We start from the raw sequence: 55258 nt of genomic DNA, 5'->3' as shown, positions 1-55258 counted from the left end.
CCCGCCAGGAGCAGGACGAGGGCGGCGAGGCTGCCGGCGGCGCGCAGCAGGCGCCGGGCGAGAGCCGGGTGGCCGGGGGAGGGGTGGGGCATGCTCAGGCTCCGGGGTCGGTTCGTTCGAGCGTGACGTCGGCGTGCGCGGTCACGGGCATGCTGGAGTAGCCGAATCCGCCCAGCAGCAGGGTCTGGTAGGTGTCGCGGACGGTGATGTCGATGCTCTGCCCGTCCTCGGCGATGGCCACGGTGCCCTGCACCCCGGCATCGGCCAGGAAGGCCTGTGCGGTGGCGACGGCCTTCTGCGGGTCGGCGCGGGTGCCCTCACCGGTGATCGCATCGGGGCCGTTGATCTCCTGCCCGGCGCTGCGGGCCGCCTCGGCGGCGATGTCCTCCGCGTCGGCGGACGCCATCAGGAGCCGGCCGCCGTCCACGAGCAGTGCCAGCAGGCCGATCATGACAATGGCGAAGCCGAGGAAGTACAGGGTCACCGACCCCCGTTCACTCTGCCGCCGGGCGCCGTACCGGGCGGACAGGCGCGCCTTGATCTTCATTGGCCGTCCCCCTCGCCGGCCCGGGCCACGTACCGGTCGACCGCGCTGTGCCGGGTGGCGGTAAGGGTCTTGGAACCGGGCAGCCCCGGAACGGCCAGCTTGGCCAGCGGGATGGTGCAGTCCACGCGCACCGTGACGGTTCCCGCCTCGCCGGGCTGCGATGGAAAGCCGCTGGTGTCGATGCTGATGTCCGAGCTCGTGCAGGTGCGCTGCGCCTGCCCCAACGATTTCAACGCAGCCTGCCGACCGCGGGCTTGGGCGGTGTCGGGGTCGTCGGATGCGCTGGCCGCGCGGGCGGCGGCCGCCGCGGCGTTGGCCGCGGTGCTGTCGCCCAGCCCGGCCAGCCCGAACGCGGCGAGGATGCCCAGAATCGGTACCAGCACCGTCAGGCACAGCACCGCCTCCAGCGTGTAGGAACCCCGCTCCCCGCCCCCGCGCGCGCACGCTGCTCGCGTCAGGGCGGCGCGCAGTGCGCCTGCCCGTCCGACAACGGCAACGCGGTCCCGACCGGGCGGCTTTGGGGTCTGGTGCACGCTCCTCATCCGTTCGTCTCCACGGTGTCCTCGGCGCTGCGCTCGATCCGCAGGTCCCACGGCAGGAAGTTCATGACCCGTCCCGTCACGGTCACCCGCACCCGCTCGCCCGTCGATCCCGCCGTGCTGACCTGTGACTGCTGGACCACCCCGACCTGACGCAGCCAGGACTGCGCCCGCTCCGCCCCCTGCCCGGGCGAGGACTGGAAGGCGGCGCCGGTCTGCGCGCCCTTGCGGGCCGCGGTGTGCGCGGCGGTACTGGCCAGGAAGAACACCCCCAACTGCAGGACGAGGCAGGAGATGAACAGCAGGATGGGCGCGATGATCAAAAACTCCAGGGTGGCGATGCCGCTCTGGCCGCGAGGGCCGCGCCCGGCCTGCAGGCGGCTGCGCCACCACCGCCGGATCCCGGATCTCATGCGCCGACTGCGGCCTTGAACCGGTCGATCAGCGTTGTGGACGTGCTCTTGAACACGGTGCCGAAGGCGACGGCCACCCCCAGCACGACCGCGCCCAGGATCAGCTTCTCCAGGGTCTCCATTCCGGCGTCCCGGCGGGCGCCGGACATCTTCTCCACCCGGGTCAGCCACACGGTGTGCAGCCGCACGGCGGCCCGGTCGAGTGCGTTGAACCTCATGATCTTCTTTCCCCTCGTTTCCCCCGCAGGCCTGCGGGGGGTGGTGATCGTCAGATACTGGTCAGGGCGCTGAAAGCGGGATACGCGAACATGATCAGCACGACGGTGAACAGAATCGTGCCGGGCACCACCAGGCGCTCCGAGGCGCTGTTCGCCTCGGCCTCGCGGTCGGTCAGCAGCCGCTGGCGCAGCAGCAGCGCCTGCGTTGCCAGGGTCTTCTGGATGGACGCGCCGGCCCCGGCAAGGCTGAAGCTCTCGGCGGGGGCGGCCAGTTCGGGGATGTCGAGCTGCTCGCCCAGCTGCTTGAGCGCTTCCCACTGCGGAATGCCCGCGAGCTCGGCGCGTTTGAGGGCGGCGCTGATCCGGGTCAGGATCCAGTGGTCGCCGACCTCGGCGGTGCGCTGCACCGCCGCCTCCGGCCCCACGTTCGCGCCCCGCTCCAGCTGGGCGCGCTCCAGGAAAGAAGCGATGGCGTAGCGGACCTCCAGGCGGGCCGACTTCGCCTTACGTCGCACCGTGGCATCCGCGTCGAACCAGATGTAGCCCGCGAAGACGATCGACGCCAGAAACGGCGGCGCCCAGGACAGGCCGAAGCCCACCAGAGCCAGGAACAGCCCGGCCACTTGCACCATCACCAGGGCCAGCAACGAACCGAGGACCTTGGTCCCCACATGGTGGGCCACCGACTTGCCCAGCAGTTCCAGGTCGGCGCGCGGCACGGACAGCCGGTGGCCGTGGGAGGCCAGGATCTGTTCCCCGGCCCGCTCCCACACCGACCCCTCCGTGCGAGGGCGTCGCGTGCCCGCCGGCGCGGAGACGGGTGCGGTGGCGCGGCCCGGATGAGGGGTGGTGTTCTCCAGCCGGTCCAGGACCGCGTCCATGTCGGGGCGGGACGGCAGCAGTTCGCGTACCAGCAGGAACAGACCTCCGCCGACGACGGCGCCGCACGCCAGGGCTCCGGGCGAGATCACAGCAGGGCCCCCTTCGTCTTACGTGTTCCGGGTGTCGCAGCCCCGCCCACGGCACCGGGTGTGCCATCACTGAGTCCGGGCGCGGCGGCCAGCGGGGCCAGCAGGCGCGGCGCGGGCTTGGACTGGGCGAGCTTGCGCATGCCCATCAGCGCACCGGCGAACATCGCCCCGAGCAGCAGCATCACCAGCTGGCCCGCAGCGGTGCGGTAGATCTCGCCCCAGGAGGGGTTGGTGAGGATGTACGCGGCGATCGCCAGGGAGATGACCGACACCCAGCGGGTGCCGGTACGCACCTGCGCGCGCTTGGCATCCAGGCTGCGCAGCGAGATCGCCTCCTGCTCGGTGAGCGTGGCCATCGACTGCAGGGCCCGGCTCAGTCCCGGCCCGTGGTCCTGGGCATGGGTGAGGAAGAGCATGACCGCGTTGTCGACGGCGCCGTCCGCGAACGCGTCGGCGAACTGCCTGTACGCCAGGGCTGGGTTGGCGCCCACCCGCAGCCGGGCAGCCAGCAGCCGCACCTGCGGCCGGATCACCCGGGGCGCGCGGGTCGCCGACGCGGTGATCGCGCTGTCCAGGGTGCCGCCGGACTCATGCACCCCGGCCAGCTGCTGCATCCACTCCGCCAGCGCCTCCAGGCGCACGATCTGCCGGCTGCTGGTCCCGGCCGGATTCCAGATCCACGGAAGGCCCAAAACCCCCACCCCCGCCAGCAGACCGTGGACAGGACGGGCCCAGATCAGCCACGCCCCCACCGTGGCCAGACCGGCGGCGATGACGATGTAGCGGTAGCGGCGCGCCCACGCGTCGGGCAGCGCGGCCTGCGCGGCCTGCCAGCGCACCACCCACCGCGACGGCGGCCGGCCCGCGGCCACCGGCACCCGGGCGGCACCGCGCCCGCCGATCAGCAGCCCGCCGGTGATGAGCGCGCCGCACAGCGCGGCGAGCAGACTCCACTGGTCACTGCTCATGCCGCACTCTCCTTACCGCCCACCAGGTCCAGCGGCGCAGACCAGGCCCCGTACTGCGGCACGGTCAGCCAGCGCCGGTCCAACCCGGCCAGGCCCTCCAGCTCCGTGATGCAGGACGGCGCCAACTGCGGCACCCCGCGCGGGTCGGACCCACTGGGCGCGAAGATCTCCTGGATGGAAGGGTGGCCGCCCTCGCCGGGCTGGACCTCCAGCACGTGCGAGACGAACCGGTGGCGCCGCCCGCCGACTCTCGTCTGGTTGATCTGCTTGAGGTAGACCACGAAGTTGATGCTCGTGCCGACCAGTTCGTGGACGTCGTCGCGGTGCATGCCCCGGCACAAGGTGACCAGCCGGGGCAGCACCAGGTTGGGGTAGGCGGCGTGCAGGGTGCACATGGAGCCGGCGCCGCCCGCGCTCATCGCCTGCAGCATCGCGATCGCCTCCCGGTCGCGGACCTCTCCGACGATCACGCGGGTGGAGAGCATGCGCAGTGCGTGCGGGAACATCTCCTCCACGGTGATCTGTCCGACCGGGCGCCCGTCGACCATCTCGCCGTTGGACTCGCGGGACTCCATCGCCAGGAACTGGGCGCCGCCGGAATGCTGGTCCAGGAAGAGTTCGCGGTCGGACTCCAGGGTGACCACGCGTTCTTCTGCGGGGATCTTCTGGGCCAGGGCGCGCAGCAGGGAGGTCTTGCCGGTGCCCATGTCCCCGGCGAACAGGACGTTCTTCTTCGCCAGGACCAGCGCGTGCAGGAACGCCGACAGGGCGGGGGAGAGGGTGCCCCACTCCTGCAGCTGCTCCAGGCTGGAGGCCAGCACCCGGTGGCGGCGCACGCCCAGAAACGGGACCGGGGTCAGGGTGGTGGCCTCGGCACGTGAACCATCCGGCAGCCGGAAGCTGACCATCGGCGAGGACGCGGACAGCCGCCGTTCGCGGTGACCGGAGTTGGAGGCCAGCCGGTTGATCAGCGCGATCAGTTCGTCGTCGCTCTGGGCGACCGGCGGCACCTTGAGCGTGGGCCGGTTGAAGTAGTCGACCTGCACGTCGTCGCCCAGCACGACAACGTTCTCCACGTCCGGGTCGTCCAGGTACTTCTGCAGCGGCCCGGCGTGGAACAACGCGTCGTAGACGGCCTGCGCGAGCGTCTCGACCTGCGCCGGGGTCAGCGCCGCCTGGCGGCGGGCCTGCTCCACGGCCCACCGCGAGACGCGCTCGGCCACCAGCGAACGCGCCCGCTCCCGGCGCGCGGACTCGTTGGGCAGCGGGTCCTGGTCGTCGGCCGCCACGATGTCGTCACTGACCGCATCGCGCAGCGCGGCGATGTCCTGCGGCGAGGCGGGCAGCGCTCCCTGTCCGGTGACGCTCACCGCCGACGGCGACGACACGGCCACCGCCGGGCGCAGCGTGTGCGCCGCGGCTCCGGGGGCGGTCGGCGCCGCGGGCCGCAGGGCCTGGCTCAGCACATCCTGCAACCGGGCCGGTGCCGGTGCCCCGTTCGTCATGGGCGGCTCGACATGGCGGTCAGCCATGAGTGCTCACCCCCAGGCGCGGGTCCCGGACCGGTGCGGGCGGCGCCTGCCGGCTCGAGGACAGCCGCTGCAGGACTCCGGCCACCACCGGCGAACTCACCGGCGCCGCAGGCATGTCCAGCGCACGGCGCCGGGTATGGACCTCCACCCCGATGGCCTGCACCGTCTTACGCGCCTGCTTGACCAGCCCGAGCTTCATCAGTTTCACCGGGCGCTGCGACCCGTGGGTGAACAGGGCGCCTGCCGCCGTGTCCCATGGCAGCAGGTCGACCACCGGCACCGCGAAGCGCCGCGCGATCGCATCGGTCCGCAACCCGCCCGCTGACATGGGCAGTTCCTGGATGACCAGCAGCCGCAGCGCATCCGCGCCGCTGCCCCGCTGCTCCAGCTCCCGCTGGAGCAGCCGCGCCACCGGCAGGGTCTGCGCCACCGAGGTGAGGGAGTTGCGCACCACCAGCAGCACTACGTCGGCCCGGTGCGCGAGCACCGCGGGAAACAGGGCCGGGTGCAGTCCGCCGCCGTCGACGACCACCTGCCCGGCATCGACCACCACGTCATAGCCGGCGTGCTGGTCCATCGCCTGCAACAGCAGTGACAACGGCTCCCACGTCCCGGCCAGCGCGGAGGCCTGGGTCGGGTCGGTCAGCCCCGGCAGCAGCAGCCGGTTGCCCTGCGCGTCCAGCGGCCGCAGATGCGCCTCGAACGCCTCGGCCAGCTGGTTTTGCAGGTGGGCCTGGGCCAGATGCCACAGCCCCACCTCCCCGCCCCAGGCGCCCTGCCGGTAGCCGGAGCGGATTGAGGCCTGCTTCGCGGATGCCTCGATCAGCAGGGACGGGCGGGCGCTGGAAAGGGCCAGGGCCAGGGAGGACACGGTGACACCGCACCCGTGGCCGCCGGCCAGCACCATCACGGACATCGCGCCTCAGCCCCCGGCCTTCAGCACGATCGCCACCCGGCCCGCGCTCGCATCGGAGGCCACCACACCGCTGTCCGTATCCGGCACGGCGGTCTGCACCACCACATCCCCGCTGCTGGAGGGCGCACCGACCTTGACGACCCGCCCCGTCACCTCGGTGAGTTCGGCCGGCTCCTTGCCGACGACTTCACCCTCCTTGGGCCGGGTCACCAGGCTGACGGTGGCGCCGGGCCGCAGGGCGTCGACCGGCGCCATGCCCCGCTTCACCTCGACGGCCACCAGCGCCTCACCGGGCCGCAGCCCGCCCTTGCCGGTGAGCTGGCGGGGTGTGAGCAGCGAGCCCTCCGACAGCGCGGATGCAGCCCGCCGCCCCACGATCGTGTCCTTCTTGGTGGCCGCCACCGGCTTGAGCCCGGGGTCGTCCGGCAGTGCGACCGCCCGCAGGTCTCCTGCCGAGATCTTCTGCCCGGCGGGCACATCGCGGGCCAGGGCCAGCACGTCAGTGCGCTCACCCGAGGCGTTCAGCAGGCCTGCGAACCCGATCGCGCCAGCCAGCACCATCACCGCACCGATCACCATGAAGGAGCGGCGTCGCCGGCGCGGCGGCTCCGGATCGATGATGTCCAGGTCCGGGCGCATCACATCCCCGGCCGGCGGGGCGGGCACCGTCGCCCTGTTCTTCGTACTGCTCTTCAACACGTCCTTGCCATCCCGCCTAGTCGAGGACTCTCATCTCGCCCACGGACACCTCGAAGTCGCTCTCGCGGATCTCGGTGAACGCGCCCTGCTCCCCGCCGCCCCCGGTGACCTGCCAGTCCACCGCCCACGTCGCGGTCGCGGTGCCCTTGAACCGGCCGTCAGCCCGGTCCTTGGACGCAGTGCGGTACTGGTGGCCGCAGTCGGGGGACTTGGCCATGCCGTAGGAGGCCTTGTACTTGGTCCCCGCGCCCCGGCAGGTGACGGACTTGCCGTCGCCCATCGACCAGCGGATCGAGGACACCTTCGCCGTCGCCGACACCGTGACCCCCGCCAGCGTCGCGGAGGCTGTATTGGGGCCGAAGGTGGTGGGGGAGGGCTCCACCCACATCCACATCGGCACCCCGACCGTGTACTTGCCCGCCGCACGCGGACTGGCGATCTTCGGCCCGGTCAGCAGCATCTTGTCCACGGCCTCCCGCGCCAACTGCTCCGGGTCCACGTCCACGGCCGGGGCCTCGGCGGCCCAGAACGTCATGGGGATTGCGCCCAGCGCGCCCGCGCCCATGGCCATGCCGGCTTGCTGCCCGAGACAGACCTTGGTGTAGATGGCGCCCTCCCCCTTGTGGCCCTTCCACACGGGGTCGCTCTTGGGCGGCTGCGGTTCCAGCCGCTCCACGGCGCACACTTGCGGGCGCGGCTTGCCCTTCGGGCCCTTCTTCCCCGCTTGGCTCCCGCCTGCAGGCTGCTGGCTCTGTCCCCCACCGCCACCGCCGCCGGGTTCCTTGCGGCACACGTAGATCCACGATGCGGGCCCGCACGCCTGTCCGACGCCGCTCTTACCGTCGCCGTCACCGGCAGAGGCCACTCCGGGAAGCCCGGCTCCTGCTAACGCCACCGCCAGGAACGTCAGGACGAGGGCTTGCAGGGGTCGGCGCTTGGCTTGAACTCGGTGATCATCCACTTCTTCCCCCACTTTTGTGCCTCGATGGTGGTCTCGAAGCGCGTCGGCTGTTCCGAGGGAAGCGGCTGCACCTCGCCCGAATCGCGCTTGATCGTCTTCCACTCGCTGATGTCCATGCAGTCGGACAGGCGCGCTTCAGGGGTCTCTTTGCCCAGGTCCATAGACCTGACCTCGGTGGCATGCGAGGGAGCGCCCTTAGTCACGGTGCCGGCCTGCTTCATCCCCAACATGTCGCCCATGACGCGGCCGAGGGCATTCTTGGTCGAGTACTTCTTCAGGTCCGTGCCCTTGATGGAGCCCTTGGCATACGCCTTGGCCTGCTCCTCCCACATCCGCTCGTAGACCTCAAGCACGGCCTTCTTCTCCCCGGCCTGCGGATCCGCGCTCTTGGTGGGCTTGTCCGCGGTCGGCTTGCTCGGCGGGGCGGAGGACTTCTCGGCGTCCGCGCCGGAATCGCTGCTGCAGGCGGTGAGCGCGCCAGTGGCGCACAGCGCGAGGATCAGGGCCACTGCCCGCTGCCTTTTCCTGGTGCGAACACCGGAATATGCCTGCTGGTTACCTGCTCGTGTCACGGTGTCTCCCCGTACGGCGTGATACTGCGCCGGTCCACTCCCTGGTCATGGAGCAAAGCGATATGGGGAGCGCGCGGCTGGTTCGAGCTGCGGTGATGCATCTGCGTGACGGCCAGACTACGACCCATAACACCCTGTGCCCACTCGCTTTCCTCCTTTCACACACAGCAATTGGTACGTACCCGGTCACAACACGTCATGTATGTCGACAAGTTGTCACGTCCGAGGCGCAACACGACCGCTCCAGGGCGGGGATGGCGCTGCAAAGGCGAACACTCGTGTGCTGCACGGGGCACGCCGATTGCGTAGATGGAGAGGATCACTGGTAATCACCTGTCTTGGCGAGGGCGACGGCGCCGGTGGCGGGCCGGGCGTGCTCGCGCAGGAAGTCGCGGACCCGTTGCAGCTGGCTGGCGGCGGACACAGTCAGCTGATCGAGCGGCCGGGCCTGGGCGTTGACGTCGGCGGCTCGCTCCAGAGCGGCGATGTGGCTCTTGCCCGGGCGGTGCTGCTCGGCGAAGACCTCCTCCAGATGCGGGCCGTGGATCAGCACGGGGCCGACGGGGCGGCCGTCGATGGTGAATGAGCTGTAGTGGTCGTACTGGTCCAGGTCGGCGACCTGCGCGGCGCTGGGCTTTTCTCCCCATTCCTCGGTGATGGAGGTGACCGCCGCTTTGGAGCCGCGGGTGGTGGAGAGGGTGGAGGCGTTCTGGATGAGGGATTGGCGTACCGCGACGGGCAGCCGTGACAGGAGCTGGGTCAGCGCGTGCAGCTGGATCTTGTATTTGCGGAAGTCCTCGAACATCGACGCGATGGAGTCGCCTCCCGCGCTGGCCAGCGTGATCAGCTCGTCGAGGTAGCCGCGGAAGGGCACCCGCTGCTGTTCGGGGACCTCGACGCGAGAGCGTCCGGCGCGCAGCAGGTCGCGGTTGAGCAGGGAGACCAGCAGCCGGTCGGTGGGCCCGTTGCCCGCCGTGGACACCCACACGATCCACCGGTGGTCCATGGCCCAGCGGATGTCGTAGACGCCTTGGGGCTGGCCGAGGAACGCGTGGGTGATGGGGTTGGCGGCGAGCCGGGCGAGAGGGTTGAGCAGCACGTTGAAGGAGTCGGGCGGGAAAGTGGGGAAGGTGCTGCGCCACCAGGCCCGCGTCTCGTCGCCCAGGACGGGCTCAACGAGGGCCAGGGCACTGGCGCGGAACTCGGCGTCGGTCAGCAGGGCCCGCACGTGGAAGAGGGTGGCCTGGTCTTCGCTGCGGCCGGCGCGGCAGGCCAGCTGGTTGAGCGTGGTGAGCACGGTGAGTGCTTCGGTGAAGATCGCGATGGCCCTGGGTGCGTTGGCGTCGTCCCAGCCGAAAGCGGTGGCGAACGCGTCGGCCACATCCTCGACGACTTCGTAGGCCTGGCGGCGGCCCTGGTGCATGCCGATCGGGTTCCACGTGCTGATCAGCGGGTTGGGCCCGCGGCTCTTGGCACGCAGATCGATCCGCGCGATGCGCTGCATGATGTGATCGTGGGCGAGGAAGGGCGCCACCCGTTGCCAGGAGTCGTGGTGGGGGTCGATGAACAGCAGGCCGCCGCCGGCGTGCGCGTAGCCGACGGCCTGGGCTGCGGCGCGTTCGGTCTTGCCGCCGCCGGCTTTGCCCACACCAATCTCGAAGAGGGTCTGCTCGGCGTGGGTGGCCACCAGGCGGCGGCGCCCGTCCGGGGTGCGGTACCAGCCCTGCAGCAGCAGACCGGGATTGCCGTGCTCGAAGGTGGGCAGGTCGGCGGGGAGCAGCGGCATCCGGCACCACGTGGTGGGCGGCTTGAGCAGCCCCAGCAGCTCCTCCAGCCCCAGCCAGTTGGCGGTCGGCGGCAGGCACTGCCCGGTGCGCCAGCGCAGATCGAAACGTTCCCGGTGCGGCCACCGGTCGGCGCCCAGGCGCCAGGGCCCGATCCGCAGCCCCTTCATCGCCCACCGGGCGGAGCCGCCGAACACATCGAGCCCCGCCTGAATACGGGCCAGGCGCGCGTGCGCGCGGCCCTCGATGTCGGAGGCGCAGCGCACCAGGATCTGCACCCGCACCAGATGACTGTCCTCGGCCAGCTTGCCCAGCGCTTCGGTGCGGTCGACGCGGACCGGAGGCGCGGACATCACCATGCGCCCGCCTCCCGGCCTGCCCTCCCGGCCGGGGGTGACCAGTTGCCGCAGCTGGCCGATGAACGAGTCGTCCAGGTGCGCACTGTCGCGGCTCATCCACCTCGCGGTGCGGGCTGCCTGGCGCTGCTCGGTACGGCGCGCCTGGTGCATGAGATGCCAGCGGCGGTGGCGCAGCGCCCATTTGGGAGCACGCTGCAGGTCCACGCAGATTTCGGCGACGTCGCCCAGGTCGGCGCGCAGGTCGGCGACGGCATCGACCAGCGGCTGCAGCGGGTCCGGCTGCAGCGGCACCTCCCGCAACGATGCGACGGGATTGCCGCGCAGGATGAATTCGGCGCGCACTTCGTGGGCGCGGGGCTTGTCGTTGAGCGGGGCGGCCTTGGCCACGCGCACGCCGGGCCCGAAGGGGGTGGTGGTCAGCAGGCGTTCGGCGCCGGCGGGTCCTTCGAGCCGGTAGGCGAAGGGGGAGCGGGCATCGGAGCGCATCCGGATCCGCACGGTTTTGGTGCGGCGCGGCGCCCACCAGGGCAGCGCGGTGCACGCCCGGGTGAGTTCCACGCCGCGGCGGAAGATTTCCTCGTGGCCGGGGTCGAAGTGCCGGGCCGGGGTGCATTCCAGCGCCATGCGCTCTTTCGACGCCTCGGCGGCCAGGCGGCGCACGACGTACGCGCCTGCCGCACAGGCCGCGGTCAGGACGAGGGCGGGCAGGTACCAGTGGCCGGCTAGCCACCGCAGCACGTCCACCGCGCCCTGGATGGCCGGGGGACTGAGGGGAAACGCCTGGGTGATTAGGTCCGGGGCAGCGGGGTCCACGGGCCGTCTCCTTTCGGTCGGCGGAAGGTGAAGTCGGAAATCCGGCCGTCGGTGTAGGTGCCGCCGCGGTCGGCGGCGGCCCACACCAGGTGCACCACCGCCCGGCCGGCCCGGGTGTCCTTGCGGGCGATGGCGGCCTGGATGCGCAGGCGGCTGAACGCGGGCGCCACCGCCTGATCCGGCTGCTGGCCGAACACGGCGGGGAAGCGGTCGCGGCCGATCCCGGTGGCATCGGCGCGCAGCAACGCCGCCCCGTCGCGCCGCAGGTGTTCCTCCAGGGGGGCGGGCAGATCCGCGGGCCAGGCTTCTTCGATCAGACGTTGGATCTGGTGGTTGGCGGCCGGTCCCTCGCCGCGCGGCGGCAGCATCGCAGCCGCCGACCGCGACCGCGACGCCGACGGCGTGGGTGCGGGTGCGGGGGATGTGCTGGTGTCGGGGTTCGGGCCGCGGGTGCGCGCCGTGGCGTCTGCGGGAGGCCGGGGTACCGGGGTGCCGTGCGGCCCGGGGCGGGTGGCGGGCTGGTCGCCGGTCGGTGCGGGCGGCGGTTGGTTGGTCAGGAGCAGATAGCCGCATACGGCCAGGACCAGGGTGCAGGCCAGCAGCAGCCAGGGGGCCCGCGGACCCGTGCGCGGTGCGGCAGATGTTCGCTTCACAGGACTCTCGCTCCTCCCGCGAAGCCGGACATGGCGTCCACCGGGTCGAGGCGGATCTTGGTGCCCGGCCGGGCCGCGTTGATCATCTGTCCGTTCCCGGCGTAGATCCCGACGTGGTAGATCGTGGAGTCCGCGCCCGGCACGTAGCCGTAGAACACCAGGTCCCCGGGCCTGAGGGCGCCTTTGGACTTGATGCGCTGGCCCTTGGCGGCCTGGGCGGCGGCGGTGCGGGGCAGCCGGACACCTACTCGGGCGAACGCGTACTGGGTCAGCCCCGAACAGTCGAAGCCCTTGATGCCGGCGCCGCTCTTGCCGCTGGGCGAGCAGCAGATACCCGTCGTGGGGCCGCTTGGGCCGCCGCCGCCCCAGGAGTAGGGAGTACCGCGCTGGGAGAGCGCCGCCTGCAGAACCTTCTTCGCCTTGCCCGAAACGCCGCCCAGATCGACGCCCTTGGCCGTGCCGGTCGCGGCGGAGCGGTACTGCCGGATCCAGTTGGAGACGTTGTTTACGTACGCGCGGGAGTGGTTGTACTGGAAGATCGCCGCCTCCAGCTGGGGGCGCTTGCCAAGGTCCCGTCCCTTGCCGCACAGATAGACCGCCGCGCCCAGCGCCGCGTCGAACGCGTTGTGCGGGTCGCGCTCCTCATCGCCGTTGGCGTCGCGGCCGGTCGCATCCCAGGTGGAGGGCAGGAACTGGAAGGGCCCCACGGCCCGCTCGCCGGCCGCGGTGCCGTCCCACTTGCCGCCGTCGGTGTCAGGGAAGCTGGTGGTGTTGCCGCCCTGGCCGGAGCCGTTGAGCAGTACCCCCAGGATCCGCGGCGTGATGTCGCCGTTGGTGGCGATGGTGCGCCCCGCCGCGTGATTGGACTCGACTTTGGCGATGCCCGCCAGGATCGGCCAGGACATGCCCCTGCACTTCGGGACCTGGCCACCGATCAGCCGGGCCGCCTTCTTGTAGGCGGCCAGCATGGTGGGCGGGATGTCCGCGGCGCTGCCGCCCAGCTCGATCCCGCCGCCGCCCTCGTCCTGCTGCTGGTGGGCGAGTTGGGCGCCGGCCGAGAGCATCCCGGAGAACGGCGCGGCGCAGCTGGCAGCGGTCACCAGCACGATAAGCAGGCATCCCCACTTCGCCCGCCGCCGCGGCCCGCGGCGCGGTCGTGGTGCGCGCATCAGTCCTCACCGCCGGCGTCCGGGTCGTCGCCGTAGCGGCGCTGCAGTTCCTCGCGGACGCGGCGCCGCTCGGCCTCGCCTTCGGGCGAGGCGCCGCCCAGCCGGGCCACGAAACGGCGGCGCAGCTCGGCCGGATCGGCCTGTCCGCTGTGCGAGGGCCTGGAGGGCGAGTGCCCGGCGCGGCCCGCGGAAGGCGCGGGCGTGGCCGACCCCAGGCTGCGGTCGCTGCCACGGGGCGCGGCCGCCCCGCCCGGGGCGGCCGTCCGCGGGGTCCAGCTGCCCCACGGCATCGACGGTTCACCGGCCGGGCCGCCCGCGGCCGAGGGGCGCGGGGAGGCAGCCGCAGCGGTCGAGCCGCCGGATGCGGGGCGCAGGACGCGGCCGAGGGTCGGGTCCGGGCCATCTGATGTTCCCGGGCCCCCGCTGCCCCTCGCGCCGCCGGGAGCGGTTCGCTCGTCGTGTGTCCAGGAGCGTGCGTCCTCGCGGAGGGTGTTGCCCCATACCGCGAGTTGCTGTCGGGCGTCCTTGGTGTGTTCGGTGGCGCTCTGGCGGGCGCGGCGGGTGGTGGTGGGCAGGCCGAGGGTAGTGCCGTAGGCGGCGCGCCCGCCGCGGTGCAGGATGCGGTAACCGCGCAGCCGTACGAGGCGGTTGTGGGCGCGGGTGGAGAGCAGGGTGCGGTCGCTGTTCTGGTTGTGCAGCAGCTGCCCGGTCTGCGGGTCGGTGATCAGGCCGTCCGGGTCGCGGTAGCGGTCGGGCGGGCCGTCACGGCGCGGACCGCGCGAACCGTCGGGCCCCGCCGGGCCGCCGCCGTCGAGGCCGTCCGCGTGCGGGCCGCTGCCCGGCTTGTCGCCTTCGGCGGTGGGCTTGCGCATCCGCTCCAGGGCCTTGTCGCCGGGGTGCTTGCCGACCAGCAGGCCCCATGCGCCGCGGGCGCCGAGGCCGGCGCCGGTGGCGGCCAGCGCGAAGGGGGCAAGGCCGCGCGCGGCCTCGGCACCCGCATCCGACAGAAGCCGCCCGGGGTCGACCGGCATGCCGGTGCCGTCACTCATCGCGGCCAGGGAGCGCATGATGCGCCCGCGGGTGCCCAGGCGCCCGTACCCCCCGCCGCCGAGCGAGCGCAGACCGAACCCGCCGCCCGCCCCCATGCCGTTGCCGCCGTGCACGGCCATCGCGGCGCCGATCTCGGAGGTGTCGCCGGGCAGATGGGTGCCGCCGACCTTCGCGTAGCGCATCCTGACGGCGAGGCGCTGCCCGGCCGAGGAGATCCCGGCGAGGAGTCTGCGGTGGAAGGCGAGGGCGGCCAGCGCCAGCGCGTCCAGCGCGAGGAGCCGTTCGGCCGGCACGTCGGGACCTCGGGTCAGGACGGTGTCGATACCGATGGCGTAGGAGGGCAGGAAGGTGCAGATGGCGAACATGCCCGCGATGGAAATGCCGTACAGGGCCAGCCATTTCCAGACGGCCTGCCGGTTGGGGCCTGGCAGCATCGCCCACACCAGCACCACCGACCCGACCGCGGCCGCGGCCACGTCGGCTGCCTGCAGGCCCAGCAGCACGAACGCGGCCGAGAGCGGGATCGCGGAGATGAGCAGGGCGGCGGCGAACAGCATCAGCACGCCCGCGGTGCGCCAGCCGGTGGGCTCCTTGGCGTAGGCGGCGGCCTCTTTGCCCACCGGGCCGGACTTCTCCAGCTCCTTGAGGAAGGCCGCGAACTGCTGGTCCTGGGAGTTGAGGACCGGGTCGGTGGCTTCCAGCAGTGCGTCGCCGGGGGTGAGCGGGACGGGCTTGATCGCCGGTTCTTCGTTGACCGGGTGCCCGCGCTCGCGCATGGGGCCCTTCACGCAGTACTTGTGGGCCGGGCCTTTGATCCGCTTGCACACGTCCTCGGCTTCCTTGCGGGCGTGCTTGCTGGCCGCGGAGTAGGGCTTGTAGCCGCCGGAGACGTATTTCAGGTGCAGGGCGTAGGCCTTGCGGTCCGACGCCTTGGCCGGGTCGAGGATCCGCCCGTACTGCACGAGCATGTAGCCCTTGACGACGGTGACGTTGGTCAGCGAGTCCTGGATGGGCCGGGCCGTCTGGGAGGCGGACTCCTTGTTCTTGTTCTCCAGCGCGTAGCACTTTTCCAGCGCGCGCCCGGACAGGCCGGCGCCGCAGGGGCCCGCATCCCCGGACCCGATCTTGCCGCCCCAGTCGTAGGAGTCGACGGTCTCCCGGGTGACTTCGGCGGCGGCCCGCTCGCTCTGGGCCAGCGGACCGTTCTGTCCCAGCAGGTAGTCGGGGCGCACGAATGCGGAGGCCGCGAATGCGGCGATCACCAGGGTGAGGACGATCTCTCCCAGGCCCTTGCCGGCCTTGCCGCGCACCAGGAGGATCCCGCCGAAGATGAACGCCCAGGCAAGGAACAGGCCTTTGATGCCCAGGGTGTCGACGACGATGCCGTTGTAGGTGTCGGAGAGGTCCTGCGCGGGATCGGAGAGCATTTTGATCAGCGGGAAGCGCAGCGCGAACTCGATCGCCCAGCAGCTGAGGCCGACCACCAGGCGCAGGAGGGTGAACAGGCCGTTCATGATGAACGCGTAGGCGTTGGTGCGCAGCGAGAAGATGGAGCCGCCCTGGGCGGAAAGCTCGTAGCCGTTGATCGGCACACCTTCGGAGCTCTCCACATTGAGCGGGGCCATCATGTCCCCGCCGCCGTCGGCGGCATAAGCGACCTGAGCGTTGACGATCAGGAACACCACGGCCAGGGCCAGGGCGTGGGTGAGGGTGCGCAGCCGGCCGTGCGCAAGGCGCCAGAGGATCACGGGAGCTCAGCGCCTTCCCGTACGGCGCCGCAGCCAGGCCAGGGCGAGCAGGCCGGCGGCGGGCGGCACCAGCAGCCAGGCGTTTGCCTCCCGCGCCGGAACCGTCGGAACAACAGCCGGGGGCGCGGCCGTGGTGCGCAGGCAGTACGCCTTGGCCGGGCCGACGATCAGCGCGCAGGCCTCCTCACGGCCGCTGTCACCGCTCGCGCGGGCGTGCACGGTGCGGGCCGCATCCAAGGGGCCAAATCCCCCGGTCGGGTCGATGGTGTTCAGCACGGTCAGCAGCAGGCAGGCCAGGACCAGGACACCTGCGGCGAGCCGCACCGTGCTGCGCCCTCGGGTGCGCGGCCGGCTCGGGCGGGTCATCAGCATCAGCGGGCCTCCTGATGTGCGGCGGCCGGCTGCGAGCTGTCGGCCGGGGCGTTCTTGGTCAGGTCCGCCACACCCGGTGCGGGTGTGCGTCGGCCGGGGGTGGTGGTGATGCGGGAGCTGATCCGCGTCACGGCGGGGATGACGACTTTGATGCGGCCGGTGTTCTGCCGGGGCCCGGTCAGCAGGATTTCCCCGGCGCGGTCCTTGTGGCCGACGGGAGACAGGCCGGAGGTGACCATCCGCACCAGCTCGGGGTCGGTGGGGTCGAGGCCGATGAAGTCCAGGCCGCGGCGGGCCCGGTCGCGTTCGGTGGTCCGCGCCAGGGCCCGGTAGGCCATCAGGCCGCGATCGGGGCCCAGTTCCGTGGCGTCGTGGGCGCCGGCGATGAGTCCGGCGCCGTGCTTGCGGCCGTCGTGGAGGATCTCGTGGACCAGGGCGGTGCCCTCGGCCGAGGAGGTCAGCCAGTACAGCTCGTCCAGGGCGACCGCGCAGAACCGTTCGGGCCGGGTGAAGGCGGCCTGGCGGGCTATGGCTGCGATCAGGTAGAGCACCGCCCGTCCGATCAGCGCTTCCAGGGGCTGTTGGTGGAGGATCTCGGCGTGCTCGAAGGCCTGCTTGGGCGGCAGTTTGAGCCCGGTGGTGGTGATGACGATGAAGTCGGAGGCGCCGGAGCCGTCCAGGCGCACCGGCGGCAGGGAGGGGTCGAACACCATCGAGGCCAGGGGGTTCTGCTCGACCAAGCGCAGCAGTCCGGCCAGGGTGGCGGCGGCGTCCTGGCGTTTGCCTCCTTCGGTGGCGGCCATCTGCCGCAGGACCTCGACCACACGGCTCATCGACGGCTCGTCCAGCGCGCCGGCCTGTTCGATGGCGTGGTGCAGGACTTCGCCGGAGGTGGTCATCGGTCCGATGCCCAGCTGCAGGGTGAGGTAGCTGAGCGCGTAGTGGCGTCCCTCCGGGCCGGGGAACAGCCGCAGCGGGTCGATGGACAGGGCGGCCTGTGCGGCGTCGATGATCTGGCAGCGGCCCGGCGCGGCCGTTTCGGCGAAGGCGGCCCACTCGCGCACGGGGGTGCGGTCGATGCAGATGGCGCGCCCGCCGCGGTCGACGACGGACTGGCTGACCAGCTTCAGCAGCACGCTCTTTCCGGCGCCCAGGTCGCCGACCACGCCCAGGGATGCGGAGGCGTCCTGCTTGGGGGCGTCGGCGGGATTGATCAGAACGGGGCGGGTGGTGCCGCAGTCCAGATCCAGACCGAGCAGCATCCCGGTCGGATCGCCCACTTCACAGTGCGTGAAGGCGCCGGAGAGGGCCCAGTCCTCGCTGACCTGGTGCTGGGTGAACTCCTTGAGCCGGTGCGCCCGAACGGCGCCGGGCAGCCCCAGCATGAACAGATCACTTTGCAGTCCGGCGGGGCGCACCGCCCGGTAGTCCGCACCGGCAAGGAGCTTTTCCAGCGCGCGGGCCCGGGCGTCGCACAGCTGCGCAGTGGGCCCCCACACCGTGAGGGCAGTGACGGCCTGGACCTCGACCTCCACGCTGGTGCGTGAGAGGCGGGCGTCCAGCTCGCCCAGATCGCGGGCGGCATCCGGCAGCGAGGCGGGCATGCCGGTGGGCCGGGCGTCGTACTGGTCGGCCTGGTCGACCAGCTCGGTCTTCTTGCGCTGCACCTGCGCGCGGGCCTTCTCCGCGGGGACCAGGTTCAGGTCGATGGCGAAGTCGACGGGGAAGTCGAGGACTTCCAGCTGCGCGAACAGGTCGGCGGCCTCCAGCGAGACCGCGGGCGGGCATTCGGCCAGAGCCAGGTGCGCCTGGTAGCCGGTGCCCTGATCGCTCTCGACCTGCAGCCAGCGCCGCCGCAACGGCGAGGCCGAACGCGCCTTCCACCAACGCGTCCGGCGCCCCGCGCCGCCCCGGCCGCGGGAGGGTGCCGCTTCCTGCGGATCTTCGTCGTCGGCGGGTTCGGCGGGTGGGGTGCCGCCTTCCTCGAGGCGGACTTGTCCGAGGTCGGCGTAGCTGGGGGAGTGCAGCAGCTTGCCGCGCACCTGCCCGCCGTACAGATCGCTGAGCGTGGCTTCGCCCAGGAGCGGTTCGGCCAGGCCCCGGTGCACGGCGTGCTGGATCATCCACACGATTTCGGCCGGGCGGGCCGGCCGGTAGCTGGCGGCGCCGGCCAGCTGCGCCTCGATCTGTTCGGCCTGCTGGCGCACGGAGTTGACCTCGGCGCGGGTGACGGGGGCGGCCCGCAGACCCAGGGTGTCGGCGACCTCCGCCCACAGGGCGCCCGCCGCCTTCACGCCCTGGTTCTCTGATTCCAGCGGGACGGCCAGCCACCAGGTGCGCTGGTGCATCTCCTGGCCCTGCAGCAGATCGAGAGCCGCCTCCAGGTGGTCCACCCACGGCCGCGCGGCGGGCGTGAGGGCCTCGCCGCTCTCCTCGTCTTCGAGTCCGTCGGTCATCCGCCAGGCGACCTCGACGGGATCGACCTGCGCACAGAGCCCGAACAGCCGGGGGGCGCCGGACAGGGAGCGCACCAAGTGTGTGATCTTGCCGAGGAGTTCGTCGCGGACGGACGGGGGCACATAGGTGCCCGGCACGGTCTCCTGGCTGCGGCCCTGCTCGTCGGGGCCGGGGTGCAGGCGGTAGATCGCCCAGACGTGGCCGTGGGCGGACCACAGCAGGTGTCCGGCGATATGCCGGATGGGAACACGCATCACACTTCCGCTTTCTGGGTCTGTGCACGGTGGTGGGCCCGGGCCAGCAGCGCGGCCGCGGGCGAGACCCCGGCGGCCGGTCCCGCGGGTCCCGTGGGAGTTGCCGGGGGCGGGGTGCGGCGGTTCCGCCGGGCCGGCGTGGTGCGGGTGCGGGCCGCCCTCGCCGGGGCGGGAGCAGGGGGCGCGGGCGTGGCGGGCGCCGGCCCGGGAGCGGGGGAGGGGGAGTCGGTGAGGGGTTCGAGGGTGAAGCCGCCGCCCAGACGGCGGGCGCGCGGATCACGTGCGGCGTGCGCTCCGATCCGCCCGCCGCCGGGCTGCACGAGCAGCGCCACCATCCCCATGGCCGCCGACACCGGATGACGTCCGCCGATCTTGGGACGGCGCAGCAGCCAGATCCCCACCAGCCACAGGGCGACCGGAACCGGCCCCAGCACGCTCCACACCGCGATCGTCTTGATGAGGACGAAACCGCCGACGACGGCCAGGCCGATCTGTGCGGCGTTGTAGGGGCCCAGCGGCAGCCGCCAGTCGGCGAGCTTGCCCATCACCCACGGATGCCGCCGCGCAGCGGTGTAGAAGCGCGCGGTTCGCGGCGCGGCGGCCGCGCTCACGCCCGCCCCTGCCCGGTGCGGGCCGTGACCAAGGCGCCCTCACGGTCGGGGTGCTGGAAGGCGGGGGCGGACTTGGCGGGGTTCTTGACCTCGTCCTCGAACATGTCCGCAAGATCGTTGCGGGAGGAGTAGAGGCCGAGCGCGATCACCATGAGGATCAGCGAGCCGATCCCGGCCTTCAGCGAGAACCGCTGCACCATGATCACGACGACGATTGCGATCAGCGCAGCCTTCAGTCCCTTGGAGCCCCAGTCCTCGACGGTGCCGATCCAGGAGTCCCCCAGGTCGGCCACCGCACCGGCCATCACCACTTCGTTGAGGGTGTTCATCGCTGCGCACCGCCCGTCGCGGGCGCCGTGGCCGTGGTGCCGGATTGCAGTGCGGCGATCTCCCAGCGGCCGCCGCGCGACACGAGGGCGAGCTCGTAGGCCAGCGGCCAGCGGGCGTTGTCCTCGCGGGCCTCGACCGCCACCCGCACCTGCACCCGGGTGCCATCCGCGGGCACCTTCTCGCCGGCCGCGCTCTCCTGGCGCGCGGACACCTCCTGCACCTCGACCCCGGTGGCGGCCGCGGGGGTCACGGCCGTCAGTTTCACCCCCGGCGCGAGGTAGCGGCCGACCTCGCCGCGCCCGGCCAGATACGCGGACAGGAACTCGCCGGCCGCCCTCGTCAGCGGACCGTCCTGGACGCTGACCGTGTAGGGGGATTCGGGCAGCGGGTGCACGGCGGGGGCGGCCACCAGGGCCGGTGCTGCGGTCACCGCGAACGAGCCGCCGCCGCCCGCGGTGATCGCGGGCACGGCGAAGTAGCGCACCGCATCGGCGTATTGCGCGGCCACCGTCACCGACCACTGCCCGCCCTGGCCCGGCAGGCTGCGCACCGGCGTCACCCGCCGCGGTGCCGGCGCATCCTCCTTCAGGGAGGGCAGGGTGACGTCGGGCGCCATCGCCTGCGCACGGCGCGCGGCCGCACTGCTCGCATCCTCGCTGCTGCGCAGCCACGCATCGACGAACTCGGCGACGTAGCCGGACGGGTCGGCCACCGATGCGGTCTGCGCGGTGCGCTTGGGGGCAGGGGCGGGTGCGGCCGCGGCGCCGGGGGAGGGCTGGCCGACGGCGACGGCCAGGGCGAGCGGACCGGCGGCCAGCGCCGCCCACACCCCGGCCCGGCCGGCCTGCACGCGGCGCCGCATCGTCGTCAGCGCGATACCGGCGGCCGCTGGACGCGGCCCGCCACCGGGTGAAGCTGTGGATCGGAACATGGGTGATCTCCCGAAGGGGGCGAGGGGGTTGATGACTTGAGACAACCCGCCGGCCCCGACCGGTTGGTCGACCACTGACCCCCGACCACGGTGTCGAAAGCGTCACGAAGTGCGTGGTCGGGGTGGTGGTCGCCCCGACCACCACCCCGACGGCCCCGACCACACCCTCCGGGCACGCCGGACGAAGCGCCCGCGAGGGCCGATCCGCGACCGCGCAGGGTGGGGCAACGCCCCCGTCGCGGCTTCCGCCGACCGGCAGGTAACGGGCAGGGCGTGGCGCGTGAACCCGCGGAGGGGGGACCCGTGCAGCGCTCGGTGCGGGGTCGCGGCCGTGCAGGGCGCTGACCTGCGTGGTCGGGGCTGCCAGGCCAGTGGTCGGGGCAGCACCCGGGAACGGTGGTCGGGATCTACCACCACTCTTCGCCGGACGGGTCCCCGCTGCGCGCCAGCGGGCAGAGGTCCGACGCCGTGTCCGCGGCTTGCGCTGCGCTGAACCGCCGGCGGCGGGTCACCGGTATGACTCATCGGCAATCGGCGTCGCCTGCTGCCGGTTGCTCATCGCCATCGCTCATCGCTCGTCGCTCGTCGCTCGTCGCTCATCGCCGTCGGTCGTCGCCGTCGGTCGTCGCCTGACGGTGGTCGCTTTTCGTCGTCGCGATCGCTGGCGGTGTACGGGGCGGGGAGGGGGCGATGGGCGGCTGCGCAGCGGGGGCCGTGCAGTGTCGGTCCGTTGCTCGCTGACTGCTGTGCGCCTGGTGCGGGCGCACGGACGCGGGTGCCGGGCGACCTGGAGTGCGCAGCGCGCTGACCTGCGGTGGTCGGGGCCTGTGGCCTGGTGGTCGGGGCGGTACCCGGGGACGGTGGTCGGTATCTACCACCGGTCCTTGTCCGGCGCCCGGATGACTGCGCGGGCAGCCACTGCAACCACTGCGCACCCGCTGCGCAGCGGGCTGTGATGGCTCGCCGGTGCCGGGCGATGATGACTGCTCCGCCAGCGATGACTACCGGCATCCATCGTCGTGCCGGGCACTGCTGCGCACTGCGCACGCAGCTGCGCAGAGGCGGCCCCGCTGCGCAACGGGACGGCCCCCGCCGATGGCATCGCCGCAGCGATGGTGCTGCGCAGCGGGTGTACTGCCGGACATCATCGCGCGATGCGCAGTGCGCAGCAGGCTTGCTCGCCGCCTGCCACCGTGCCCGGCCGTTGAGCAGACTCCCGCCTTCCCCGGGTGGGGGATCGTGGCGGGCGGCCCGGTGGTCGGGCCCGACCACCGGGCTCTGAGCGGGTTGTGATCGCTTCGTGACCGTGGTCGGGGGTTGGTGGTCGACAGATCGGTCGGGCCCGGCGGGTTGCCTCGGAGTATGAATCACCAACACCCCCTCTTCCCCGGCAGCCCGCCGCACGGGGTGGGACCGGCGCTGCAGGGCGCCGCCCGCCGCCCGGCATGCATCTACGTCGTGGTGCCCGGCGGGCTGCGGTGAGCGGGTACGGCGCCGGGATCCGGCGCGGCGAGATGGCGGGCGACCGCTTCACGCAGATCGCCAACGCGCTCTTCCGTGACCCGCGGATCTCGTTCAAGGCGAAGGGGATCTTCGGGCTCTGCTCCACGCACCGCGACGGGTGGCGCGTGACGCTCGTGGACCTGGCGCGGTGCGGCCCTGACGGGCGCAGCGCGGTGCGTTCGGGCCTGGCGGAGCTGGAGAAGTACGGCTACCTGACGCGGGAACGGGAACGGCACGAGGACGGCACGCTGGGCGATGTCATCTACGCCATCACCGACGCCCCGGCCCACCTCTACGACCTCCTGGGCGACAACGCCCCCCTTGCCCTCGAAGGCGTGCAAAGCCGCAGGTCACAACCAGAGTCCGATTTCCCTACGTTGGATTGTCCAACGTTGGCTGATCGCCCACCAAAGAACACCAGTCTTAAGAAGACCAGAAACCAGAACACCAACCCCGTCCGTCCGTCCGTCCGTAACGCGCGGGCGCGCGCGTTGGACGCACCGCCGCGGGAGCCTGGGGCACCAACTCGCCCTGCGACACCGCCGCCCGGCGAGCGGCTGCTGCGGGCGATCGGCGCCCGGCAGCCCGAACTGCTGCTCACCGGGCAGGCCCTTGCCGATCAGGGCCGCGTCGTCCAGGGCCTGCTGGATGCGGGCTGGACGCCGCAGCAGTTGCGGCACGTCGTCGCCGACCGGCCGCTGCCCCAGCCGCTGCACCACACGGTCGGCGCGATCATCGCCGCCCGGCTGCGCGCCGCACAGACCACCGGCCCACCCGTCCACGCCGGCACCCAGCCCGCCTCCGAGCCGGCGCCCTCCTCAACGGGCGCCGCCGGACGCACGGTCGCCGAGGCCGTCTCCCGCCGGGTGCTGGTGGAGTGCGCCGGCTGCGGCAGCCCCTCCCAAGCCCCCGGCCAGGACCTGTGCCCGGCCTGCCTCGACTGGCCTGCCTGCACTGCGTGCACCGGGCCCACACCGCGCCGCGCCGACCCGGCCGGCGACGGCCGCTGCACCCTCTGCGCCACCTGACCTTTCCGGCAGAACCCCTGCCGCGCACGCCCCGGATTGCCCGCCGCCGCCCACGGATCGAGGAACCGATGACTCTCACACCCCGCATCGCATCGACCCCGCACCACCCGCCCGGCACCGCCGAACGCACGCCCTGGGGGTGGCAACGCTGGAGCCCGGCCACCCCCGACGGTGCCGCGCCGCAGCTGCTGCAGATCGGCATCTGCGCCCCCGAGGCCTCGCTGCGGGCCCGGTGCGCGCGGCGCTGGCTCACCCGCCGCCCGCCGTTGCGTCTCTGCCTGGATCACGGCGGCTCGGTCACCGCCCTCACCCTGGCGACCGCGGTCGGCGCCCTGCTCGGCATGAGCTGGGCCACCGCCCACGGCCTCCACGTCGGGATCGGCCTGCTGCCGGCCATTCTGCTGCCCCTCCTCGTCGACCACTTGCCCGCCCGCCTCGACACGCGGGCCGGCGCGTACGCCTGCATCGTCGACAGCGCCAGCGGCCTTGCCTACCTGCAGCGGCTGACCGCACAGCACGCCACCGTCGTCCGCGCCGCCCGCGCCCACCCGGGCCCCGAGCTCGACTGCGCGCTGCAGCTGGGCCACCGGACGCTGTGGGAGATCGCCGTGATCATCACGGCGCCCGACCGCAACCCGGACACCACCTGCCGGTGGCTGGCCCTGGAAGCCCTGATGGACCACCTCGCCCGCCAGGCCGACGACATCAACCACCGGCGCGCTCTCGACGGGCCGCCCGCCGCCCGCGACGCCCCGCCGCCCTACCGGGCCCCCGGCCACCCCTGACCGCCGGCGGCCCCCAACTCGCCCGCGCCCGGACCCGACACCACCGCTGCACCACGCCCTCGAAGGAGACCGTCATGACCGACAAGATCTACTTCCTGTTCGCCCACGAGCCGTACTTCCCGCCGCACGGACTGCGGGAGGTCAACTGCACCATCGTCGCCGCCGACACCCTGCTGCATCCCCATGTCCGCCAGCCCGACGGCGCCCGCATCCACCGCCTCCTGCACACCGGACCGCGCACCGAGAAGGAGCTCGTGCCGCTGGCCACGCTCACCCACGAACTCGACGGCGGCGCCGGCTGGGAGAAGGTCGGCGACTGGGAAAAGGTCGTGGACGACCTGCTGACCCTGACGCGCTTCGGCTCCTGCGACTCGCTGGGGCTGGCCCTGCCCGCCCTGGAGCGGGCCCTGGTGTGCAGCGGCCCCAACACCCGCGTCCTCAACCTCAACCCGGCCACCGGCCAGCGCGAAACGCACGGCCCCGAACAGCGCTCCGCCGTCCTGGCCACGCTCACCGACAACCTGCGCGCCGCACAAGAGGGCCGTCAACTGTGGCCCGGCGCGGGCCTCCTGCCGGCCCTTCGCTGACCGCAGCCCCGCCCGCCGGTCCGTCGCGTCAGGCGGCCTGCGCCACCGCACACCCGCAATCCCGACCACAGGAGTCTTCCCATGCGCGTACGCGCCCTGCCCTTCACCGCCACTGCCCTCACCACGAGTGCCGCCCTGCTCCTGACCGCCTGCGGCGGCGGGGACAGCACCGACGACGAGAAGAGGCCCCAGAAGCCGGCCGCCGCCAACGCCACCGCCCGGGCCGGGGTAGTGGACCGTGCCGAGGCCAACCGGATCGTCGACCACTACGAGAAGGTCAACAACGCCGCGAACAAGGCCCGCAACGCCAAGCTCCTGTCCACCGTCGAAGGCGGCAACCTGCTGGAGCGCAGCAGCGCCGCCTACGAGCAGTTCGCAACCATGAGCGCGAAAGACCAGAAGGCCTACGTCAAGCCGTTCTTCTACAAGGAGCGCACGTTCTTCATCCCGGCCAAGGGCGAGGCCGACTGGTTCATGTTCACCGGGCGCAGCACGGATACCCCCGAGGCCCGCCGCAGCCTCCACGTCTTCGACAAGACCAAGGACGGCTGGCGGATGACGGTGTCCGTCGCCGCCGGCACCACCCTCCCGAAGATCGCCACCGGTGCCGACGGTCTGGCAACCCCGGTGGCCGCCACTGCCCGCACCGGCGCCCACGCGCCCGCCGGCATCCCCGACGCGTACGAGGACCTGTGGGCCACCGGCGGAAGGAAGGACGGCAAGATCCTCGCCGACAACAAGGTCACCCGGGAGGCCAAGGACGGCTACCGCGGCCGCAACGATGGCTGGGACCCCCGCCAGGCCCGCCGCTACTTCCTGCGCAGCGAGCCCAAGCACCGCGACACCTACGCCCTGAAGACCGCCGACGGCGGCACCCTGGCCGTGGTGCCCCTGGCCCACCAGCAGATCTCCCGCGTCCTCCATGGCGGCCTGCAGATCACCCCTGACGCCGAAGGGAAGATCTACGACCCGCGCCCCCGCGCGATCGTCATCGACGACTTCCACGGCCAGGCCCTGACCCACCTGCCGCCCACCGGGAAGCCGCGCGTCCTTGCCGCCCGCTACGAGTTCGTCGACTCCCACTGACCGACCGCACCCTGCCCGGGCCGCCGCCGGATGAAAGGAGCGCCCACCCTTCTTGAGGGGGCGCTCCTTTCACCGCGCGGCGACTATGCGCTCTTGGAGAGCGGCAGCGCCGCGACCGCACATCTCCGCAGCGGTCACCAGCAGCCCCTCCCGAGCCCCCGGCCAGGACCTGTGCCCGGCCTGCCTCGACTGGCCTGCCTGCACGACGTGCACCGGGCCCACGCCACGCCGCGCCGACCCCGCTGGCGACGGCCGCTGCACCCTCTGCGCCACCTGACCCCCGTCCGCGCATACCTGGACGCACACAGGAACGCCTGCACGCTGCGCTCACCGCTGGCTCCTGCGCCGCCCACCGTTACGCCTCTACCTGGACCACGGCGGCTCAGTCACGTGTGCGACGCTCCTGACCGCGGTGGCCGCCCCTACAGGCGCCAGGAGTTGGCCGGAGAGTCGAGCCACGCGCGGATGCCGTCGGGGGCGACGGTCAGCCCGAACCGCTCGTGCGCGGGCCGGTCGTGGGCCGCCCACCAGGCGAGCGCGGCCTCGACCTCGTCCCACAGGCGCCGCGGCCCCTGCTGCCACACGACGGTCTCCATGCCGTCCCGGAAGAAGATGCACGCCCACGACTTGTCGCCGGGCCCGTAGAGCCAGACGGGGCGGGCGCCGTCGCGCCTGTCGGCGACGACCTTGACGACGTCGCGCACGCGCAGGCTCACCGCCCACTGCGCCGGGTCGAATCTGGCGGTGGCGAGGTCCTCCTCGCGGACGGCTGCGGTGCGCCTGTCGCCGTCACTGACGCGGGCGACGAAGTCGGCGTGCGCGATGGCGGGGGTGCGCTGGGCGCGGGCCTTCATGAACTCGGCCGGCCGCAGGAAGGGGCCCTCGGCGACGGTGCCGCGGACCGTGAGGCGGGCCACGGCGTCCGTGTTGCTGTAGTGCGTGCCGAAGGGCGCGACGATCAGGCCGCCCTGCCTGACGAGGCGGACCAGGTCGCCGAAGTCGCGCAGGCCGAAGGTGATCAGGATCCGGTCGAAGGATGCGCCGGCGAGGTGTGCGGTGGCGTCGCCTTCCTCGAAGTGCGGGTACAGGCCCATGCGGCACAGCCGTTCCCGGGCGGTGCGGGCGACCGCCGTGTCGACCTCGGTGGTGGTGACGGCGCCGTGGCCGAGCCGGTGGGTGAGGGCCGCGGCCGTCTCGCCGCTGCCGGTGCCGCCGTCGAGGACGCTCATGCCGGGCTGTGCGTCGAGGTCGTTCAGCAGCCGGTAGACGACGGACGGCATCGAGCTGGAGGAGGTGGACATGGTTCCGGGGCCGGGGCCCTGCTGGTGGCCGTCGTCCCACTGCGTGACGATCGGGATGTCCTGGTCGGCGTGCGCGTACCAGGCGCGCGGATTTTCGCGCCGGTCGAGGGTGAGGGTCTGGCCGGTGCTCATGTCGTAGGGCCAGATGACATCGGGCAGGAAGTCGGCACGGTCGACGGCCGCGAAGGTGGGGGCCCAGTCGGAGGTGAGGTGGCCCGCAGACATGAGAGCGCGCCCCAGCCTGGTACGGCTGGAGCGCTCCTGGTGCGTTGTGCTGTTCATGGGGTCGGTGCTCCGTCGCCGGGTTGGGGTGTCTTGCCGATGCTGGGGCCGCCGTCGGGGCTGGGCGGGTCCTGCGGGCCGGGCCACAGTTCGCCGGGGACGCTCGCGAGCACGGTTCCTGTGATGTGCATGGTCCGCTCCTTCTGGGTGGGCTGTGTCCGCGTGGTGCGTCCCTGCCGGGGCCGGTGTGGTCAGGCCCCGGCAGGGGTGTGGGCCGCTCCTCTTCAGCCCGAGAGAGGAGCGGCCGGTGACCCGGTGGCGACGGGGGACGCCTCCGGGCCGCCCGTCCCTGACCAGAGGACGGGAGCTGAACGGTCGGCGGGTGCGCGGTCGGCGTCAGGGCGCGTGAGACCTGGCGGTACGGCCACCTGCGGGTGCGAAGCGGCGTTCACCGGCACTCCTCGGGCTTGACCTCCAACTGGGCCCAGACCTGCTTCCTGCGGTCCGCACCCGTGCCCAGCAGGGTGGTGCCCCAGGAATGGGTGAGGGCGTCCACCAGGACCAGGCCCCGGCCGCGCAGGTCGTCGGCCTGCGGGGCGCCCATGCAGGGCAGGTCCTGCGAGGTGTCGACCACGGCGACCAGCAGGCGTCCGGGACGCGGGCGTTCGACGATGACGCGGATGGAGCGGCAGCGGGTGTGGCGTACGGCGTTGGCGACGAGTTCGGACATCACCACCTGCGCTATCTCGGCATAGTCCTCTACGCCCCACGCCGTGAAGGCGGTGCGGACCAGGCGCCGCGCCTCACTCGCGCTCTCCGCGGTGTTGGTCATCGTGACGTCGTAACCGGGGTGCCGTCGTCTGGCTGGAGCCATGGTCATGATCACGCCTTGGGTGGGGGCAGTGCCGCACCCCCGGATGGGGGCCCGGCGGGACCGTACGCACCAGATAACGCCCGCCTCGGGAACGGGGGTTAGGGGATGTGCACGGCCGTCGCAATGCTTCCCCTAGGGGGTTTTGGCGCTCTGTTTACCTGACTGTGCGTGTGCGGAGGTCTACGGTGCGGTCATGGACACCACGCGCAATCAGCTCCTTGAGGCGTGGATGTACGAGCACGGCCACAGCTCCAGCACCCTTGCGGGCGCCCTGAATTCGGCCCTGGAACGTCTCACCGGCCGTCCCGGCCGGTTCGACGGGCGCACGGTCCGGGAGTGGCGTTCCGGGCGCGCCCGCTGGCCCCACGCGGCCACACGCAGGGCTCTGGAGGACGTCACCGGGCTGTCTCCCGCCGCCTTAGGGTTCGTGCCGCGGGGCCGGGCGCCGTCCGCCCCCGCTCCACCGGAGGAGGACCCCATGAAGCGCCGCTCCATCGTCGCCGGCACCGTCGCGGTGGTGGCCGCCGCGGCCGCCCCCGGAAACGCCGCGGCCCGCCGTATCGGCATGAGCGACATCGAGCGCCTGCAGCGCACGTTCGCCGACGTCATCGCCAGCGACCACCGCCACGGCGGCCAGGTCGCCATCGAGCGGCGCGCGGTGGCCCTGGCCACCGAGGCGCTCAACCTGCAGAACGCGGGCAGCGCCACCCAGCGGGTGCGCAGCAGCCTGTATGCGTGCGCGGCCTCCTTCCGGTCCTCCGCGATGTGGGCCGCGATCGACGGCCGCCGCTACAGCGAGGCCGTCGGCCACATGCGCGAGGCCCAGGCCCTCGCCGAGCTCTCCGGGGACCAGGCGATCAAATTCCGGATCTGGTCCCACGCGGGCAGCCTCTACCGGCACATGGGACGCCCCGCCGACGCGGCCGCCGCCAACGACGTCGCCCGGGGGCTCTACATCACCCGCCGCGACCCGCTGTTCGCCTCCCTCGGCATCGCCCGGCAGATGGCCATCCAGGGCGTCATGCAGGACCGCAGCGGGCTGCGCCGCGCCTACGACCAGGCGCAGGAGGCCATGGACCGCGCCGACCCCGGCGCCTACCGCCCCGTGTGGCTGCTCGCCTTCTACGACGAGGCCGAGCTGCACTCCCTGGCGCTCTCGGCCCACCTGTCCCTCGGCGACTACCCCGCAGCCGAGTACCACGCGCACCGCAGCCTGGCCGCCCTGCGGCCCTACATGCTCCGCTCACGGGCGATCACCACCAGCCGCCTCGCGCACGCACAGCTCGCCCAGGGAGACCCCGACGCCGCCACCCGCACCGCGATGACGGTGTCGAAGGACGCCGCTACCCATCACGCGCGGGTGTCGAGGATGCTGCAGGAGTTCGGGTCTGCACTGCGCGCCACCGCGCCGGGCAGCCCCACCGCGCACGCCTGGACCGAGCACACCGCCGCCTGGAGGGCCACGACATGACCACGACGATCGACCTGCGCACGTTCACCGCACTCGACGCGGCCCGCGGTGACCTGCTCGACGTGTACGCCGAGGTGCGTGCCCCGCTGCTGCACCTGCCCAACTACGCCGTCACGGTCTTCGGCGAGCGGTTGGACCGGCACGGGACCGAGCCCGGGTTCATGGCCGTCCTGGCCTATGCGGACGGGCATCCGGTCGGCTACGCCTACGGCAACCGCATCGAGCACGGCGACCGGTACTGGCAGCGCACCAGCCCGGCGCCGCCCGCGCAGTACACCGAGCGCCCGGCGGTAGCACTCAAGGAGATCGGGGTCAGCCCCGCGTGGAGAGGCACGGGGACCGCCCGGCGTATCCACGACGCCCTGCTGGCCAGCCGGGAGGAACCGTACGCGACCCTCATGGTCAACAAGGCGGCCGGCGACGGGAAGGTCCACGCGCTGTACGAGTCGTGGGGCTACCGGGACATCGGACAGAGCCAGCCGTCGGCGGCCTCGCCGGTCCTCACCGTGATGACCCGGCCCTCCCGCTGACCGGTCGACGCCACAGCCCTTCCCGGCGACAGGGCACCGGGAAGGGCGCCCGCCGCCGGAGCCCGCCTTTCTCAGGAGGGCTCCTTGCATCGCGTGGCGACTACGCGCTCTTGGGGAGCGGCAGCGCCGCGACCGCAGATTGCTTGGCCGCTTTCAGGGCCTTGGTGAAGGTATCGGCCACCACTGCGGCCTCCCCGGTAAGGCCGTCCAGTTCGGCGACGGCGAGATCGTCGCGAACGGTGCGGGCGAGCAGGTCCAGCAGCTCGGGGCTCGTATCGCTCAGCAGCTGCAGCTGCTGGAGCTCCTCGTACCCGGCATCGGCCTGCACCACTTGACAGGCGTAGGCCTCCAGGGCTGCCACGCGCCGCTCCAAACCGTCCCGGCTGACCTCCAGCGCCGCACGCCGTTTGGCCAGAAGATCGGTCACCTTCCGGCTTCCTGGCTCGGCCGGCTCCTGGCGGACCAGGCGGCTGTAGTCGCGCAGAGCGGTGGCGATTTCCCACTCGTGCGCCGGGAGCATCAGCTCGTTGCGCGTCTGGTCCAGGAGCGAAAGGCGGTGGACGTCGGATCCCAGGATGGCGTCGGCGGCGCGCTGGGTGCGCACGAGGAGGTCCTGGGCCTCCTCGGTCAGATCCCGGGGCCGCACCCAGCGGTCACCTGACCCGGCGACAAAGCGCCGGTTGCGGTTGTCACCCGAGGCCACAAGCAGCGTGATCATGATGAAGGCGGCGAGCAGGGCTCCTCCCATCAGCATCAGCTTCGGGGCCCAGAGTTCGACATGGGCCGCGATCCATGTCGGGCGGTCAACCTCGGTGGCCCACAGCCAGGCAAGGCCGGGCGGCACCATCAACGCCGCACCCTTGCCGAGGGGCGGCAGAGCGACCCACACCAAGCTGGAGGGTTCGGCGGTGTCCGCACTGCGGCGCTCTGCGGCCTCTCGCAGGAGCGCTCTGTCAGCGTCCGACAGTTCCGGGTCCATCACCGTACGGGGGATCTCGCGGCGGAAGGGTTCTGGGACCTTCACTCAAACCCCCACATGCGTAGCGCAGTTCACTGTGAGCTCCACCAGCCGAACCTTGACCATTTCTTGCGGTGACATCCGACCTCATCGCGATTCGTGGCCAGGGCAACCAAGTGACATCCGTCGACGCGTCGAAAAGCCTCCCGCTCCGACCTCCATAGCCAGGCGGACGAGCCCGGCCGCAGGTCGTCATCCTTCCTTAGGGGCCGGCGATGAGCCAGATGATGAGGGAGGCGTCCAGGTCGCGCGTGTAGCGGTGCACCACGGAGATGCCGCGGCCGCCGGTCTGCTCGGGCAGCAATTCGACGGCGTAGGTCGCAGACAGCGGGTCGGCGTCGGGCAGTTCACGGCCCTGCTCGGGATCGTCTTCCAGGGCTCTTCGTACGGATTCGACGGCGGCCTGCTCGGACCGGCTGAGCTGCGTGCGGGCTTTCTCGGCGGCGTCGGAGTAGAAGGCGTGGGTCACCGGGGGTTGGCCTCGGCCATCTTCCGGCGGAGCTCGGCGTGCACGTCCTCGGAGCTGCGGGCGAGTGCGGCCATGCCCTGGCCGTCGCACCGCAGCAGGACGCGGTGCCGGTAGGCCTGGGCGAGCTCGCGCACCGTGGTCAGATCGTCCAGATCGGTGGCGTCCAGCTCCTGTTCGAACCGCTGCCGGTCACCGGGAAAACCCCACTCCGAGAGCGCTGCGCGGAGCTGGGCGAGCGTGCCCATGGGCGGGGCGCCGCCGGGCCGGTCGGCCGGGTGGTCGGGTTGTGCGGTCACGGTGTCCTCCTCATCGCTGCTACCGACGCTACTGGCTCACCGCCCCGCCGCGGTACGCCCCGGAAGATTCGCGCCGGTTCCTTGCCGATGGGCGGGCGGCTCGCAGACGGCGCCGGTCAGAGATCGTTCCAGGGGCGTGGTTCGGCCTCTCCGGTCAGGGGGGTCCAGAGGGCGGCGGTGGGGCCGTGTTCCTCCAGGTCCTCCAGGACGGCGGCGCCGAGGGGTACATGACGGGCGAGTTCGGCGACGCCGGGGTGGACCTCGGCCATGGACCGCAGGTCGGCGGTGCGGTTGGCCAGGGTCCGGCGGCCGGCGCCGGTGAGGACGAACAGCACGCGGGGAAAGACGGGATACCAGCGCTTCCACATCGGGCCCTCCAGCCCCGGTGCGGGCTTGCGGCGGCCGGCGGGGGCGGGCTGGTAGAGGTGGAAGCGGGCGTACTCGATCAGCTTGCTGGCCATCCGCTCGCTGCTCATGGTGGAGCGGTCGACCTCGATGAGGGCCCGCAGCTTGGTGCGGCCGCCGTCGGCGCGGGCCAGGGTGTAGTGCATGAGGGCGTCGGCGATCAGGCGGTCGCCGTCGCCGAGATTGTGGGCGACCTCGGGAGTCCAGTCGAAGGGGCCGTGCTCGTCGCCCCGCCTGCGGGCGTCGCAGACGAACGCGGCGTGGGCGCGCACGGCGGCCAGCGTGTGGGCGGTGCGCAGGGATGCGGCGGTGGCGGAGGTGACGGGGTAGGGCGGCCGGCCCTGCAGCTCCGGCAGTGACTGCGTCAGGCGGGCGCCCTCGGCGGTCAGGTACCAGGCACGGGTCCTGTTCGACCGCGGCAGCACGATGTGCTCCACGAGCTGACGGCGCTCAAGCTGGTTGAGGTTGCGCGAGACGTGCGGGCGGTTGGTGGGGAGCAGGACCTGCTGCACCTGGGCGGTGGTGGCCATCCGGTGCTGCGCGATGAAGGGCAGGATGCGGTCGGCCAGGCTCGTCCGGTCCAGGGGCCCGGAGGCGTCCTCGTCTTCGAGAGCGGGGTTCATGCGCGGTGCTCCTTGTCGCAAGCGGTACCTGTAGGCCTGGTGCGGCCACTGCCCGGTGCCGGGCCCGGGCGGTTCAAGGCGGCGCGGCCGGGCCGCGGCTGGTCAGGTGGCACTGAGCCGTCGCAGGGCGAGGGCATCGTCCAGGTGGGCGTCGCTCACGCTGCCGAGATGGAGGGCGAGGCCGTAGTTGCCGCGCGCGGCTTCCTCGACCCGGGCCGCGTGGGCGGCTCCGGCGTCGGCCAGGGCGGTAGCCGCCAGGCTTTCGGGGGTGGCTGCCGGGCCGGCGGTGTCACAGGCCAGGCACGAGGCCCGGCCGGTGTTGGGTGTGCCGCAGGCCCCGCACGTGAAGTTGTCCATGGCGTGTATCCCCCGGTGGGTCGTGGTGGCGTCGGAATGGGCGGGGCGGTCGTGGCATTGAGCCGTCGCAGGGAGTCCGGGACGGTGCGCCGCGGCGACGGCTCAGCGGCCGGTGAGCTGCTCGCGTGCTTCCTGGACGGCGTTCTGCCAGGTGCGTTCGGCGCCGCCGTGCTCGGCGGCGAGTTCGGCGGCGACGCCGCGGTGGTAGCCGCCGGCCTTCTCGAGGCGGGCCAGGGCGAGGGCGACCCGTGCGTCGCGGGGCGAGGCGGCGCCGATGCCGGTGGTCTGGCGGGCCTGGCGCACCGCGCGCTGCCAGGCGGACTCCGATCCGCCGTGCTCGGCGGCGAGTTCGGCGGCGATGCCGCTGCGGTAGCGGCCGAGTTCGCGCAGGCGGGCGGCGGCGGTGTCGATGCGTTCCTGGACCTCGGGGGTGGTGCCGCCGGGGCGCGGTCCGCCGGGGCTGCCGGAGACCCCGGTGTTGTCCCCGTTGCGCCGGCGGTCGAAGTCCTGCAGGTCCTTCCGGCGGAAGGACTTGATCTGGCGGCCGGTGGGGCCTGCGACGGTGCCGACGGGCTCGGGGAAGTAGCCGGGGTTGTCCGCGAGGTACTTGCGGATCACGCTGGCGCCGGCGAAGTGGAAGTACTCTGCCGCCCGGTTGATGGAGATCTCGTCGTCGGGGCCGCCCTCGTAGAGCTCGGGGGCGGTGGGCAGCACGGCCTTCTTCTTGCTCTCCTGGCGCCAGGCGTAGAAGCGGTCGAACTCCTCGAGGTCGTAATAGTCCGTGCGGTCGATCCGCGGGCCCTTCTCGGGGTGGCGGGACTCCTCGGGCTGCTCGAGGCGCTTGGCGTACCAGGTCTTGGCGGTGACCTGGCTGGCGCCGGTGCGCTCGGCGATGCCGGCCCGGCTGATGTAGGTGCGGCCGTCGACGCGGACGGTGTGGGGGCGGGGCGCCTTGCTCACGGATTCCTCCGGTGGGAGCGGCCGGCCTCGTGCGGCGTGACCGGGGTCGGTATGGTGGAGGAACTCCTCCCTGGTGGGTTGGAGTTCCGATGGCCGGCAGGGACGTTCGGCCGGGGTTGCCGCCCCGGGCCGTCACCGTGAGGTGTTCCCCGCCGGCCATCATTTCGCCCGGACACGAAACCCGCGCGAACTGACAGAGGTAATCGTGCGCCCTTCGGGTGGCGGTGTCAAGCCGCGGCCACGCCCGGAGCCGGCGGGACACCCGCCGCAGCCGCCGGCCGGGCGCCCCCGGCGAGCCCTACGAGAGCCACCAGCGGGGCGACCCGTCCCGCGCCGGAGAGGGCGACGCGGGGGGGTGGATCCGGGAGCGGACGGCGGCGGCCCGCGCGGCCTGGCGCTGCTTGTGGGCGGCGGCGTGCAGGGGCTGCAGCCACTCGATCACCTTGCCGGCCAGCTGGACCAGTTCGGTGATGCCGGGGCAGGGGGCGGTGCGTGCCCGGTCGGCCAGCCGCTCCTGTTCGGCCCGCATCTCGCGCAGCGCACGGGCCAGGAAGGCGACCGTGTTGCTCTCGCGCTCCACGCGCATCCAGGCACAGGTACCGGGGGCGGACTCCTGCTCCATGAGGATCAGGGAGGTCCGGGGCCAGCCGCTCGCGTCGGCGGGACTGATCACGATGTCCAGCAGGCAGGAGACCCGCGGATCATGCCAGGGCGTGAAGGGATAGGCAGCGCCGGGCGAGGGGATCGCGGCGGTGGCCCGCTTGTGCAGGTGCGCCTCCAGGCTGGCAATGCAGGGCCCCTGCTTCGCTGTCTGCGGGTCGCTCAGATAGGCGGCCAGGACGGACAGCTGCCAGGCCCAGGTGCCGTACGGGGCGGCGGGCATCGAGTAGGCGGCCAATTCGGTGGCGCCAGCGGACGTGGTGGCCGTGGCCTGGATGACGCACAGAGCGCCGCGGCGCGGGTCCAGCTGCATGGTGCTGCTCCTTCAGGGGCGGTGAGTTGGAGCCGCCGCCCGCAGTTGCCGCTGCGGGCGACAGGGTGGAGCGATGTCCGGAACACAGGGCGGGAGCCGGTCCCGCCCTGCCCGGAGGGTTGCTCAGGCGGAGCAGCCGGTCGGCTGCGGGCCCGGCGCGGTGTCCGCCGAGAGATGCCGCTCGATCGCGGCTCCCGGAACGACGCCGGTGATGGGCCCGAGCCGCTGCGCCTCGTCCTGGATCTCGCGGATGGAGAGGTCTTTCTTGAACCGGTGTCCGAGCTGCTGTTCGGCGCTCGCGTAGTCGGCCGTGAGCTCGGGGCTCAGGCGTGCGGCGCAGACCAGATCGGCGCGGGTGGCCAGGACACACAACCGGCAGGACAGGCGCTCCATGCCCGCGTCGTACGCGGGGTGGTACTCCAGGTCGCGGTCCCTGATGTGCTGCCACACCCGGCGTTCGGACCAGTCCAGCAGGGGATGCCAGCGGATGACGGTGCGGGTCCGGGTGGACTGGGCCCGGTCGATGACGAACTCGCTCTTGCGGGCGCGGCCGGACGATTCCTCGGCGCGGATGCCGACGAGGTAGTAGACGATGACGTGGTCCACGCCCTGCTGGCGGGCGGTGCGGGCGTGATGGCGGACGCGCTTCATCCCCTCGTTGGTCTTCTGGTCGGACGTGCACCAGCGGGCGGCTGACGAGGGAAACTTCTTCCGCTGGTTCAGCAGCTGGTCGAACAGCCCTCCGCCGGTGCGCCGGGTGACTTCGAAACGGATGCCGTAGCGGGCGCTCTGGCGGCGCGCGAGCTCGGTGGTGCCGCTCCACTCCACCGGCAGGTTGCTGAACTGCGGGCCGGTGGTGCCCAGATCGTTGTGGATCGCCACCACCTTGTGCAGCGCCTTCTGGCCGGCCGCCCGGGTGCAGACGACGTCTTCCATGACGACGCTGTCCTTCCCGCCGCTGGTGGTGAGGGCCAGGATGTGCGCGAAGTCGATCGGGTCGTGCCGTGCCGGATTGACGGTCAGGTAGCCGGGCGGCAGGCGTACCGGGCCCAGTTCGTCGGCGAGAGCGTGCAGGGCAATCACCGCTGCGCGGCGGTCGGTGAAGGCGGCCCAGGAGTTCAGGCGCCGCCAGGGGGCGGCGGAGTCCAGGCCGACGGCGTGGGCAAGCCGGTGCAGGGCATCCAGGAGGGTGGTCAGGCTGTTGGCCGCACCGGCCAGGCCTTCCATGAGGTCGCCTCCTTCGGCGATCTGCCGGGCGGCGCTGCGGTACACCTTCGCCAGGCGGGCTTTCGTGGTCGTGCAGCGGTGTGCGGGCACAGAGCGGCTCCTTGTGGTGGGTTGGGGGAGCCGGGCGTTGCCGCGCCCGGCTCCGAGTGCTGCCGCGGCCGGGCCGCGGTGCGCCGTTCAGAAGAGGGTGTGCTGGCCCCGGTCGGCAGGTTCGGGGGCCTGGTCGGGGCGGTGATCTCGGCGGGTGGTTGCTTCGCCCGGCTGTCCGCGGCGAGTGCCCGTCTGCTCCGGGGGCTGCCGTTGGTTCCGGCGCCGCCGAGGGGCGGGCGCAGCGCCGTCCTTGGGGCAGGAGCAGCGGCACCACCACAGGCAGGGTTCGCCGCCGGGCCGCAGGATGAGCCGGGCGATCACACGCCCGTGCTGGTTGTGCACCCAGTCAATGTCGTCGTCTACGGAGGCCCGCCCTGCTGGCGGTGGACGCACAGGTCGCAGCGGCCGGAGAGGCAGTTCCAGCAGGTGCCCCGCTCGCAGGCGGCCCACCGCCAGAAACCCCACGGGTACTTCCGCTCGATCTCCTGGAAGTGTTCGGGCCACACCTCCTGGCGCACCCGGGCGCCTTCCTCCTCGCTCATGGGCGAGGGGTTGGGCACCGGGTCGACGATGCCCATGATCAGGGCGCCCACCAGGTTCAGCTGGGCGCAGCCCCCTACGACCTCGTGCTCCTGGGGCGTGAGCGTGCGCTGGGGCCGTCGGATGACAGCGCGGCCCTCTCCTGGGGCCTGCGGCTTGCTGCGGGCGCTGCCGGTGGTCTCGTTCATGCCGCTCCTCCAGCGGTCGGGGTGTTCGGCGGGCGCGGGCCGGACCCGGCGGGGAGAGGGGACGGTGCCCCTCTCCCCGCCGGCCCCGTGCCGCTCAGGCCTCGGTGCGGGCGTAGTTGTGGAAGTCGTCGGTGACGGTGAACTCCAGCGGCTGGGACAGGGGCGCGCACACCCAGGTGTCCGGCGCGCCGGGCGTCTCCAGGTCGCCGCTGAGCCACCCGTGGATGTCCGGACTGACTTCGTAGAACCCGCCCGCGGTCTCGGCGTAGAACTCGCTGTTCCCGCCGAAGCCGAATGCGTCCGCGTACTCCCACACGCAGACCAGGTAGGGGCCGCCCGCGTCCTGGATGCGCCCGAAGACGGACCGGATGCCCTCGGGGGTGTACCCGTCTTCGAACCTGCCCCGCAGGTCCGCGAGTTCGGCCACCAGATCCGGTGTCCCCTCCGGGCCGCTTGCTGCCGCACGGTCCGCTGCGGGGCCCTCGCTGGCCGGGCCCTCGGCGCCGGTGCCGAGCTGCTCGATCAGGGCGCGCAGGTCGCTGGCGCGGGGGCAGTCCAGGGGCTCGGTGTGCACGCCGTGCGGATACAGGAGGTCCCACACGAACGTCTCGTGCGCGGCAGGGAGGCCTTCCAGGACCGGCAGGCTGGCCCGGTTGGCCACGGTGTACCACAGCGGGCACATCTGCTCCTGCTCCTCGGCCTCGTGCCACACAGCGGACAGCCGTTCCAGCAGCGCCCGGAGGGCGGGGGCGGTGAGGCCGGGCGGCAGGCCATGCGTCAGGCGGCGTTCCAGGTGCGCGCCGCCGGGCAGCGTGATGGGCCCGGTCAGGGGCGGCAGCCCGTCGCCCCAGTGGAGCGGTTCCAGTGCCGTGGAGGTGAAGTGCCATCCTGCTGCCTGCAGTTGGGCGAGGACCTGGTCGCGGTCCCTCACGCTGCCGACGACCGCGATCTGTTCCCCGGCGGGGAGGTGGTCCTCGCCGGGGCGGCGGGCGTGGATGCGGAACATCGGGTGCGCCGCGAGGGTGCCCCGGGCCGACGTGACGGAGTAGTGGGCGGAAAGGGCGTTGCCCTGCCGCAGAAAGTGGGCGGCGCGCTCCAGGTGGTCGTCGATGACGTCCAGGACGTCGTAGCGCTGCAGGTGGGGGTCGGTTTCCAGGGCGAGGCGCGCGCCCAGGGCGTGCTGGGCGGTCTCGCGGAGCCGGGCGCGGATCACGTCCGGGCCGGGGGCGGTGTGCTGGCTCATGGGTGTCTCCCTGAACGGTGGTGGGTCGGGTTGCCGGGGGCCGCGCTTTGCCGCGCGCGGCCCCGTTGCGGGGCGGTGAGGGCGCTCCCTCCGGGGGCGGGCGGTTCGCCTGCCCCCGGAGGGAGGGACGACGGGTCGGGCCGCGTGGGACAGCGCGGCGCGGGGTCAGGGGAGCTGCAGTTCGGTGTGGCCGATGCTGTTGAGGTCCCAGGGTCCTGCGCAGCGCCGGGCGTCGCGGTCGGCGGCGTGTGCGTAGTAGTGGCCGGGTGCGGCCTGGCGGGCGGTGAGCCAGGCCAGGGAGAGAGCACGGATGAACTCGGCCCAGTGCGCGAAGTCCCGGGGGTCGGCCTGCGTGTGGACGGTGAGGTTCTGGCAGTGCATGATCCGGTCCTCGTTGGCGCAGCGCCCCTGCCGCAGGATGTGCAGGTGAAGGTGGCGGGGGCCGGTGAGGTAGCCCAGGAGCGTGCGCACATCGGCCGCGGGGGCCGGGTCGGGCCAGAGGGGGGTAATCCGGTAGGTGCCGTCGTCTCGGCGCTCGGCGTGCAGCAGCGAGCCGTCGTGGCCGCCGACGCGGTAGGTGCCGGCGTGCAGGCCGGTGAGGTCGACCAGCGGGGATGACTGCTCGGGCATGGGGGTGGTCCTCTCGTCGGTGGGCTGGCGGGGCCGGGCGTTGCCGCACCCGGCCCCGGAGCAGGGGCGGTTCAGCCGGATTCGGGGATCTCGGAGAGCTCGACGGAGCGCTCGTAGAAGGTGAGCGTGACCTCGAAGAGCACCAGGGTGCTCAGATCCACGCGCACAGTGGTCGGGGTGGGGCGCTCCTGGCGTTCGGTGAGCCACTTGAGGTAGGCGCGGGCGTCGTCACCGGTGCGGTGGACGACCGGGCCGTGGTTGAACCGGTAGTGCCTGCGGACCTCGTGGGCCCCTTCGGGCAGGGCGGGCAGCTCGGTGGGCTGGCCGGGGCCGGGCAGATCCGCCAGGCCGATCACGCGCATCGTCTTGTCGGTGGTCTCCTCGGCGAGGGTGACGCGCCCCCGGCGGCCGTCGACGGGCTGCACGGAAACGTGCCCCGACCAGTACGCGTACTGATGGCGCGCGGCTGTCGCGTGCAGCGGGTGCGACACGGCAAGGCTGCGGTCGCTGCGGTCGAACGCGCTCACCCGCCAGTGCAGGGTGCGCGTGGTGGCGGGTGCCTGGTTCTGGTGCACGGTGTGCTCCTCGGGGTGGTGGGTCGTGACCGGCCCGCGTTGCCGCGCGAACCGATAGAGGTAAGTCTACTCTCTTCTTGGGTGGTGGCAAGCCCGCTGTGCGGTCAGTCCAGGGGCAGGGCCGCGGCCTTGACGAGATCGAAGCGGTACACCGGCCGGTTGTCGCGGTCGGGCAGGTCGGTCACCAGGTAGGACCACACCGTGTGGGAGGCCTCGGCGAGGTAGGTGATCCACTCGTTCATGTCGAAGACGGCGTTCGCCTCCAGCATGTGCTCTGCGCCGTCGGCGCTCCAGTAGCGGCCGGTGGCGAACAGGGCGCTTGTCTCGGTCTCGGTGAGTTCGGCGTGGGTGGCGTCGAACGGGGCGCCGGGGTCGCCGTCGGTCAGGGCGTCCCGCATGGCCCGGGCGGTGACCACGGCCATCAGGCGGCCGAGTCGTTCGGCGGCGCGGTCGTGGTCGGCGAGTGCTTCGTCCACGGCGGCGGCCAGGGTGTCGGTGTCGGGGAGCTGGTAGGCGGGGCGCGGGGTGTTCTCGCTCATGTGCGTTCCTCGTGCAGTGGGTTGGGAGGGGATACCGGGGCGGGCGCGGGGCCCGCCCCGGGCGGGGCGGTGGTCAGGCGGCGGGGAATGCCAGGCGGGAGCCGTCCCTGGTGGGCGTCCAGCCGCAGGCGATCAGGTCGTCGTGGTCCGGCCGGGGGGTGAACACCCCGGCCAGCCGGGCGTTCAGCCGGTGCGCGGCGTCACCGGGCACGTCCAGGGCGCCGATGGCCGTTCCGCCGTCGACGGTGAACTCGGCGCAGGGGTGCAGCGGGTCGGGCTCCAGGGTCAGGCCCTGTGCGCCGGGCACGGCCGCGCGGACCTCGCGCACCAGGTAGGGCGCCGCTTCGGCGATCAGCTGGCGCCGCGCTTCGGTGGCCCGCGCGCGGGCTTCGCCGAAGGGGCCGCTGCCGGTGGCCGGGGCGTCGGCGGGGGCGAAGGTGATGCGGCGCAGCCCGCTGTCGTGGGCGTCGTGCCAGCCGCCGCTCTTCAGCTCGACGGGATCGCGGCCGTGGTCCAGCGCCTTGCGCATCACTTCGTCGGCTTCCCCCAGGGTGTGGTCGTCGAACGGGCCGTAGCCCTCCTCCCCGTCCTCGCTCGTGCCGGTCGGCCAGGCGATGCGCCCGTTGATCTCGACGTCGGTGATGCGGCCGAAACCCGTCGTCAGGTCCACGAGGCAGGAGGTGGCCCCGGGCATCCGGGTGCGCAGGATTTCGCCCATCAGGCGTCCGCTCTCGCGCAGCTCCCCGCGCCAGGCCTCGCGGGCGGCGGCCGTCGCCGCCAGCGGCGGACCGTCCTGGACGCGGGCCCACTTCCAATCCGGGCCGTCGATCCAGTACAGGCCCCGGGCGTCGGGCCGGATCACCCGGGAAGCGTCGGCCGCCGCGCCCCGGTCGGAGTGCGGCCAGCGGATGTGGAGCACGACGGGCGCGGGGGCTCCCTCGATCACGGTGATCTGGTCGCTTCCGGGCCCGTGCACCAGGGCGCTCCGGGCGGTGTGCGCGGCGAGCTGGCGCACCGCCGCGATGGTGAAGCCGGGCCGCACGCGGCCCTGCACGGTCGGTGCCGGGGCGATGCGTGCGGGGTAGAGGTGTGCTTCGTCCGTGGTCACCCACGTGTCGGTCAGGGGCATGGCTGTACTCCTCCGGGATGCGGTGCGGTGTCGGTTCCGGGCCGGGGGCGGGGGCCCGCCCTGGGGGGTCTACTGCGGGGCGCGGAAGGGGATCAGCGGGTTCAGCCGGTCGTCGACCGCGTACCAGCACCAGGGCAGACCGCCGACGGCGTACCGGCCGGTGGCCGCCTCGGCCGCGACGAACGCGACGGGGTCGCCGGTGCGGCCGGGCAGGTCCATCCAGCAGATGACGACGACCAGGGCGCCCGGTGCGCCGTCCCGGCCGGGGCCGTCGACGACGTGAACGGTGTCGATCACTTCGTGGCCGAACTCGGCGGCTGCGGCCTGCGTGTCCTCGGCGATGACGCGCACGGTGGCCAGGTCGAAGTACGGCTTGACGTAGCCCTCTTCGTCGCATTCGGCGGGGTCGGCCAGGGCGGGGTAGTGGTCGCGTTCGTTGTTGCTGACCAGAACGGGGATCACGGGTGCTCCTTGGGGATGGTGGGTCGGCGACGGCCCGCGTTGCCGCGCGAACTGTCATGGATAATTGTACTCTCGTTGGTGGTGGGGGCAACCCCGTCGGCAGGGGCGGAACTCCGACGTGATGGAGCCGCCCGCGTCCGGGGAGCCGGGCGGGTCCAGGGTCCATACCGCGTGCTTGAACAGGTCGGGCACGGCGGCCGTCTCGGTGACGCGCAGGGCCACGGCGGAGCCTTCGTCGGAGGTGAGGCTCTGCACCTGCCAGGCCGGTTGCTGCTCGGCCAGGGCCCGGCCCAGGGCGCGGTAGCGGCGGTCGTGGCCCCGGCCCAGGGGGTCGGTGTCCAGATCGGCGGGGGCGGTGAGAAACACGACGGCGGCCTGCGGGTGCCATTGGTCGGCAACGGCCCTGGCTCCGGCGGGCAGTTGGCCGCCGACGTCCCGGGCGAAGCGGTGCCCGCCGCCTGCCTCGCGCAGGACGTGATCGGTCAGCCGGGCGGTGCCGTACGCGTCGCAGGCTCCGTCCACGGCCAGGACGAGACGGCTGCCCGGCCCGGCGGCCAGCTGCAGGCGCCGCCGGTGCAGCCATACGGTCAGGGGCCCGTAGTGCACGAGCAGACCCGGCTCCGGGGTCAGCTCGGCGTGCCCGTAGCGCAGCAGCGGGGCAATCTTCGCGGGGCGGGGGCAGACGTCGGGGGAGTCGGCCAGGGCGGGGGAGTAGCGGGCCGCGGCGGCCAGGATGCGCGCGGCGCCGGGCACGGCGAACGTTCCGGTGAAGCGGGCGGTGCACACCCGGGCCGGTCCGCCGGGCGAGGGGGCGAACAGGGCGGCCTGCAGGCGGGTGCCGCCCGGGCGGTGGGCGGTGCGCCACACCACCCGGTACCCCTCGGGCAGTTCGGCGCCGGATTGGGCGCGGCCGTGGATGAAGTGGGCGGCGGCGGAGTCCGCGAGCGCAGCATCCAGACCCAGTGGCATAGGGGCGTTCACGTCAGACCTTTCAGAGCGGCGGGGGCGGCGGGGCGGTGGTCCGGGGGCCCGTCGGCTGACAGGCCCCCGGCCGGTGCCGGTCAGAGCTGGCCGGTCACCCAGTAGGTGAGCGGGGCCGGCTCGCCCGCTCCCTCGTCGAGCAGGCGGGCGTTGCCGCTGGCGCGCGGGTCGTCGTAATCGGCCGGCGGCACGAACAGCGGCCGTGCCAGGGACCGGGCGGCGTCCGCGTAGACCATGGCCACCGACCGCTCAAGGGCCTCGACCAGGACGACCGCACGGGAGAGGGCCACCACCAGGGCCTCACTGGCCCGCAGGGTCCGCAGGCTGGCCCGGGTGCCCGGCGGGCACACGCTCACGGCCGCACCTCCGTTGACCACCTCGTGCAGCAGTGTGATGTGGGCGTAGGGGTGGCACTGGTCCAGCCCGCACGGAAGGACGGCCACGCCGGAACCCCCGGCCCCCAGGGCGGCCTGGTGGGCGGTGGAGTCGATACCCAGGGCCAGGGTGGCGCTCACCCGCAGCCCTGCGGAGACGGCGGCCTCGGCGAAGCCGCGGGCACGGTGCAGGGCCGTGTCGCTGGCTGCCCGGTTGCCGACCACGGCCATCGGCCGCTGGGTCAGGACGTCCGGGTTGCCACGCACCCACAACCCCAAGGGGCAGTTCTCGCCCATGTCGGCGAGCTGGGCGGGCCATTCGGGGTCGCCGGGGATGAGGAAGCGGGCGGTGAGTTCACCGCGCTGGAGTTCGGCGGCGGGCCGGTGGCGGCCCAGTCGGCCGCTGCGGTCGGCCTCGACCCGGCGGCCCCATTCTTCGGCGGGGTCGAAGTCGTCGGCGGCGGCGCCGGTCTGGGCGGGCGTGAAGTGGGCGGCGAGTGCCGCCCGGGCGGCGCGCTCGTTGTCGGTGAAGGCGGCGAATGCACACATCAGGAATCCTCCGGTGGGTCGGCGGGGGTGGCCGGGCGTTGCCGCGCCCGGCCACCTGAAGGGTCGGTGGTCGTCGTCTGCAAGGGGGGCAGGGAACTTGCCTGGGGGCGGTGCGGGGGCGGCCCTGGAGAGGGCCGCACCCCGCCGTGCGGCTATGCGTCGCCGGGAAGGGCCTGGTAGGGCTCGCCGTCGATAAGGGCCTGCTCGATCGGGGAGGCCTCGTAGCCGACGGACACCAGGAACGTCAGATAGCTGCGGGCTGCCTCGCGCCGCTCGGCGGTGTCCCACTGCGGGTTGTCGTGCCGCCACGTGTGGGCGGGGTCGATGTACTTCTCGTAGCAGGCGGCCACCAGGGCGAAGCTGCTCAGCGAGAGACGGGCGGCGGTGGCGCTGCCCGCGATCCATGTGGCGCGGTCCGACTCCGGGTCACGGCCCATCAGTTCGGCGAGGATGTCCACGTGGGCGCCGCTGCCCTGCCACTTGCCCATCGGGGTCGGGCAGATCAGGAACTGGGAGGCCGTCCACGCGGGCAGCGCCTTGGGCGCGGACTTGCGTGCGATCAGCGTGGTCAGCCAGGTGCGCCGCGCGCGGGTCGCGGCCCGGTAGTCCTTGTTCCCCTGGACCTTCTCCGCGTGCGGCACCCCGCCGCTGTCCGCCTGGTCCTGCTCCTGGTCCTGCTCGGCGTCGGGCTGCTGCACGGGCGCGTGTCCGTGCGTGGCCGGGTCGGTGCACAGGGCGGCCACGGCGCCCGGGGTGTCGTGGTCGGCGTCCCACATCACGGCGTGCCCCGGGCAGGTGCGGTGTGCCTGCTCTTCCAGGGCGGCGCCGTCGGCGTCGGTGAGGGTGCTCAGCCGCGCGGCGCGCGGGGGAAGGTTGGACTCGTCCTCCCACAACTGGATACCGGCGGTGGTCAGTTCCTCGCGCACAGCGGCGCGCGCCTGGCGCTCCTCGCGCTCGGCCCGCTCGCGCTCGGCCTGGTAGGTGAAGGAGAATCCGCCCCGGCTGATGGCCTTCAGCAGCCGGGTGACCGCGTCGGGGTCGTCGTCGAACTCGCCCAGGACGGCAAGGGTTTCCATGTCCGGCTCGTTCGCGCCGCTCGCCCCGATCTCGGTCAGCGACTTGCGGGTCTGCTCCCCGAGCGACCGGGATGCCTTCGCCGCCCGGGTCACCTGGTCCCTGGTGCGCCCGGTGCGCTTGGCCACGGCCGTCACCTTCATGCCCGCGTCCAGGGCGCCGAACAGGGCGTCGGCCTGCTCCAGCTCGCTCAGGCCGCGCCGGTACTCGGTGGCGTTCTCGATCAGCTGGTCGATGTAGTCCTCCCCGGCCTCGCGCAGCGAGGGGTCGAGGATCACGGCGGGGATCTCGGTGCGCTTGGCCTTCTTGGCTCCGCCGTGACGGCGGTGGCCCATCTTCAGCTCGTACTGGGGCGTCTGGCCGGTCCCGGCCCCGGACGCGTCGGCCAGGGGGACGACCACGACCGGGACTTTCACGCCGTTGGCGGCGATGGACTGCACGAACGCGTCGTCAAGGTCCAGATCCCTGCGGACGTTGCGCGGGTTGATGACGATCTGGTCCACCGTCAGCATGACGGCCTGAAGGGGGGCGGGGGCGGTGCTGGGGGCGGTACTCATGAACGCTCCTTGTGTCCTGGTGGGCTGGCTGCCAGCAAGTTGCCGCTTAACTGACAGAGGTAACTCTACTCTCTTTGGTGGGGGTGTCAACCCCCTGGGGTTCCTTCTGCGGACTTCGGTTCCGGCGCCACGCACGGACTTTGAGGGGCTGCACGGGAACGCCGGTTCAGGCGCGGTGAACGGTGGTGGGCACCAGTTCGTACCCGTCGTCATCGTGGAACGGGCTGTTGCCGTCCGGGCCGTAGTAGATCTCCACGGCTTCGCGGTCATCGGCGGGCGGCACGCCGGGCACCCCTTCGTAGGCGGTGATGGCACTCCAGTCGCCCCTGACTCCCTTGGCCAGATGGGCGAGCGCCCCCTCCTCGTCGGCGAACAGTTTCAGGTGGTCGTCGTGCTTGTCCCACCACTGCAGCACCCAGACGGAAGGCGCATCGGGCCCGGCCGCGGGCTCCTGGGCGGCGGGGCCGGTGAGTTCCGTGATGCGCCGTGCGAAGTCCCGGATCTCGTCCAGAGGGCCCTCGATGACGTGGGCGGTGGCGTAGGGGTTGTCGATGATCAGTGCGTGGGAGCCTTCCCCGGGCTCGTAGCCGTGGCCCTGGTCGGGCATGCCCGGGGAAAGGAGGGTCAGCGGGCAGTCGGGCGGGCTGGTCTCGTAACGCTGGCTCACAGCGGTCTCCTGTGCGTATCGGTGGGCGGTCGGGTCGGGCGGCCGGCCTGCCCGGGGCGGGGGCCTGAGCGGGCGGTCCGCTCAGGCCCGGTGGGCTGTGTCTACATGTCGCAGTCGGCCATGACCTGTTGCACGGCGGCGGCGACGTCGGCGGGCTCGGCGTCCAGGGGGGCGAGATGGCCGTTGGCCTGGACCCACCCGCCGTCTGCGTAGCTGGTCTCCAGGAAGGCTTTCCAGCCCTCGGGGCTGCGGAAGGCGTACAGGTCGTGGAAGGAGTGGGGGATGGTGATGCCGAACGTCCCGGCGGCCACCAGGGTGGTGCGGGCGTTGTCCACGCCAGCAAGGATCAGGTGCGCCTCGACGGTGCGCAGGAAGACCCGTTCCCCGGCGTCCTCGGCGTGGAAGCGGTTGAGGGCTTCCTGCCCCGACTGCCATTCCTCGGGGGCGTCCTGGCGGTACCTGGAGGAGACGGCGAGGTTCATGATCTCGCGTGCCGCGAGCTTCTCGCCGGACTCCGCGGCCGGTACCGGGGCGAGCCACACGGTGCGCAGTACGCCGTACTGGCAGAGTTCTGAGATCTCGGGCGCCTGGTCGCGCAGGTCGACACCCCTGACCTCCCCCTCGGGGGTCACTTCGACACAGACGTAAACGGGCTCCTCGGCGGTGTCCTGCTCGTGCTCGACGGGCGGGGCCGGTCGGGGGTGCGGGTCGCGCTTCGCGGCGGGCTGCTCGGTCATCGGTCGGTCTCCTTCGGTGGTGGGCTGCCCGGTCCCGGAGTTGCCGCTCCGGGACCGGGAAGGGGCGGGGGTCAGACGCGGGGGTCGTTGCAGAACTCGACCGGTACGTCGGTGACGGCGAGATAGCGCTTGGCGGGGTTCTTGCGCCACAGCAGGCGGCGGGCGTTGTCGGCGGCGCCGAGTCGGCCGTCCAGACGGCGGAAGCGCAGGACGAGGGGCGGGTGCGCTTCCATCCACCACTGGGCGGTGCGCACCCCGGCGGTGATGCGGGCGGTGATCTCCCATCCCAGCTTGCGATCGCTGGAGCAGCGCACGAGCACCATCGGGGTGCCCTGCCCGATGGCCTCGATCTCCTCGGGCTCGGCCTCCGCCCTGATGTACGCGAGAGCGGCGGCGGTGATCGTTTCGGGGGTGACGGGCATGTCGGTGCCCCGGAAGCGGGCGGCGGTGGGCTCGACCGTGCAGATGGCCCGGGCGGCCTGCTGTACGGCGGCGCGGATCTGGTCCCCGGCCGCGCCGACGGCGCACGTGCGGGCCACGCCAGTCAGGGCCCGGGCGGTGGTCGCGGCCTCGGCCGCGCTCTTCAGTGCAGCGTCGGCGGCGAGCAGACCGGGGTGCGGGGCGGTGGGTGCCTCGGGGTGCAGCGCGCGCAGATGACGGCGCAGCGAGGCAATCTCTTCGGGGACGGGGTGCAACAGGGCGAAACCGGCGGCCTCGTGGGCGGCGTAGGCGGTGAAGTTCGGCATGCAGGGCTCCTTGGGCGGTGGGTCGGGGGCACGGGCCCGGAGTTGCCGCTCCGGACCCGCGTGGGAAGGGGTGTCAGTACCGTCTGGTCGGGGCGGCCAGCGTCACGGCGATGTTGTCCCGCGATCCGGCCTTGCGGGCCTCGGCCGCTACCGCGCGGGCCCGCTTCCGCAGACTGCCGGGGAAGAATCCGCACAACAGGGGTGTCAGGGCGTCGGCGTCCAGTGCTTTGGACACTCCGTCGCTGCACAGCATCAACAGGTCGACGCTGCCGGTCACCCGGGCGTTGGCAACCGGCTGGTCGCCTGCGACGGTGCGCGTCACGATGTGGTCGTAACCGTCGGCGATGGTGGCCCAGTACGGGTCTTTCCAGCCGCGCATCTCCTGGCCTTCGGTGTGGTCCTCGGTGACCTGCACCAGGGCGCCGTTCTGCACGACGTAGGCGCGGCAGTCGCCGACCCATGCGACGTCGAATCCGCCTCCCACGCGGTCGGACATCTCGCACGCGGTGACAATGACGCAGTCTCCGGACTGCCCGCGCGGCGCTCCCTCGTAGAAGTGGTGCAGGTCGGCGCGCGCGGCCAGGATGCCCGCCGCCGCGCCCCTGATGGTGCCCACGTGGGCGGCGATGGGGGCGCTGCGCTGCGCTGCGTCGGCGGGGTCGAAGTCGTCTCCGATGCCGTCCGCGACGCACCACGCGGAGCGGCCGGTGGGGCGGTAGTAGTGCGCGCCCGTGGCGTCGGCCTGGTGGGTGCGCGGGCCCTGGTCCGTGGCGCTGGCGTAGGTCCATGACCGGTGCATGAGGGCTCCTGGTGGTGGGTCGGGCGGTCGTCCAAGTTGCCGCTTGGACTGATGGAGATAACTCTACACCTTCAGAGGGTCAGAAGTAGGTGATCCGGTAGAGATGGGGGTCCGGGTATTCGTGTTCGGACATGAGGCCGAGATTCCGGCTGCGGCAGTCGGGATGGCACTGCTCCTGCGGCGCGTGCTGGTAGGCGCCGCAGTCGCAGGTGCACGCGCGGCACTCGCAGTGATCGGATCGGGTGTGCGGCATGGCGGGTGCCTTTCGGTGAGCGGTCGGTCGGGTGGTGGAAGGGGGCCGCTACGGCACGGCCCCCGGGCGGGCTAGAGGGGCGGCGCGGGGCGCAACTCGCGTACGGGGTACTGGCACGTGGTGTGGTGCTCGGGTTCGCGCACGACGTAGAGGCCGTTGCGGGCGTAGCGCACCACTGTCCCGGTGAACTCGGCGTTCACCGTGTGCACGCGGTTGTAGGAATCCCAGCTGACGTGGCGGACGATGACGCGCTCGCCTGCGGTGTGGCGCTCGTTGACGGGAATGTCGGGGGCTGCGGTCTCCGCGTGGCTGGCGGGGCGCAACTCGACCTTCCCGCGGCCGTCCTTGTACCAGATGTGGGCGCGGCTTCCGGCCGCGGACATCTCTTTCACCTGCTTGCGGCCGTCGCCCATCATGGCCTCGTTGATCTCGGCGAGTGCCCGGGCGGTGGGAATCCGCTCGGGGGTACCGCCGTTGACCGTGCGCATGTGGAACCGCCGGGCGGCGGGGGAGGCTTGCCCGGACTGCTCGCCCTGCGCCGGTTCCCGGTGCAGGGGGGTGAAGGTGCGCCGACCTTCCGGGGCAAGGACGCTCACCGCGTTGCGGTCGACGTCGATTCGGTGACCGCTTCGGATGGCCCTGCCCAGTTGCTGGAGGGCCTCCGCGCGGTCGCAGACGCGCATACCGGTGCTGTCCTGACCGCCGGGGCCGGTCGTCCTGATCCGGCGGGCGTCGTGAAGGAGGAACGCGGCGAGCGACTCGCTGCGGCGGGGCTGGGTGAGGAACTCGCGGTAGACCTCGGGGCGGTCGCTGGCGGGGCGGGCGAGTACCTCTTCCAGCAACGCGCGGACCTGCCTGCAACCCACGATGGTGAGCCATTGGGCGGTGGCCTGGTGGTCGGGCGTCCCGTCTTCCCGCGTGATCTTCCGGTGGGCGCTCTCGACAAGATCCCGGCGGGCCAGGGCTGCGAGCGTGCTGCGCTCGCCGCTGACCTGGTAGACCACTCCGGCGGTCGTGTACATGCGTCGGGGCAGTGAATCGAGAAGGGTACGGATCATGGGGGCGGTGAGCCGTTCGGTGCTCATCAGGGGTGCTCCTTGGCGGTGGGTCGGCGCTGGGCGAGTTGCCGCTCGCTCAGCGGGCGGGGCGGTGCCCCGGGAGGACGGCGCCGGAAACGGCCGGCGCCGATGGGACGGCGGTGCGGGGGAGGCCACGCCCGGGGTGCTGGTCCCCGGGGTCGGAGGGTGCGGGGCGCTCGGCACCCCGCACCCGGGGCGGTCAGGGGTGCTGGCTCATCCGCGCTTCGGCCTCCCGCGCGATCGTGACGAGACTTCCCGTCAGCCAGACGGCGGTGCGCAGTGCAGATTCGGCGGGAGTCTTCCCGGCCGTGTTGTGCGTGAAGAACTCGCCGAGAATCGCGTCCTGCGTCGTGGTCCGCGTGGCGAGGGAGACCAGAAAGCTGGCGGACAAGCCGCACCGTCGGGCGGCGCTTTGTGCGCTTACGGAGACGACAAATCCGAGAAGCTCGGCGAGCTCGCTGGCGTCGTCCGCGTTGAGCGGGGCCGGAAAGGGCGTGGGGCGGAGCAGCATCGGTTCTCCCGGGGTGGTGGGTCGGGACCCCGGTCCGGCCTTGCCGGGCCGGACCGGGGATGGGGCGGTTGGCTTCTAGTGGTTCGTGCGGGCGCTGGTGCTGCCTGGGGCGGCCTCGGCTGCCCGGGCGGCGTCTTCGGCGGCCAGTCGGGCGGCGTGGGCGCGCTGGAGCCAGTAGGTTCCGAGCAGCACCATGTGTCCGCCGGTGACGCGTTCGCCGTGCCACAGTGTGGCGACCCATGCGGCCTCGCCTGCGTTGCGCTCGGCGTCCATGGCGGCTCGTACCGGGCTGCCCGCGCGGTACCCGGCGGCTGTTGCGGCGTCCTCGTCGGCTCCGCCCTCGATGGCCTCAAGCCGTGCCGCGTGGTGTGCGTCGCCGACCCTCCGGCTGCGCAGGGCGTCGCGTGCGTCGCGCTCGCGCTTCATGTCGGTCATGAGCTCGGTGCGCAGATTCAGCCCGTGCTCGATCAGCAGGGTGCGGCGCAGGGCGTCGGTTTCGTCGGCTGCTCCGGTTGCGGCCCATCCGGCCTCGTCCAGTCGAGCAATGTCGCGGTCGGAGTTCATGAAATCAAAGCCGCTGCCCCACCTGTCGGCCCGGGGAACCAGCATCCGCCAGACGCGGGCGGCGGCAGACTCCCGCTCACCCTTGCCCGGGCTGGCCCCCGGGCCGTACAGGGTCTGCCCGTGCTCGGCGGCCTCCCGTAGCGCCGTGCACTGCGCGCGGTCCCATCCGCGTGGGTTCTCGGCGCACTTGGCCGCAGCGATCCCGAGGGCGAAGATCGCGCGGTTGCGCGCATGGCGGGTGGTTTCGCCCGTTTGCAGCTCCGCTGATGACCATCCGCCCTTGGTGATGACGCCTCGGCGGTCGTAGGCCTCTCCGAGTGTTTCCGAGGGGCGCCGGTTGTCGCGTTCCCACGCAACCCATGCGGGGCGGTACTGCTCGAACATGCCGCGTGAGCGGGCGTAGGCGTCGGGGGTGTCGTCGGGGTGGTCGGCTGCGCGCTGCGCGTCCTGCTCGTGCTGTCGCGCGTACTCGGCGGCGACGGCGGGGGCGCATTCGCTCTCGGCTTCCGCATCAATCCGCGCGGCTCGGGCGTCGTCGGCAATCGTCTCGGCGCGGTCGGCCAGAATCCGGGCGCGCCGGGCGTGCTCCCACGCGTCCCGGGCGGTCGGGGCCCAAACGGGTGCGGGCTCGCTGGGGACTTGGTGGCTCTCGGCTTCCCATGCCAGCACGCGGATACGCCTGATGGCGGCCTCGGCATGCTGGGCGATCCGCACCGTCGTGCGGCAGTGCGCATAGACGCGGTGCTCGGCCATGTCGACCCACAGCGGCACGCATGCGCGGCGCGCTGCCACGGTGTTGGCGTCCCACTCGCCGTGCATCAGGGCGTCCCATTCCTCCTCGACCAATGCCCAGAACTGGAAGCCGTTCTGCCGCCGTACCGATGCGCACTCGTCCTGCACTGCTTCGGCGCGCCACGTGGCGGCCCATGCGCGCTCGGCGTGCTGGTCGCCCGCCGTGAGCCAGTGCTCAAGGTCCCGGCCCCGGTGGGTGGTTCCGGCGCCCTCGGCCTCCCGGTCCACTACGGTCACGCCGTCTTGGGTGATGGTGGCGCGGACGGCTGCCAGACGGAGGGAAGAGCCGGTGTCCTCGCCGTTGAAGGTGCGGGTGCCGCTGGCGTACTTCCCGTTGTGCCACTCGGCCGTGACGGCGGACAGTCCGAAGATGTCGCGGTCGTCGGCGCGGAGCAGCGCTGAGGCGACCACCCGCCAGATCAGGGCTCCGGTGGGGCGGTCGACGCATTCCAGGACGGCGGTCCAGCCTGCCTTGAGCGCGCGGCGGGCGAGTCCTACGGCGGTGCGGGGCGCGCCGTACGCGGCGGCGGCGTCGGGGGTGAACCAGGGCGCTCCGGTCATGCCCTCGGGCAACTCCGGGGAGGTGGCGGGGGCGGTGGGGGCTGCGCTGGCGGTCTCGGCTGTCGGAACGGCGGGAGTGTTGGACATGTGTGCGTCTCCTTCAAGGCAGGGAAGGCGATGGGCCTGCGGTGGAGCGGGCGGGCAGGCCGGCGTGCCCGGGCGGCCGGCGTGCGGTCCGGGGCCCGGTGGGCGGCGCGGCGGCATGGACAGCCGCGCGGGGGAGGGGGCCCGGGCGCCGCGCTGTGGCGGCGGCGCCCGGGCCGGTCGGCCTACGCCCGGGGGTTTCCGTCGGGGCCGCGTACCGCGCTGGCTGCAGTGGGCGTCCAGTCCAGATCGCGCTCGACGATGACCAAACCGTGGTGCACGTTGATCTGCTCAAGCTCGGGGAGCGAGGTGTAACCCCACTCGCCTCCGCCTGGGGTGACTTCCGCCCACCCGAAGGAAATACCGCTCTCCGGGTCGATCTCCGTGACGTACCAGTCGCTTCCGCCCACGAAGTAGTGCAGGTGGAGGATCTTCTCCGGTGCGGTGGTTTCCTCGGTCGCGTAGAGCGGGGGGATCGTCGCCAGAACGGCGGGAGAGGGGTAGAAATCGTGGCCCCGGCGCTCCCGCTGCCTCTCGGCCTCTACGGTCCACTGGACGCCGTTGGGGAGTACTACCGGCGTCTGCTGGTGGTCGGTTGTCATGTGACTCCTTGGTGGTGGGTCGGGCGGGAAGAGTTGCCGCTCTTCCGCGTAGGGATAACTATACGCTCTAGAGGGGTGGTCCACCACCCCTCTACGCACATCCGCAGCGCTCGGGCGGGATCTCCCCGCACTGGTGGTGCCAGCAAAAGCCGGGCTGGCAGAGGAAAGGCGTCTTGTCGTGCGTGTTGGGGATGAACGTCACGTAGGCGAACGGGGCCCCGTCGGCCAGCACTTCGACGTACGCCCCGTGGTAGCGGCGATACGCGCTCAGGGCCTCGCGTCCGGCCTTGTCGGCGTCGCCCTCGACCTCGGTGACTACCTTCTCCTGTCCGGCGCTGAGACGGACGGTGACGGCGTACCAGGTGCGTCCGCCGCGCGGCTCGATGGTGGGGAAGTCTGGATAGAACATTCCGTGATCTCCCTTACGGATGCTGGCAATTCACCGGGGTGCGGGGCACGGGATGGGCCCGTGCCCCGCTGACGCATCAGGCGGGCTCGACGGTCACACCTGCCCTGTAGGTGGTCCCGGGCTCCGGGGACACAAGATCGCCGTTCGGGTCGGTGCAGTACGCGTCGAACACCTCGGCTTCGGTGAGCGGCTCGACCTGTCCCACGTGCAAGCGCCATCCGCGTACCGTCTCCGTGGCATCGGTGGTCGTCCGCACCACCAGGCCACCCGTGTACTGGTAGAGCCGCGCCAGAGTGAAGAGACCCAAAAGGGTCTCGGCGCAATCGCAGACCCTGCTCGTGATCTCGTCGCTGTACAGAGTCAGCACTGCGGTCCCCAAGGGTGTGACCACACACAGAGACACGTTGTGCTCGCCCTCCCCTAGGGCCAACTCCAGACCCCGGAACCAGGCAACAGCCTCGTCAAGCTCGCTCATGAAACTTCCTCTCCTCGGTGGTGGGTTGGCGTGGGGAGGCGTTGCCGCACCTCCCCACGCGGGGCGTTCAGCCGCAGTAGCGCGTGCGGCGGGTGTAGCGGACGCGCTTCCAACGCGCTGCTTCGGCCTCCTCCTGGAAGTGCTCGGAAGCGGAGTTGATGAGAAAGCGGGAGTCAATTTCTTCGGGATTCAGGCACTGGGCCCGCAAAGAAAGTGCCGCGCAGAGAGCAACCGTGTCGGGAAACTCAGGTGCACCCTCAAGGAAGTTGACCTTTGCGTCCCATGCGACGCATTCCGAAACGATACCCAGTACGCTCCGGTGAAAGGTCGACCACTTGACCTGTCCATCAAGGAAATGGAAAAGGTCAATGGCAACGTCACGTAGAAGGTCAATAGCGTCCGCCACGTCATGCGCCATGGCGTCGTCGAAAGCGTCGACCGCCGCTGCCTTTGTGTAGGCGTCAACTGCCGCGTGAGCGTATGCGAACCACCCCTCGACACTGAACGGCTCCAACTTGCTACGGCACTCCGAGAAAGCCGTAACAGCGGTCCGGCCGAGATCGGCGCGTTCAAGCTCGATCGGGAAGAGTGGAAACCAATCGGTCATCCCTGCTCCTTGTCTCTGCTGGCGGGTCGGCGAACCGAGTTGCCGCTCGATTCAACAGAGGTAACTATACGCGCTTTGGCGGGATGCACAAGAGTGGGCACGAGATCTTGCACGGAATGTTGCACGCTTACATGCACGAAATCATGCACAGAGCATGCGTGAGAGGGTGTCAGAGCTGCCTGGTCAACCCCCGTACCGGCTGTGTGGTCGGGGGTCCGACATCCCCTCTGCTGCCCCTTGCTCCCGTGCCCGTGGGTTGATGGTTGGTGGGCGGGTGCGGTCGGCGTGGCGGCCTCGGGGATCGGGTGGGGGTTCTGGTGGGTTGCGCGTCGAGGGGTCTCCGCGCTCGGGCCGCTGGGCCCGTGAGGGCTGTTGTGGTGGCCTCTCAGGGCCCCGGCGGGCTGCTGCCGGGCTTGTGCCCGCTGTGCGCCCGGAGGGCGGTTGGCGGGCCTGTGGCCAGGGGTTGGCCCGGAGGGCCAATCCCCGTATTCTTTCCGGGAGTTGGCTTTTTCCTCCCGGAAACGGAGTAGTCTGGTTTCAGGTCGGGGAACTGGAAATTTCCCGGTTGATTCCCGGAGGGAATCCTCCCCGATCATGGGTAACTCTCGGATATGACGGATCGTCAATTCCATATGGAGTACCGCTCATTGGGAATTCCGCCCGGAGGGTGGAATTCTTTCGACTGGAAGTCGAAAGGTTATCGAAAACGGCCCGGAGGGCCTTTCGATAACCACCGCCCGGAGGGCGGCAATTCGCGCGGGGACGCGCGAAAGGAGAATCCGGAGGATTCGAGTATTCGGCTGCCGGAGGCGCCCAGGCCGACGGCTTCATAGCCGACCTGCCCGACGGGTACGACACC

Annotated in this window: 59 protein-coding genes and 1 pseudogene (1 of these 60 cut by a window edge); 6 read left to right on the top strand and 54 right to left on the bottom strand. The window is 72.2% G+C overall.

All coding sequences use genetic code 11. The annotated features are described in order from the left end of the window. The 21 genes from ABZ906_RS42815 to ABZ906_RS42715 form a co-directional block, all read right to left on the bottom strand. A protein-coding gene (locus tag ABZ906_RS42815) for a LysM peptidoglycan-binding domain-containing protein (protein WP_361392260.1) crosses the window boundary here: on the bottom strand, window positions 1–92 show its 5' portion. 3385 nt of this gene lie to the left of the window's left edge; the window shows 92 of its 3477 coding nt (coding positions 1–92); the start codon lies at window positions 90–92; the stop codon falls past the left edge of the window. 2 nt (window positions 93–94) lie between these two features. Beyond that, window positions 95–547, bottom strand: a complete 453-nt coding sequence (locus ABZ906_RS42810; RefSeq protein WP_361392257.1) for a pilus assembly protein TadG-related protein — start codon at window positions 545–547, stop codon at window positions 95–97. Beyond that, window positions 544–1080, bottom strand: coding sequence for a hypothetical protein (locus ABZ906_RS42805; protein ID WP_361392255.1), 537 nt, complete (start codon window positions 1078–1080; stop codon window positions 544–546). The genes ABZ906_RS42810 and ABZ906_RS42805 overlap by 4 nt, the downstream gene beginning before the upstream one ends. A 5-nt stretch (window positions 1081–1085) precedes the next feature. Beyond that, the gene (locus tag ABZ906_RS42800) at window positions 1086–1499 is read right to left on the bottom strand and encodes a TadE family protein (protein ID WP_361392252.1); all 414 of its coding nucleotides are present in this window, start codon (window positions 1497–1499) and stop codon (window positions 1086–1088) included. Beyond that, on the bottom strand, window positions 1496–1717 hold the full coding sequence (locus tag ABZ906_RS42795; protein WP_361392249.1) for a hypothetical protein: 222 nt from the start codon (window positions 1715–1717) through the stop codon (window positions 1496–1498). Before ABZ906_RS42795 ends, ABZ906_RS42800 begins: the two co-directional genes overlap by 4 nt. Window positions 1718–1767: 50 nt before the next feature. After that, the gene (locus ABZ906_RS42790) at window positions 1768–2688 is read right to left on the bottom strand and encodes a hypothetical protein (RefSeq protein WP_361392246.1); all 921 of its coding nucleotides are present in this window, start codon (window positions 2686–2688) and stop codon (window positions 1768–1770) included. Continuing rightward, on the bottom strand, window positions 2685–3656 hold the full coding sequence (locus ABZ906_RS42785; RefSeq protein WP_361392243.1) for a type II secretion system F family protein: 972 nt from the start codon (window positions 3654–3656) through the stop codon (window positions 2685–2687). The genes ABZ906_RS42790 and ABZ906_RS42785 overlap by 4 nt, the downstream gene beginning before the upstream one ends. After that, entirely contained in the window at window positions 3653–5188 is a 1536-nt protein-coding gene (locus tag ABZ906_RS42780; protein WP_361392240.1) for an ATPase, T2SS/T4P/T4SS family, read from the bottom strand. Before ABZ906_RS42780 ends, ABZ906_RS42785 begins: the two co-directional genes overlap by 4 nt. Further along, window positions 5181–6104, bottom strand: coding sequence for a hypothetical protein (locus ABZ906_RS42775; RefSeq protein WP_361392237.1), 924 nt, complete (start codon window positions 6102–6104; stop codon window positions 5181–5183). The genes ABZ906_RS42780 and ABZ906_RS42775 overlap by 8 nt, the downstream gene beginning before the upstream one ends. 6 nt (window positions 6105–6110) lie before the next feature. After that, complete coding sequence (locus ABZ906_RS42770) at window positions 6111–6803, bottom strand: SAF domain-containing protein (RefSeq protein ID WP_361392234.1); 693 nt, start codon at window positions 6801–6803, stop codon at window positions 6111–6113. Window positions 6804–6819: 16 nt separating this feature from the next. Then, a complete protein-coding gene (locus ABZ906_RS42765; protein ID WP_361392231.1) occupies window positions 6820–7479 on the bottom strand; it encodes an ATP/GTP-binding protein in 660 nt (219 codons plus the stop codon). Between the two features lie 230 nt (window positions 7480–7709). Continuing rightward, window positions 7710–8336, bottom strand: coding sequence for a hypothetical protein (locus tag ABZ906_RS42760; RefSeq protein ID WP_361392228.1), 627 nt, complete (start codon window positions 8334–8336; stop codon window positions 7710–7712). A gap of 319 nt (window positions 8337–8655) precedes the next feature. Continuing rightward, window positions 8656–11292, bottom strand: coding sequence for an ATP/GTP-binding protein (locus ABZ906_RS42755; protein WP_361392225.1), 2637 nt, complete (start codon window positions 11290–11292; stop codon window positions 8656–8658). Then, window positions 11268–11945 (bottom strand): hypothetical protein, encoded by a 678-nt coding sequence (locus tag ABZ906_RS42750; protein WP_361392222.1) that lies wholly within the window; start codon window positions 11943–11945, stop codon window positions 11268–11270. Before ABZ906_RS42750 ends, ABZ906_RS42755 begins: the two co-directional genes overlap by 25 nt. After that, on the bottom strand, window positions 11942–13045 hold the full coding sequence (locus ABZ906_RS42745; protein ID WP_361392218.1) for a bifunctional lytic transglycosylase/C40 family peptidase: 1104 nt from the start codon (window positions 13043–13045) through the stop codon (window positions 11942–11944). The genes ABZ906_RS42750 and ABZ906_RS42745 overlap by 4 nt, the downstream gene beginning before the upstream one ends. A 68-nt stretch (window positions 13046–13113) precedes the next feature. Next, a complete protein-coding gene (locus tag ABZ906_RS42740; protein WP_361392215.1) occupies window positions 13114–15912 on the bottom strand; it encodes a hypothetical protein in 2799 nt (932 codons plus the stop codon). A gap of 6 nt (window positions 15913–15918) precedes the next feature. Further along, the gene (locus ABZ906_RS42735) at window positions 15919–16284 is read right to left on the bottom strand and encodes a hypothetical protein (protein WP_361392212.1); all 366 of its coding nucleotides are present in this window, start codon (window positions 16282–16284) and stop codon (window positions 15919–15921) included. After that, window positions 16284–18995, bottom strand: coding sequence for an ATP-binding protein (locus tag ABZ906_RS42730; RefSeq protein WP_361392209.1), 2712 nt, complete (start codon window positions 18993–18995; stop codon window positions 16284–16286). The genes ABZ906_RS42735 and ABZ906_RS42730 overlap by 1 nt, the downstream gene beginning before the upstream one ends. Further along, window positions 18995–19606, bottom strand: a complete 612-nt coding sequence (locus ABZ906_RS42725; RefSeq protein ID WP_361392206.1) for a hypothetical protein — start codon at window positions 19604–19606, stop codon at window positions 18995–18997. The genes ABZ906_RS42730 and ABZ906_RS42725 overlap by 1 nt, the downstream gene beginning before the upstream one ends. Beyond that, window positions 19603–19935, bottom strand: coding sequence for a hypothetical protein (locus tag ABZ906_RS42720; protein WP_361392203.1), 333 nt, complete (start codon window positions 19933–19935; stop codon window positions 19603–19605). Before ABZ906_RS42720 ends, ABZ906_RS42725 begins: the two co-directional genes overlap by 4 nt. Further along, on the bottom strand, window positions 19932–20867 hold the full coding sequence (locus tag ABZ906_RS42715) for a conjugal transfer protein (protein ID WP_361392200.1): 936 nt from the start codon (window positions 20865–20867) through the stop codon (window positions 19932–19934). The genes ABZ906_RS42720 and ABZ906_RS42715 overlap by 4 nt, the downstream gene beginning before the upstream one ends. A 1478-nt stretch (window positions 20868–22345) precedes the next feature. Between ABZ906_RS42715 and ABZ906_RS42710 the strand changes: the two genes are divergently transcribed. The 4 genes from ABZ906_RS42710 to ABZ906_RS42695 all read left to right on the top strand — a co-directional run bounded on the left by ABZ906_RS42710 (window position 22346) and on the right by ABZ906_RS42695 (window position 25856). Then, complete coding sequence (locus tag ABZ906_RS42710) at window positions 22346–23398, top strand: hypothetical protein (RefSeq protein WP_361392197.1); 1053 nt, start codon at window positions 22346–22348, stop codon at window positions 23396–23398. A 68-nt stretch (window positions 23399–23466) separates the two neighbouring features. Continuing rightward, complete coding sequence (locus ABZ906_RS42705) at window positions 23467–24183, top strand: hypothetical protein (protein ID WP_361392195.1); 717 nt, start codon at window positions 23467–23469, stop codon at window positions 24181–24183. 74 nt (window positions 24184–24257) lie between these two features. Beyond that, window positions 24258–24770: a hypothetical protein gene (locus tag ABZ906_RS42700; RefSeq protein WP_361392192.1), complete on the top strand. Its 513-nt coding sequence runs from the start codon at window positions 24258–24260 to the stop codon at window positions 24768–24770. A gap of 81 nt (window positions 24771–24851) precedes the next feature. After that, on the top strand, window positions 24852–25856 hold the full coding sequence (locus ABZ906_RS42695; RefSeq protein ID WP_361392189.1) for a hypothetical protein: 1005 nt from the start codon (window positions 24852–24854) through the stop codon (window positions 25854–25856). 422 nt (window positions 25857–26278) lie between these two features. Here ABZ906_RS42695 and ABZ906_RS42690 read toward each other — a convergent pair whose 3' ends face one another. The 3 genes from ABZ906_RS42690 to ABZ906_RS42680 all read right to left on the bottom strand — a co-directional run bounded on the left by ABZ906_RS42690 (window position 26279) and on the right by ABZ906_RS42680 (window position 28259). Then, window positions 26279–27439 (bottom strand): methyltransferase domain-containing protein, encoded by a 1161-nt coding sequence (locus ABZ906_RS42690; protein ID WP_361392186.1) that lies wholly within the window; start codon window positions 27437–27439, stop codon window positions 26279–26281. Beyond that, window positions 27436–27570: a hypothetical protein gene (locus tag ABZ906_RS42685; RefSeq protein WP_361392183.1), complete on the bottom strand. Its 135-nt coding sequence runs from the start codon at window positions 27568–27570 to the stop codon at window positions 27436–27438. The genes ABZ906_RS42690 and ABZ906_RS42685 overlap by 4 nt, the downstream gene beginning before the upstream one ends. 257 nt (window positions 27571–27827) lie before the next feature. Then, entirely contained in the window at window positions 27828–28259 is a 432-nt protein-coding gene (locus ABZ906_RS42680; protein ID WP_361392180.1) for an ATP-binding protein, read from the bottom strand. 187 nt (window positions 28260–28446) lie between these two features. On the opposite strand from ABZ906_RS42680, the gene ABZ906_RS42675 reads away from it, so the two are divergent. Next, window positions 28447–29724, top strand: coding sequence for an XRE family transcriptional regulator (locus tag ABZ906_RS42675; RefSeq protein WP_361392177.1), 1278 nt, complete (start codon window positions 28447–28449; stop codon window positions 29722–29724). Next, window positions 29721–30254, top strand: a complete 534-nt coding sequence (locus ABZ906_RS42670; protein ID WP_361392174.1) for a GNAT family N-acetyltransferase — start codon at window positions 29721–29723, stop codon at window positions 30252–30254. Before ABZ906_RS42675 ends, ABZ906_RS42670 begins: the two co-directional genes overlap by 4 nt. A 100-nt stretch (window positions 30255–30354) precedes the next feature. Here the strand turns inward: ABZ906_RS42670 and ABZ906_RS42665 are convergent, their stop codons facing one another. The 30 genes and pseudogenes from ABZ906_RS42665 to ABZ906_RS42520 form a co-directional block, all read right to left on the bottom strand. After that, window positions 30355–31233: a hypothetical protein gene (locus tag ABZ906_RS42665; protein WP_361392171.1), complete on the bottom strand. Its 879-nt coding sequence runs from the start codon at window positions 31231–31233 to the stop codon at window positions 30355–30357. Window positions 31234–31474: 241 nt separating this feature from the next. Further along, the gene (locus tag ABZ906_RS42660; RefSeq protein ID WP_361392168.1) at window positions 31475–31741 is read right to left on the bottom strand and encodes a hypothetical protein; all 267 of its coding nucleotides are present in this window, start codon (window positions 31739–31741) and stop codon (window positions 31475–31477) included. Beyond that, window positions 31738–32037, bottom strand: a complete 300-nt coding sequence (locus tag ABZ906_RS42655) for a hypothetical protein (protein WP_361392165.1) — start codon at window positions 32035–32037, stop codon at window positions 31738–31740. Before ABZ906_RS42655 ends, ABZ906_RS42660 begins: the two co-directional genes overlap by 4 nt. 116 nt (window positions 32038–32153) lie before the next feature. Next, window positions 32154–33065 carry a replication-relaxation family protein gene (locus ABZ906_RS42650; protein ID WP_361392162.1) on the bottom strand — a complete coding sequence of 304 codons (912 nt, stop codon included), beginning with the start codon at window positions 33063–33065 and terminating at the stop codon, window positions 32154–32156. Window positions 33066–33167: 102 nt separating this feature from the next. Beyond that, window positions 33168–33422: a hypothetical protein gene (locus ABZ906_RS42645; protein WP_361392159.1), complete on the bottom strand. Its 255-nt coding sequence runs from the start codon at window positions 33420–33422 to the stop codon at window positions 33168–33170. Window positions 33423–33524: 102 nt separating this feature from the next. After that, window positions 33525–34382: a hypothetical protein gene (locus ABZ906_RS42640; RefSeq protein WP_361392156.1), complete on the bottom strand. Its 858-nt coding sequence runs from the start codon at window positions 34380–34382 to the stop codon at window positions 33525–33527. A 298-nt stretch (window positions 34383–34680) separates the two neighbouring features. Further along, window positions 34681–35355 carry a hypothetical protein gene (locus ABZ906_RS42635; RefSeq protein ID WP_361392153.1) on the bottom strand — a complete coding sequence of 225 codons (675 nt, stop codon included), beginning with the start codon at window positions 35353–35355 and terminating at the stop codon, window positions 34681–34683. 123 nt (window positions 35356–35478) lie between these two features. Further along, window positions 35479–36672 carry a phosphoadenosine phosphosulfate reductase family protein gene (locus ABZ906_RS42630; RefSeq protein WP_361392150.1) on the bottom strand — a complete coding sequence of 398 codons (1194 nt, stop codon included), beginning with the start codon at window positions 36670–36672 and terminating at the stop codon, window positions 35479–35481. 87 nt (window positions 36673–36759) lie between these two features. Further along, window positions 36760–37214: pseudogene (locus ABZ906_RS42625) on the bottom strand (DUF6248 family natural product biosynthesis protein). Between the two features lie 280 nt (window positions 37215–37494). Then, a complete protein-coding gene (locus tag ABZ906_RS42620) occupies window positions 37495–38643 on the bottom strand; it encodes a hypothetical protein (RefSeq protein ID WP_361392147.1) in 1149 nt (382 codons plus the stop codon). Between the two features lie 165 nt (window positions 38644–38808). Continuing rightward, window positions 38809–39273 carry a hypothetical protein gene (locus tag ABZ906_RS42615; RefSeq protein ID WP_361392144.1) on the bottom strand — a complete coding sequence of 155 codons (465 nt, stop codon included), beginning with the start codon at window positions 39271–39273 and terminating at the stop codon, window positions 38809–38811. A gap of 71 nt (window positions 39274–39344) precedes the next feature. Beyond that, window positions 39345–39848 (bottom strand): hypothetical protein, encoded by a 504-nt coding sequence (locus tag ABZ906_RS42610; RefSeq protein ID WP_361392141.1) that lies wholly within the window; start codon window positions 39846–39848, stop codon window positions 39345–39347. Window positions 39849–39952: 104 nt separating this feature from the next. After that, window positions 39953–40387: a hypothetical protein gene (locus ABZ906_RS42605; protein WP_361392138.1), complete on the bottom strand. Its 435-nt coding sequence runs from the start codon at window positions 40385–40387 to the stop codon at window positions 39953–39955. Between the two features lie 73 nt (window positions 40388–40460). Continuing rightward, entirely contained in the window at window positions 40461–41516 is a 1056-nt protein-coding gene (locus ABZ906_RS42600) for a hypothetical protein (protein ID WP_361392135.1), read from the bottom strand. Between the two features lie 69 nt (window positions 41517–41585). Beyond that, window positions 41586–41978: a hypothetical protein gene (locus ABZ906_RS42595; RefSeq protein ID WP_361392132.1), complete on the bottom strand. Its 393-nt coding sequence runs from the start codon at window positions 41976–41978 to the stop codon at window positions 41586–41588. A gap of 54 nt (window positions 41979–42032) precedes the next feature. Next, window positions 42033–42947, bottom strand: coding sequence for a hypothetical protein (locus ABZ906_RS42590; RefSeq protein WP_361392129.1), 915 nt, complete (start codon window positions 42945–42947; stop codon window positions 42033–42035). Window positions 42948–43039: 92 nt separating this feature from the next. Beyond that, window positions 43040–43882, bottom strand: a complete 843-nt coding sequence (locus tag ABZ906_RS42585) for a DNA-processing protein DprA (RefSeq protein ID WP_361392126.1) — start codon at window positions 43880–43882, stop codon at window positions 43040–43042. Between the two features lie 152 nt (window positions 43883–44034). After that, window positions 44035–45513 carry a ParB N-terminal domain-containing protein gene (locus tag ABZ906_RS42580; protein WP_361392124.1) on the bottom strand — a complete coding sequence of 493 codons (1479 nt, stop codon included), beginning with the start codon at window positions 45511–45513 and terminating at the stop codon, window positions 44035–44037. Between the two features lie 166 nt (window positions 45514–45679). Continuing rightward, the gene (locus ABZ906_RS42575; RefSeq protein ID WP_361392121.1) at window positions 45680–46180 is read right to left on the bottom strand and encodes a hypothetical protein; all 501 of its coding nucleotides are present in this window, start codon (window positions 46178–46180) and stop codon (window positions 45680–45682) included. Window positions 46181–46281: 101 nt separating this feature from the next. Next, entirely contained in the window at window positions 46282–46917 is a 636-nt protein-coding gene (locus ABZ906_RS42570; RefSeq protein WP_361392118.1) for a hypothetical protein, read from the bottom strand. A 71-nt stretch (window positions 46918–46988) separates the two neighbouring features. Continuing rightward, complete coding sequence (locus ABZ906_RS42565; RefSeq protein WP_361392115.1) at window positions 46989–47663, bottom strand: hypothetical protein; 675 nt, start codon at window positions 47661–47663, stop codon at window positions 46989–46991. 73 nt (window positions 47664–47736) lie between these two features. Beyond that, window positions 47737–48462 (bottom strand): hypothetical protein, encoded by a 726-nt coding sequence (locus ABZ906_RS42560; protein WP_361392112.1) that lies wholly within the window; start codon window positions 48460–48462, stop codon window positions 47737–47739. A gap of 79 nt (window positions 48463–48541) precedes the next feature. Then, the gene (locus ABZ906_RS42555; RefSeq protein WP_361392109.1) at window positions 48542–48715 is read right to left on the bottom strand and encodes a hypothetical protein; all 174 of its coding nucleotides are present in this window, start codon (window positions 48713–48715) and stop codon (window positions 48542–48544) included. Between the two features lie 71 nt (window positions 48716–48786). After that, on the bottom strand, window positions 48787–49800 hold the full coding sequence (locus ABZ906_RS42550) for a hypothetical protein (protein WP_361392106.1): 1014 nt from the start codon (window positions 49798–49800) through the stop codon (window positions 48787–48789). A 193-nt stretch (window positions 49801–49993) separates the two neighbouring features. Next, entirely contained in the window at window positions 49994–50305 is a 312-nt protein-coding gene (locus tag ABZ906_RS42545; protein ID WP_361392104.1) for a hypothetical protein, read from the bottom strand. 75 nt (window positions 50306–50380) lie between these two features. Further along, complete coding sequence (locus tag ABZ906_RS42540; protein ID WP_361392101.1) at window positions 50381–52309, bottom strand: hypothetical protein; 1929 nt, start codon at window positions 52307–52309, stop codon at window positions 50381–50383. A 182-nt stretch (window positions 52310–52491) separates the two neighbouring features. Then, window positions 52492–52908: a DUF2958 domain-containing protein gene (locus ABZ906_RS42535; RefSeq protein WP_361392098.1), complete on the bottom strand. Its 417-nt coding sequence runs from the start codon at window positions 52906–52908 to the stop codon at window positions 52492–52494. A 91-nt stretch (window positions 52909–52999) separates the two neighbouring features. Then, the gene (locus ABZ906_RS42530) at window positions 53000–53317 is read right to left on the bottom strand and encodes a hypothetical protein (protein WP_361392095.1); all 318 of its coding nucleotides are present in this window, start codon (window positions 53315–53317) and stop codon (window positions 53000–53002) included. 76 nt (window positions 53318–53393) lie between these two features. Beyond that, window positions 53394–53792, bottom strand: a complete 399-nt coding sequence (locus ABZ906_RS42525; RefSeq protein WP_361392092.1) for a hypothetical protein — start codon at window positions 53790–53792, stop codon at window positions 53394–53396. A gap of 67 nt (window positions 53793–53859) precedes the next feature. After that, entirely contained in the window at window positions 53860–54399 is a 540-nt protein-coding gene (locus ABZ906_RS42520) for a hypothetical protein (RefSeq protein ID WP_361392089.1), read from the bottom strand. Between the last annotated feature and the right edge of the window lie 859 nt (window positions 54400–55258).

The organism is Streptomyces sp. NPDC046925 (genome assembly GCF_040644915.1).
Taxonomy (GTDB): Bacteria; Actinomycetota; Actinomycetes; order Streptomycetales; family Streptomycetaceae; genus Streptomyces.
The sequence above is the reverse complement of the archived record's forward strand: the minus strand, read 5'-3'. Positions and strand labels throughout refer to the sequence as shown.

Bases quoted from the DNA above. Each gene is read 5' to 3' on its own strand.
- ABZ906_RS42810 (WP_361392257.1), bottom strand. From the start codon at position 547: ATGAAGATCAAGGCGCGCCTGTCCGCCCGGTACGGCGCCCGGCGGCAG.
- ABZ906_RS42800 (WP_361392252.1), bottom strand. From the start codon at position 1,499: ATGAGATCCGGGATCCGGCGGTGGTGGCGCAGCCGCCTGCAGGCCGGG.
- ABZ906_RS42795 (WP_361392249.1), bottom strand. From the start codon at position 1,717: ATGAGGTTCAACGCACTCGACCGGGCCGCCGTGCGGCTGCACACCGTG.
- ABZ906_RS42785 (WP_361392243.1), bottom strand. From the start codon at position 3,656: ATGAGCAGTGACCAGTGGAGTCTGCTCGCCGCGCTGTGCGGCGCGCTC.
- ABZ906_RS42780 (WP_361392240.1), bottom strand. From the start codon at position 5,188: ATGGCTGACCGCCATGTCGAGCCGCCCATGACGAACGGGGCACCGGCA.
- ABZ906_RS42775 (WP_361392237.1), bottom strand. From the start codon at position 6,104: ATGTCCGTGATGGTGCTGGCCGGCGGCCACGGGTGCGGTGTCACCGTG.
- ABZ906_RS42735 (WP_361392212.1), bottom strand. From the start codon at position 16,284: ATGCTGATGACCCGCCCGAGCCGGCCGCGCACCCGAGGGCGCAGCACG.
- ABZ906_RS42730 (WP_361392209.1), bottom strand. From the start codon at position 18,995: ATGCGTGTTCCCATCCGGCATATCGCCGGACACCTGCTGTGGTCCGCC.
- ABZ906_RS42720 (WP_361392203.1), bottom strand. From the start codon at position 19,935: ATGAACACCCTCAACGAAGTGGTGATGGCCGGTGCGGTGGCCGACCTG.
- ABZ906_RS42715 (WP_361392200.1), bottom strand. From the start codon at position 20,867: ATGTTCCGATCCACAGCTTCACCCGGTGGCGGGCCGCGTCCAGCGGCC.
- ABZ906_RS42705 (WP_361392195.1), top strand. From the start codon at position 23,467: ATGACTCTCACACCCCGCATCGCATCGACCCCGCACCACCCGCCCGGC.
- ABZ906_RS42700 (WP_361392192.1), top strand. From the start codon at position 24,258: ATGACCGACAAGATCTACTTCCTGTTCGCCCACGAGCCGTACTTCCCG.
- ABZ906_RS42695 (WP_361392189.1), top strand. From the start codon at position 24,852: ATGCGCGTACGCGCCCTGCCCTTCACCGCCACTGCCCTCACCACGAGT.
- ABZ906_RS42690 (WP_361392186.1), bottom strand. From the start codon at position 27,439: ATGAACAGCACAACGCACCAGGAGCGCTCCAGCCGTACCAGGCTGGGG.
- ABZ906_RS42685 (WP_361392183.1), bottom strand. From the start codon at position 27,570: ATGCACATCACAGGAACCGTGCTCGCGAGCGTCCCCGGCGAACTGTGG.
- ABZ906_RS42680 (WP_361392180.1), bottom strand. From the start codon at position 28,259: ATGACCATGGCTCCAGCCAGACGACGGCACCCCGGTTACGACGTCACG.
- ABZ906_RS42675 (WP_361392177.1), top strand. From the start codon at position 28,447: ATGGACACCACGCGCAATCAGCTCCTTGAGGCGTGGATGTACGAGCAC.
- ABZ906_RS42670 (WP_361392174.1), top strand. From the start codon at position 29,721: ATGACCACGACGATCGACCTGCGCACGTTCACCGCACTCGACGCGGCC.
- ABZ906_RS42665 (WP_361392171.1), bottom strand. From the start codon at position 31,233: ATGGACCCGGAACTGTCGGACGCTGACAGAGCGCTCCTGCGAGAGGCC.
- ABZ906_RS42650 (WP_361392162.1), bottom strand. From the start codon at position 33,065: ATGAACCCCGCTCTCGAAGACGAGGACGCCTCCGGGCCCCTGGACCGG.
- ABZ906_RS42645 (WP_361392159.1), bottom strand. From the start codon at position 33,422: ATGGACAACTTCACGTGCGGGGCCTGCGGCACACCCAACACCGGCCGG.
- ABZ906_RS42635 (WP_361392153.1), bottom strand. From the start codon at position 35,355: ATGCAGCTGGACCCGCGCCGCGGCGCTCTGTGCGTCATCCAGGCCACG.
- ABZ906_RS42620 (WP_361392147.1), bottom strand. From the start codon at position 38,643: ATGAGCCAGCACACCGCCCCCGGCCCGGACGTGATCCGCGCCCGGCTC.
- ABZ906_RS42615 (WP_361392144.1), bottom strand. From the start codon at position 39,273: ATGCCCGAGCAGTCATCCCCGCTGGTCGACCTCACCGGCCTGCACGCC.
- ABZ906_RS42605 (WP_361392138.1), bottom strand. From the start codon at position 40,387: ATGAGCGAGAACACCCCGCGCCCCGCCTACCAGCTCCCCGACACCGAC.
- ABZ906_RS42600 (WP_361392135.1), bottom strand. From the start codon at position 41,516: ATGCCCCTGACCGACACGTGGGTGACCACGGACGAAGCACACCTCTAC.
- ABZ906_RS42590 (WP_361392129.1), bottom strand. From the start codon at position 42,947: ATGCCACTGGGTCTGGATGCTGCGCTCGCGGACTCCGCCGCCGCCCAC.
- ABZ906_RS42585 (WP_361392126.1), bottom strand. From the start codon at position 43,882: ATGTGTGCATTCGCCGCCTTCACCGACAACGAGCGCGCCGCCCGGGCG.
- ABZ906_RS42580 (WP_361392124.1), bottom strand. From the start codon at position 45,513: ATGAGTACCGCCCCCAGCACCGCCCCCGCCCCCCTTCAGGCCGTCATG.
- ABZ906_RS42570 (WP_361392118.1), bottom strand. From the start codon at position 46,917: ATGACCGAGCAGCCCGCCGCGAAGCGCGACCCGCACCCCCGACCGGCC.
- ABZ906_RS42565 (WP_361392115.1), bottom strand. From the start codon at position 47,663: ATGCCGAACTTCACCGCCTACGCCGCCCACGAGGCCGCCGGTTTCGCC.
- ABZ906_RS42560 (WP_361392112.1), bottom strand. From the start codon at position 48,462: ATGCACCGGTCATGGACCTACGCCAGCGCCACGGACCAGGGCCCGCGC.
- ABZ906_RS42555 (WP_361392109.1), bottom strand. From the start codon at position 48,715: ATGCCGCACACCCGATCCGATCACTGCGAGTGCCGCGCGTGCACCTGC.
- ABZ906_RS42550 (WP_361392106.1), bottom strand. From the start codon at position 49,800: ATGAGCACCGAACGGCTCACCGCCCCCATGATCCGTACCCTTCTCGAT.
- ABZ906_RS42545 (WP_361392104.1), bottom strand. From the start codon at position 50,305: ATGCTGCTCCGCCCCACGCCCTTTCCGGCCCCGCTCAACGCGGACGAC.
- ABZ906_RS42540 (WP_361392101.1), bottom strand. From the start codon at position 52,309: ATGTCCAACACTCCCGCCGTTCCGACAGCCGAGACCGCCAGCGCAGCC.
- ABZ906_RS42535 (WP_361392098.1), bottom strand. From the start codon at position 52,908: ATGACAACCGACCACCAGCAGACGCCGGTAGTACTCCCCAACGGCGTC.
- ABZ906_RS42530 (WP_361392095.1), bottom strand. From the start codon at position 53,317: ATGTTCTATCCAGACTTCCCCACCATCGAGCCGCGCGGCGGACGCACC.
- ABZ906_RS42525 (WP_361392092.1), bottom strand. From the start codon at position 53,792: ATGAGCGAGCTTGACGAGGCTGTTGCCTGGTTCCGGGGTCTGGAGTTG.
- ABZ906_RS42520 (WP_361392089.1), bottom strand. From the start codon at position 54,399: ATGACCGATTGGTTTCCACTCTTCCCGATCGAGCTTGAACGCGCCGAT.